Source organism: Nioella ostreopsis (assembly GCF_004000255.1).
GTDB lineage: Bacteria > Pseudomonadota > Alphaproteobacteria > Rhodobacterales > Rhodobacteraceae > Nioella > Nioella ostreopsis.
Map to the genome: position 1 here is coordinate 279,551 of NZ_RCIQ01000002.1, position 50,728 is coordinate 330,278.

The following is a 50,728-nucleotide window of genomic DNA, read 5'->3' on the forward strand; positions in this document are numbered from 1 at the left end:
TCGGAAGTTGCGGACTCGGTCGGTTTTGCCCTGGCACCTGACAACGGTCTGGGTGTTCGGTCCAACTGGTTGTGGGCATGGGCTCTGGCCATCCCCGCAGGGACGCAGCAGGCGGATGCGGCGCTGCAGTTCATCGAGTGGGCAACCTCCAGCGACTATATCGAGCTGGTGGCCGAGAACGAAGGTTGGGCCAATGTCCCGCCGGGTGCACGGACCTCTCTCTACGAGAACCCGAACTACATCTCGGTTCCCTTCGCACAGATGACGCTGGACTCGATCCTGTCGGCTGATCCGAACAACTCCACCGTTGAACCGAGCCCCTATGTCGGCATCCAGTTCGCGGCCATTCCGGAGTTCGCAGGCATCGCCTCCGAAGTGAGCCAGGAATTCTCGGCCTTCTATGCCGGTCAGCAGACCGTCGAAGAGGCCCTGGCGAACGCTCAGGCGATCACCTCTGAAGCAATGGAAGCTGCGGGCTACTAAGGCCGGTTCCTTCCTCCCGGGGGGCGGCCCTCATCCGCCCCCCACCCAATTCTCTCCTGTCTCGCCGGTGCCTCTGTTGCCCGGCCCCCATTCCCCTTGCCATTCTGCCTTGGACGCGCTGATCGCGTCGGCGGAAAGAGAGGATCCCGTCATGGCTACCCAGCATTCCCGCTCCGCCGCCCGCTTCATGATGGCACCAGCGGTCTTCCTGCTTCTCGTCTGGATGCTTGTCCCCTTGTCGATGACGCTCTGGTTCTCGTTTCGGCGCTTCCTTCCGCTTCGCGGCGGTGACCAGGGCTTTGTCTGGTTCGAGAACTACACCCGTTTCATCTCTTCCAGTGCCTTCTGGCCATCGGTTCAGACAACGCTGATCATCGTTGGCGGCATCCTGCTGATCTCGGTCGTCTTCGGTATTCTTCTGGCGCTGCTACTGGATCAGCCGATGTGGGGGCAGGGAGTTGTCCGGATCCTCGTGATCGCGCCCTTCTTCGTGATGCCGACCGTGTCTGCCCTGGTCTGGAAGAACATGTTCATGGACCCGACGAATGGCCTGTTCGCCCATCTGTGGCGCGCCTTCGGGGCCGATCCGGTGGTCTGGCTCAGCGATGCACCGCTGTTTTCCATCATCCTGATCGTGTCCTGGCAATGGCTGCCCTTCGCAACGCTCATCCTGCTGACCGCGATCCAGTCGCTCGATAGCGAGCAACTGGAGGCTGCAGAAATGGATGGTGCCGGGCACCTGTCGCGGTTCGGCTATATCATCCTGCCGCATATGAGCCGCGCCATCACCATCGTCATCCTGATCCAGACGATCTTCCTGCTGTCGATCTTCGCCGAGATCTTCGTGACGACGGGCGGGGCCTTTGGATCGCGGACCCTGACCTACCTGATCTACCAGCGTGTGCTGGAAAGCCAGAATGTGGGTCTCGGCAGTGCCGGTGGCGTCTACGCCATCATCCTCGCCAATATCGTTGCGCTCTTCCTGATGCGCATCGTCGGCAAGAACCTGGACGCCTGAGGAGGACCTGACCATGGCACGTGCCGTTTCCAACCCGCGCAAGGCGCTCAACACCGCAATCGCCTGGGGCATCGGTCTGCTGATCTTCTTCCCGATCCTGTGGACCATCCTCACCAGCTTCAAGACCGAGGCGGAGGCCATCGCCAACCCGCCGGTCTTCCTGGCCTTCGACTGGACGCTGGAAAACTATGCCGTCGTGCAGGAGCGGTCGAACTACATGCGCTTCCTGTGGAACTCGGTCTTCATCGCGGGTGGCTCGACCATCCTCGGTGTGATCATCGCGGTGCCCGCCGCGTGGTCCATGGCCTTCGTGCCCTCGAAGCGGACCAAGGACATCCTGCTGTGGATGCTCTCGACCAAGATGCTGCCTGCTGTCGGCGTGCTTTACCCCATCTACCTGCTGTGCATTCAACTGGGGGTTCTGGACAACCGCTATGCCCTGGTCGTGATCCTGATGCTGATCAACCTGCCGATCATCGTCTGGATGCTCTACACCTATTTCAAGGAAATCCCCGGCGAGATCCTCGAAGCGGCGCGGATGGACGGGGCCGGACTTAAAGAGGAAATCCTTTATGTCCTGACCCCCATGGCCGTGCCGGGCATCGCCTCCACGCTGCTGCTGAACTTCATCCTGGCCTGGAACGAAGCCTTCTGGACGTTGAACCTGACCGCGGTTGATGCCGCGCCTCTGACCGCCTTCATCGCCAGCTATTCCAGCCCCGAGGGCCTGTTCTTCGCCAAGCTCAGTGCCGCCTCGACCATGGCCATCGCGCCGATCCTCATCCTTGGCTGGTTCAGCCAGAAACAACTCGTCCGTGGCCTGACCTTCGGCGCCGTCAAATAAGGAACCAAGAACATGGGACGCATTACGCTTGATAAAGTCCGCAAGGCCTTCGGCGATGTCGAAGTCATCCCGCCGCTGGACCTGACCATTGAAGATGGTGAATTCGTTGTCTTCGTCGGCCCCTCGGGCTGTGGCAAGTCCACCCTGCTGCGCCTGATCGCCGGGCTGGAGGATGTCTCGGGCGGCCAGATCCGCATCGACGGTGAAGACGCCACCATGGTGCCGCCCGCCAAACGCGGTCTGGCCATGGTTTTCCAGTCCTACGCGCTTTACCCGCATATGTCGGTGCGCAGGAACATCGCCTTCCCGATGAAGATGGCCGGACTGCCGCAGGACGAACAGGATCGCCGGATCGAGGCCGCCGCAAAGGCGCTGAACCTCACCGACTACCTTGACCGCCGCCCCGGCCAGCTGTCTGGCGGCCAGCGTCAGCGCGTTGCCATTGGCCGCGCCATCGTGCGTGAACCGGCGGCTTTCCTCTTCGATGAACCGCTGTCCAATCTCGACGCGGCGCTGCGCCACGGGATGCGGCTGGAAATCAGCGAGCTTCACAAGCGGCTGGACACGACGATGATCTACGTCACCCACGACCAGATCGAGGCGATGACGATGGCCGACAAGATCGTGGTCCTGCAAGGGGGCGTGATCGAACAGGTGGGGTCGCCGATGGAGCTCTACCGCGCGCCGCGCAACATCTTCGTTGCGGGCTTTATCGGCAGCCCCAAGATGAACCTGCTGACCGGTGAAGAGGCCGCCAAACGCGGTGCCCACACGGTTGGCATTCGCCCCGAACATGTCTCGATCTCGACCACCGAAGGCACCTGGAAAGGGACCGTCGGCGTCGCCGAACATCTGGGATCCGACACATTCCTGCATGTCCACCGCGAAGGTGCGGTCGACCCCATGACCGTGCGCGTGGACGGCGAGTTCAGTGCCAAGCATGGCGACACCGTCTGGCTCACCGCGCAGGAAGACCAGATCCACAAGTTCGACGCTGAAGGGCTGCGCATCGCATGAAACGGCTGGCGGGAAAAACGGCTCTGATCACGGGGGCCGCTCGAGGGATCGGCTTGGCCTTCGCCGAAGCCTATGTCGCGGAAGGTGCGCGTGTGGCGATTGCCGATATCGACATCGCGCGTGCCCGCGCCTCGGCGGCCGATCTCGACGCGGCGGCGATTGCCGTGGAGATGGATGTGACCCGGCAGGACAGCATCGACGCGGCCGTGGCCGAAACCGTGGAGAGGCTCGGCCAGATCGACATCCTGATCAACAATGCCGCAATCTTTTCCGCCGCCCCGATCGTCGAGATCACCCGCGAAGACTTTGACCGGGTGTTCCAGATCAATGTGGCGGGTGCGCTTTTCACGCTGCAGGCGGTTGCCAAGCACATGATAGAGCGCGGGCAGGGCGGCAAGATCATCAACATGGCCAGCCAGGCGGGCCGTCGGGGTGAGGCGCTTGTCGGGGTCTATTGCGCCTCCAAGGCCGCCATCATCAGCCTGACCCAGTCGGCGGGGCTGAACCTGATCGGTCATGGCATCAACGTGAACGCCATCGCGCCCGGCGTGGTCGATGGGGAACACTGGGACGGCGTCGACGCCTTCTTTGCCAAGTACGAACACAAGGCCCCCGGACAGAAGAAGCGCGAGGTCGGCGAAGCCGTTCCCTTCGGTCGCATGGGCACCGCCCAGGATCTGACCGGCATGGCCGTGTTTCTGGCCTCGCCCGAGGCCGACTATATCGTCGCCCAGACATATAATGTCGACGGCGGCAACTGGATGAGCTGAGGGAGACAGGCCATGGCCAGCGCCGTGCACAAGACATCACCGGACCTGATCCCTCTGTCGAATGCCACCTTGTCGGCTTTGCCCGCAGAGGTGCGGCGCCCCGGCTATGACCGGTCTTGCCTGACCGCCGGCATTGTCCATATCGGCGTGGGAAACTTCCATCGTGCGCATCAGGCCTGGTATCTGAGCCGGCTGATGGAGATGGGGCTGGCGAAGGACTGGGCCATCCTTGGGGCCGGGGTCCGGCCCTATGATGCCGCGATGCGCGACAAACTGCTGGCGCAGGATTGCCTGACCACCCTGATCGAGCTGGACGGCGATCACCGGGCGGCAGAGGTCATCGGCTCGATGATTGACTATGTGCCGGTTGCCGAAGGCCACGGCCCGCTGATTGCGTCGATGGCCGATCCCGCCATTCGCATCGTCGCGATGACCGTGACGGAGGGGGGGTATTTTCAGGCGGGTGGGGCGTTGGATATCGCTCACCCCGACATCGTCCAAGATGCGGCGAATCCCGACCGACCCTCCACTGTCTTTGGCGCGATCATCGCGGCGCTGCGGTTGCGGCGGGAAAGGGGGGCCGGACCCGTCACGCTGTTGAGCTGCGACAACCTTCAGGGCAATGGCGCGATCCTGCGCGGTGTTGTCCTTGGAGTGGCGCGTCTGTCCGACCCTGCGCTGGCCGACTGGATCGAAGACTGCTGCAGCTTTCCCAATTCTATGGTGGATTGCATCGTTCCGGCCACCGGCGAACGCGAGCTGGATTTCGCCCGGGCCTTCGGGGTGAACGACGCCGCGCCCGTTTCGCACGAGGCGTTCCGGCAGTGGGTGATAGAGGATGATTTCTGCGCGGGCCGCCCGCCGCTGGAGAAGGTCGGAGTAACCTTTTCGAGCTCGGTTCACAGCTACGAGATGATGAAGCTGCGCATTCTGAATGCCGGGCATCAGATGGTGGCGAATGCGGGGGCTCTACTGGGGCTGGAAACGATTGCCGAGGCGACGACGCACCCGGCTGTCGGGGCGTTCCTGCACAAGGTATTGAGCGAAGAGGTCGCACCGCATGTCCCCTCAGTGGCAGAGTTCACGCCGGACCAGTACATCGCGCTGATCAAGCGACGCTTTTCCAACCCGTCCATTGTCGACACCACGCGGCGGGTGGCGTTCGACGGGTCCAGTCGGCATCCGGGTTTCGTTCTGCCCTCGCTGCGCGATGCCCTGTTGTCAGACGGCGGGTTTTCCGGGCTGGCCCTGACCGAGGCCCTATGGGCGCGCTATTGTCTCGGAACGACGGAGGCCGGGGAGGCCATCGCCGCAAACGACCCGCAATGGGACCGGCTGACGAAACGCGCCAATGAGGCCGTGGACCGCCCGCAAGCATGGCTGGAGATGTCCGCAATCTACGGCGATCTCTCTCAGGATCCGCGCTTTGCAACCGCTTTCGCGGACTGGATGGGCGTCCTCACCCGCGACGGAGTAGAGGCCGCGATTGCGCTTTACGCTGGCTAGCCGGTCATCCGTTGCATCAACCCGCTGAACACCCGTCGTTCATTCGGGAAGGGCACCAGGCGTTCCTGATCCTCGTCCCACAGTTTCAGGGTGAAACTGCGGATCGCCTCTGGCCAGTTGATCGTCGGCAGGTCGAACTGGTCGCGGATGGCCCGGTGACATTTGCGCAGACGGTAGCTGGGGATATTGGCGTTGAAATGGTGGATGTCGTGATAGGCGATATTGCCGGTTGCAAGATCGAACCACCAGCCGAGGTCCAGCGCCGATGATCCTTGCAGCGCTGCCTGATCGTGGCGCAGATCGGGGCGGCGGTCCCAGTAGGTATCCTCGAAATTGTGTTGAAGATAGACGAGGAACACGCCTGAACAGGCCGCAACGAAGACGGTGGCCAGATAGACCATCAGCGCGGGCATGCCGCCAAGCCAGTAGAGCAGCGCGATCCATCCCAGTAGCAGCACATCATGGACCAGCACCCCTGCGGCGCCGACCTTCAGCGTGTTCTTGGGCCAGCGATAGCGTAGGGCATAGACGAAGATCCCCCCGATGGGGATAAGGATCAGCGGGTTTCGGTACAGCCGGTAGAACAGGCGCGTCTTCCAGTCGGCCTCGTTCCATTCGCGCAGGGTCATCGTGTGGATCTCACCCGACCGGCGTTCCTCCAGGTCGCCAAGGAACTTGTGGTGTTCGTTGTGGTTGTACTGCATTGCCCGGTATGGGGTCAGCGTGAAGGTCGACAGGCCGTAACCGGCCCAATCGTTCATCCACCGCTTGGAAAACAGCGAACTGTGCCCGCAATCATGTTGCAGCACGTAAAGCCTGACACCCGACAGCGCGTTGATGACCACCAGCGGGGCCACCAGATACCAGGCGTCGTAGAAATGGACGGCAAGGTAGAGCGTCAGGAAATAGACGGCGAAAGTACCGAAATAACTGGCCGAGGCGAGCGCATCGCTGCGCTCGCTATAGGCGCGGGTGACTTCTCGTATCGACATTGAACCGGTCTCTTGTTCTGTCTCGCACGAGGTGCCGGTCTGGCCCGGTCCCTCGCATCTGGAAGATGTGGTCGTCGCGTAGCCATTTCAAATTTTGGTGACAGGAATTTAACGGAAAATTCCGTTTTGGTCGACTCCGGCCCCGTCGGTCGGCATCAGGCCGCCACTGGTGCCGCTCGGCGGGGCCGGGATTGCAGCAGGATCAGCGCCATGATTCCGATATTCACAACGTTGAAGGCGATGCCGTTGATGAAGGCCCATTGGTAGCTGCCGGTGACGTCATAAATCCAGCCCGACATCCATCCGCCGATTGCCATGCCCGCGATGGTCGACATCATCACCAGCCCCACCCGCGCGCCGGCCTCTCTAGGGGGCAGGTATTCGCGCACGATGATGGCGTAGCTCGGCACAATGCCACCCTGGCTGAGCCCGAAGACGAGGCTGACGATATAAAGCGATGTGAGCCCCGAGGTCGGCAGATAAAGGAACAGCGCGATGCATTGCAGGGTAGAGCCGATAAGCAGCGTCGTCACCCCTCCCAGCCAGTCGGCCAGCGCGCCTGAAACCAGCCGTGAGGCCACTCCGCCGAACAGCATCAGTGACAGCATCTCGGCCCCGATGGCAGGACCGTAGCCAAGATCGGTGCAGAAGGCCACGATATGGACCTGCGGCATCGACATTGCGACGCAGCAGCCGATGCCCGCAATGGCCAGCAGCATGGTCAGGGTCTGGGGCGAAAAGCTGACCGCGCGGGCGCGCAGCGCGGCGGAGGCCTCGGCCTCTACGCGCGCGGCCTCCGGCACGCGGGCGCGCAGCAGCAGCGACAGGGGCACCATCACAACCAGCGTGACCACCGCCAGCACCAGATAGGCCGTGCGCCATCCCTGGGTGGCGAGGATATCGGCCAGGATCAGCGGCCAAATCGCGCCGGAAAGGTAGTTGGACGAGGCTGCGATGGCCACCGCAATGCCCCGGCGGCGCAGGAACCAGTGCGACACATCCGCGATAAGCGGCCCGAAACAGGTGGCGGTACCGAAGCCGATCAGAAGTTGCAGGGCCGTCAAGGTCGCGATGTTGGGCGCCATGGCCGCCCCGGTGAACCCAAGGGCGATCAGCACGGCAGCGGCAACCATCGAGACGGTAATCCCCCACCGGTCGACGGCCCGCCCGATGAAGTAATTGCCAAGCGCAAAGCCCACCATTGTCAGCGTGTAGGGCAGAGATGCATCGCCCCGGTCCACGTTGAATTCGGCCTGCACGGCGGGAAGGATGACGATGATCGCCCACATGCCGACATTGCCCACCAGTCCGATGGTCAGGGAAATCGCAAGGCGCAGCCATGAAGCGCGCGAGTCGAGGGCGGAGGCAGGTGTCATGGCGGGGACGTTAGGGGCGGTTTCGGCGATTGGGAAGCGAAACGTGACGAAGAAAGAGCCTGTATGCACTCCAGTGCCAGCATGCAGGTCCGAACCGGCCCGCAAGGCGTCTGGTGCATGGCAGAAGTCGCCCTGAAAAATGTGGCAGACGCGTCAAGCATCACCGCCTTAAATCATTCGACCCGGCTGACATTCGGGAAGAGCTGTTCGGATTGTTGGTGAAATCTGTTGCTTGCCATCCCGACGCAACCTATGCTTGCAAGGCGCGCCACACGATATCCCATGGACGGGCATCGGACGCTACCGACCTGACCAGTGCCGCGCCCCAAGATCTGCCAGTGCTTCCCCCATAGTTTATTCATTGGTTGATCTGTTGGACCCTCATAGGAGATTTGGAATGAATTATTCAGTGCAGGGGGGTGCTGTAGCCACCGCTTTGGGTCTGACGCTTGCGCTTGGCCTTCCCGCGTATTCTCAAACCATTGCAGAGGCCTTCACCTCCATCGGAGCGGAGGTGTGCGAAGGCAGCGACTTGCTGTGCGTGTCCGTTGAGGTGCCCCTGAACCATTTTGATCCGGTCGTCGGGGAAACCATCCAGATCACCTACGCCCTGAGCCCGGCGGCTGAGGAAAGCCTGGGGCTCATGGTTTATGTGGTGGGGGGGCCGGGCGGCACCGCTGTGGTGGACGCCGACTACTACCTGTCGGATATCGCACAAGACGTTCTCGATGCCTATGACATCATGTTCTTCGATCTGCGCGGCGTGGGCACGGAACACGGGATCAGTTGCCCGACAGCGCTGGACGCCCTGTTCCGCGCGGACGGGATGCATTTTGACCCTGGGTCCAAAGACGTCCGCGATGGCATCGTGACCGCCGTCGACACCTATATCGCGGATTGCACCGCCGAGATGGCCTACCCGGAGGTTCTGCCGCATGTGGGAACCGATCAGGCCGTCCGCGATCTGGAGGTTTTACGCCAGGCCATCGGTGCGCCCGAGCTTTGGCTGTACGGGCACAGCTATGGCACCGAATTCGTTCAGGAATACGCGGCAACGTTCCCTGACGCCGTGGCCGGGGTCATTCTGGATGCCGTGGTCGATCCTGAACTGACGCTGACGGCCTTTCAGGAAAGCACCCTGACCGGATCAGAGGCGCTGCTGGAACGGATGTTCGCGTTCTGCGATGCCGACGCGGAATGTTCTGCAGACATGGGCATGCCGACCGCGCAGGCGTATCAGGCGCTTCAGACCCTTCTGTCGGACGGCGCGATCATGGTTGATTATCCGCTTGCGGAGGGCGGAACAGAGCCGAGGGAACTGGATCTCGCATTCCTTCAGGTCTCTACCTTCAACAACCTCTATTCCCCCGGTGGCCGATCCTGGTTCCTGCGGGTTCTGGCAGCCGCAAGCCGGGGCGATCTGATCCCGTTGCTTCGCGACAGCTACTACGAGTCTTCGATTGATATCGAAAGCAACGAGCCATTGCTCGATGAGGACGAAGGGTTCTACGGCGCGGCCTATTACGCGATTGTCTGCGAGGACTGGACCGAGGGCCAGGACCCCGACGTCGAGATGGCCCGCGTTCTGCACGCAACCGAAATGATGGCCCCCGAGCTGCCGCGCTTCCTGGATACCTATTTTCAGGAACTCAGTATTTGTGCCCGTATGGCGCTACCGGCAAGCGAGCCGCGCCCGCCTTTTGTCGGTGGCGACTATCCAACGCTGGTGCTGAATTCTTCGACCGATCCGATTACGCCGATCGACCAGGCGGTCGCTGTCTATGAACGCAGCCAGAATGCGGCCTTGATCGTTCTCGAAGGTGGCCCCCATGTCGTCTGGCGCATGGACTATCCCTGCATTGAATCGGCTGTTGTGCGCTTGTTGGTGGACGGTGAGATGCCCGATGCGCCCATTCAGGTCTGCCAGACCGATTTCGTTCCGTCCTATACCCCCCTGAGCCTGCCGACCGAGCCGCTGGACCCGCTGTGGCTGGCGCGGTCGGTGCTGCTTGAAATGGATATGGATCTGGCGTTCCTCGGCTATGCCATGGACTACGATGCCGCGTCCGGCTGCACCCGTGGCGGAACGCTCGACGCCGTGGAAACCGACGAGGGGGCCCAACTGACCTTCAGCGATTGCAGCTACTGGGACGGGATATCCGTCAGCGGTGCGGGTACGATGACCGGCCAGGACTACGAGATCGAGCGGGTCAACCTGACGCTGACCGTGACCTCGAACGGGATGGAAATGGGTCAGATCGACTACAATCAGGACTGGCTGACAGGCACGGACTGGATCGCCGGGACGTGGAACGGACAGACGATCACGACAACCTGGCAATGAGGTCCCCAGAGGATCGCGAACTGTTCGCCACCTGGGAGAGCTGAAGCGGCAAACCTGACATCTCTCCATTTCTCTGGTCCCAGAGGCCGCGCCGCCCTTCCCGGATCGCGCAGTCGTGAGCGAAAGCGCGTGCAAGTTATCTGGTCGTGATGCGGCTTGCACCCCATCTATCGACGGATGCATGGTGAGCAAAGACAAAGGGAGACGCGCGATGTTCGGATTCAAGGCGAAGAAGATGGAGATGATCTCGGCTGCCGAGGCGCTGCCGGGGCGGGCGCAGCCCATTCCCACGGCAAGGACGCATTTCGTTTCCGGCCGCCCGCTTTCGTCGGAGGTGCCCGAGGGCATGGAAGCGGCCATGTTCGGCATGGGCTGCTTCTGGGGCGTGGAGCGGATGTTCTGGGGGCTGGACGGGGTCTGGCTGACCATGGTGGGCTATGCGGGCGGGCACACGCCCAATGCCACCTATGAAGAGGTCTGTACCGCAAGGACCGGCCATAACGAGGTGGTACGGGTGGTCTATGACCCCAAGGTCATCAGCTATGAGGCGCTGCTTAAGGTGTTTTGGGAAAACCACGACCCGACGCAAGGCATGCGGCAGGGCAATGACATGGGCACCCAGTACCGGTCGGGGATCTATACCTTCTCGGAAGCTCAGTTGGCGGCCGCAAAGGAGAGTGTTCCGGGCATGCAGGTCCGGCTGAAGGCGGCCGGTTTCGGCGCGATCACCACCGAGATCCTGCCTGCGCCGGAGTTCTTTTTTGCCGAGGACTATCACCAGCAATACCTGGCCAAGAACCCCTCGGGCTATTGCGGGATCGGCGGAACCGGTGTGTCCTGCCCCATCGGGCTCGACGCCTGACGGCGCCGACCGGGGAACGGCCCGGCTCAAGCCCCCGTCCGGGGGCCCTCGCCGACCCGTGCTGCCGCGGAATATCTGCGAGGGCGGCGCGACATCGGGCCCGAGGAGAAGGCTGACAGGTCAGGAAGTGAGTATTTGGACCAAGAAGAAGGCGCATTGTGTTTTTTGCAGCCTGCGCCTAAGGCGTGAGGGACCTGACAGGAGTTGACCGATGCCGACCTTCACCGCCCTGACCACCCTCAAAGCCCGTGAAAACGCCGAGGCGCTTGGCCTTGCGTTGGAAGAGATCGAACCGGAAGCAACCGGCGTCGGCGTGTTCGAGATGGAGGACGGATCGGGCTTGTGGGAAGTCGGCGCCTATTTCACCGAAGCGCCCGATGACGTCGCCCTGGCCCTGTTGGCGGCGGCGCATGATGCCAAGCCCTTCGTGGTGTCGGAACTGCCGGAAACCGATTGGGTGGCCCATGTGAAACGCGAGCTGCATCCGGTAGAGGCCGGGCGGTTCTTCGTCTATGGCAGCCATGACGCGGACAAGGTGCCGGGAGATCGGATTCCCTTGCTGATCGAGGCGGCGATGGCGTTTGGCACGGGTCATCACGGCACGACCAAAGGTTGTCTGGAGGCACTGGAGCGGCTGATCCAGGCCGGTGAGGTCAAGAAAAACACGGTCGATATCGGATGCGGCACCGCCGTTCTGGCACTGGCGGCGGCCAAGGTCTGGCCCGATCCGGTTCTGGCCTCCGATATCGACGAGGTGGCCGTGGATGTGGCCCTGGCCAATGTTGCCGCCAATGGCGAAGCGGGGCGAGTGCGCTGTCTTGAGGCGGCAGGGTTCGATCACGCGGAGCTGGCTGCTGCCGCGCCCTACGACCTGATCTTCGCCAATATCCTGAAAGGCCCGCTGGTGGAGCTGGCCCCCGACGTGGCGGCGCATTGCGCAGAAGGTGGCCATGTCATCCTGTCGGGCTTGCTCAACGAACAGGGCGACGAGGTTGTCGCGGCCTATGAGGCACAGGGCATGACGCTGGAGCATCGGGCCGAGCTTGGCGAATGGACCACGCTGACCCTGCGCCGCTGACCGGCACAATTTTGCCATAATTCGCGGTATAATCCGTGCGAGGGTGGGGCAGGCGCAAGAGGTGCCCCATGGATGCCAATTACAACCGCTTTCAGGAACGTCTACGCAGGCTGGATCACACATCGGCAAGCGATGACAGTGGCGTCGTCGTGCGCCCCGATGGGTTGATCGTCCCGCGCCGCCGCCGCATCCGGCTATCCTTTCCCTGGCGCAGCCTGGCCCTGGCGGTGACCTGCTGCTTTCTGTTCAAGGGGTTCATGATCTGGCACCAGGGCGCGGCGGAGTATTCGGCGCGGCTGGCAGAGCTGTCGGATCAGACAGCGGGCCATCAGGCGGCAGCCTGGCTGCTGGCAATGGACCCGATCTCTGCCTGGATCGGCGCAACCCTGACGGATGCGCTTGGTCGCCCGCCGGTCTGACCCCTGAAACGAAAGAAGCCGCCCCGAGATCGGAGCGGCTTCAGCCGGGGAGAGAAGAGAGAGAAATCTCAGCGATAGATGCCAGTGGCAATCGCGTCGATATCGCCACGGTTCAGGCCCAGATCGTCGAGTTCACGATCGGAGAGAGCCTCCAGCGCTTTGCGGGTCACGCGGGCGTCGTTCCAGGCTGCAATCCGACCCACGAAAACGGAGAGGATCGAGGCGACGCTGAAGCCGGCGTCAACGGTACGGTTGGTCACGGTAGCCATCTGAATGTTCCTTCCAGATTAGAGGTTGGGTTGCGAAGTGTTCGCTTGCTGACCCGGCATCTAGGGTTCGGGGCTGGCCCGAGCAATACCGATTTTCGCATGGGTCATATGCAATCTGCGCATAGGTCTGAATCGGGCGTAAGGACATGAATTTCGGGCAAAATTTCGCCACAATTCCTGTCGGAACAGGATCAGGAAATTGTCCTGAATCGACATCCCCGCTGACGCTTGTCGTTTTTGTTTCAATGGACGCCGAAAACCGACTTTGTCTGGTCAATGTTCTTGTTTCGTGCTAGTGCTGCAAAAAAGTCGCAAGAAATTTGAGGGGTCGGGCAGAATGAGGATCATCGGGATCGATCCGGGGCTCAGAAACATGGGCTGGGGCGTGATCGAGGCGCGGGGATCGCGACTCAGTCACGTGGCGAATGGCACCTGTCACAGCGAGGGCAAGGACCTTGCCGCGCGGCTTTTGTCGCTGCACCGGCAACTGACCGAGGTGCTGGACCGCTGGCAGCCGGAACAGTCCGCCGTGGAACAGACCTTCGTCAACCGCGACGCGGTAGCGACGCTGAAACTGGGGCAGGCGCGCGGGATTGCATTGCTGGTGCCAGCGCAGGCCGGTCTGAGCGTGGCGGAATACGCGCCTAATGCGGTCAAGAAGACCGTCGTTGGCGTAGGCCACGCGGACAAGCGGCAGGTGGAGCATATGGTGAAGATGCAACTGCCCGGCGCAAACCCCTCCAGCCCCGATGCGGCGGATGCACTTGCCATTGCCATCTGTCATGCCTTTCATGCGCAGACCGCGGGCCGTCTGGCCGCGGCAGTGGAGGCGGGGCGATGATCGGCAAGCTGACGGGCCGGGTGGATTACAAGGGCAGCGACCACGTGCTGCTGGATGTGAATGGTGTGGGCTATGTGGTCTATTGTTCCGACCGGACGCTGGCCGCCCTGCCGGGGCGGGGCGAGGCGGCGGCGTTGTTCACCGAATTGCTGGTCCGCGAGGATCTGTTGCAGCTCTTCGGTTTTCCGACGCTCTATGATCGCGAATGGCACCGGCTGCTGATTTCCGTGCAGGGCGTCGGGGCCAAGGCTGCGATGGCCATTCTGGGCACTCTGGGGGCCGAGGGCGTGGCGCGTGCCATTTCGCTTGGTGATGCGGCGGCGGTGAAGGCCGCGCAGGGTGTCGGGCCGAAACTGGCACAGCGCGTGGTCATGGAGCTGAAGGACAAGGCGCCGGGCGTCATGGCCATGGGCGGCGAGGTGATCGAGGCTTTGGGGGATGCCCCTGCGGCGACGCCCGCCGGACAGCCCGACCTCGCGGCCCCTGTCCGGGCGCGCCCGTCCTCATCCTCTCAGGCCGAAGCCCTTTCGGCGCTGAAGAACCTGGGCTATGCCCCGGCAGAGGCCGCGATGGCGGTGGCGCAGGCCGCAGGGGACGCGCCCGATGCGGACACAACCGCCCTGATCCGCGCCGCCCTGCGTCTGCTGGCCCCGAAGGATTGAGATGACAGACCCCGACCCCACCCTGCGCGCGACGCCCTTGCCCGAAGATCAGAGCCCTGACCGCGCCCTGCGCCCGCAGGAGCTGACGGAATTCATCGGCCAGGAAGAGGCGCGCGCCAATCTGCGCGTCTTCATCGAAAGCGCCCGCAGGCGGGAAGAGGCGATGGACCATGTGCTGTTCCATGGCCCTCCCGGTTTGGGCAAGACGACGCTGGCACAGATCATGGCGCGGGAATTGGGGGTGAACTTCCGCATGACCTCCGGCCCGGTTCTGGCCAAGGCGGGAGACCTTGCCGCGATCCTGACCAATCTGGAGGCGCGCGATGTCCTGTTCATCGACGAGATCCACCGGCTGAACCCGGCGGTGGAGGAAGTGCTCTATCCCGCATTGGAGGATTTCGAGCTCGATCTGGTGATCGGCGAAGGTCCTGCCGCGCGCACGGTCAGGATCGAACTGCAACCCTTCACTCTGGTTGGCGCGACCACACGGCTTGGCCTATTGACCACGCCCCTGCGTGATCGCTTTGGCATTCCCACCCGGCTGCAATTCTACACAGTGCCCGAGCTGCACGAAATCGTGACGCGCGGATCGCGTTTGTTGGGCATCCCGTCCGACCCCGAAGGCGCGCTGGAGATTGCCCGCCGCGCCCGTGGCACGCCTCGGATCGCCGGTCGGCTGCTGCGCCGGGTGGTGGATTTCGCGCTTGTGGAAGGCGACGGACGGCTGACGCAGGCCATTGCCGACAGTGCGCTGACGCGGCTTGGGGTCGATCACCTTGGCCTCGACGGGGCCGACCGGCGCTACATGATGCTGATGGCGGAAAACTACGGCGGTGGCCCCGTGGGGGTGGAGACCATGGCCGCCGCACTATCGGAAAGCCGCGACGCGATTGAAGAGGTGATTGAACCCTTCCTTCTGCAACAGGGCTTGATTGCCCGCACCCCGCGCGGAAGGATGCTGGCATCCAAAGGCTGGTCGCATCTGGGTCTTGCGGCCCCCATGCCCCCCGAACAGGGCAGCCTGATCTGACCTTCACGGGAGAATGACCATGATCCGTTTCCTCAGTGCCACCCTTCTTGCCTTGTCTGCCAGCACGGCAAGTGCCGATGTGGACTTCGGCAGCTATGACCAGTTCCAGACCCGGTTCGGCGCCGCCTCGGTCGTGGGCGCGCGTCCCAGTCAGGGGCTGGTGGTCTCCGGTGCGACCCTGCCGGTAGAGCTGGACTACATGTGGGAAATCCTCGGGGCCTGGGCGCTTGAAGGATCGGATCATGATTGGCTGCTGGCGACGCACCATCACGGCGGCAATATGTGCGGCCCCGGCGTGACGGTGATCCGCGTTGGCCAGGGCACGGTGCAGGTGATGGGCGAAACCGCGGCCTGTGAGGGCGCGGTCAGCGATATGCGGATCGAACCCGATGCGTTGGAGCTCGACATCTTCGCTGACGGAATGCGCCAGCAATTCACCACCTACCGCTTCAGCGATGCAGGGATGGAGACGGCCCCGGGCGCGCAACCCTTTGCAGGCACGCCTGCTGGCCCCGGCGCGGATGCGACCCGCTGGATCGGTGAACACCCCTACGCCATTTTCCGCGACCCCGGTGAACGCGCCCGCTTCCTGACCATCATGAGCGAAGATCAGATCCGCGATCTGTCCGACCGCATCGGCCCCGCCAACAGCGTGATCCAGCGGGGCGATTGGGTGCTCGGCGCGGGCTGTATGGCCCATGCCTGCAACATCGCGGCCGGGGCCTGGGGCATCCGCATTTCCGACGGGGCGGCGGCGGCTGCAATCTATGAAAGCGGGACTGCACCGCAGGTCTATGGCCCTGCCGCCTATGATCCGGTATTCGCGGGCTGGATGGCTGAGAATAACCTGTAAGGAGTCCCCGGAATGGATGCCGACGCGGTCACGCGCCTTTTTATCCGGTCTGACGGACGGTACCTCTTTGCCCGGTGGGGACGCCCCATTGTGCCTGTGGTCTTCGGGGTAGAGGACGCAACCGTCAGCATCCTGAAAGGCGCGATCGAGGCTGTAGTGGCTCTGGCCGGGCACAAGATGGCCGAGACCGACCCGGAACTGGGCGCGAACCTGATGGTCTTTTTCTTCCGCGAGTGGGACGAACTGACCGAGACGCCCAATCTCGACCGGCTGATCCCCGACCTGCCCACCACGGTGGACCGGCTGAAAGCGTTGGACGCCAACCAGTACCGCAGCTTCCGGTTCGATGACAGCGGGGCCATTCAGGCGGCGTTCGTCTTCATCCGCATGGATGAGGAGATGGCCAAGGTCCCGGCAGAGTCCATCGCGCTCAGCCAGGTCGTGCAGGTCATCCTGCTCTGGTCCGACACCGCCTTCACCGACAGCTCCCCCCTCGCCGCGGCCCCCGGTCAACCCGCCGTCCTGAAACCCGAGATCGCCACCGTGATCCGCGCGGGCTACGACCCGGTGATGCCCGCCAGCGCGATTGACCCGAGCCACGGGTTGAGGCTGGCGGCCCGGGTGGGGACGCTTGGCCATCAGGCCTGATCTTACGTTTTGTCACGGCGCGCACCCCTGAACCGGCGCTGATTGTATCGACTGGCAAAGTAGCCGTCGCATTCATGCGTTTTGCGTGCAACGCTGACCCAACTGTCAAAGCCGGAGAAAGCTGCCATGCAGGTTGATGGGGGATGCCTTTGCGGATTTGTCCGCTACGAAGCCGAAATTGACGCCGACCGGGTCGCGATATGTCACTGCAACGATTGTCAGGTAAATTCCGGGGCCGCCTTCGGTCTGGTTGCCGGGGTGGTTGACGGGGCCTTTACGTTGCTGTCCGGGGAACTGAAGTCGTTCAACAAGACTGCAGAGAGTGGCCGCATTCGAAAACTGAGTTTCTGCCCGAACTGCGGAACCCGCATTCACGCCAGCACCGAAAACGACCCGAACGCGTTTTTTGGGCTTCGTGTCGGCACGATCAGGCAGCGCGCGTCGCTGACGCCGAAAGTGCAGGTCTGGTGCCAATCGACCTTGCCCTGGGTGCCTGACATCGCAACCATTCCCAAGCGCGACGCCCAATAGACCGAAGTCAGACCCGTGCGCTGCCAAAGCATCCCGCCACGCCCACCTTCCTGTGAGCCGTGACTTGTGACAGCTTGGAAGGCCACCGGCGTTCGCTTTGCAGGAGACCGCATGACCCACCACTTCCACACCCGCGTCTACTATGAAGACACCGATCTGGCGGGGATCGTCTATCACGCCAATTACCTCAAGTTCATCGAACGGGCCCGGTCCGAGATGGTGCGCGAGGCGGGGATTTCGCAGACCGCGCTGAAGGCCGGGCAGGGGATCGTGTTTGCCGTGCGGCGGATGGAGATGGATTTCATCGCACCGGCCCGATTCGAGGATGATCTCAGGGTCGAAACCCGGCTGACCGGGGTCAAAGGGGCCAGTTTCGACCTCGAACAGGTGGTTTTCCGGGGCGATGAGCGGCTTTATGCGTCCACCGTACAGGTGGTCTGCCTTGCCGAAAATGGCCGCGCGGTGCGGATTCCGGCGGATATCCGCCAAAAGCTGGTTACGTTTCAGCAGTGAAACCGACCGTGACGCAAGCCAATGGTGTTTGCTCTTCCTCTTTGCTAGATTCGCCTTCAAACGAGATGCCGCGAACAAGATGGCATCCGACCAGAGGCCGGGCAGATAGGATACGCACTTCATGGAAACCGAAACGCTGAGCATGGCGCAGGAGATGGATTTCTCGCTGCTGGCCCTGTTCTTCCGCGCAAGCTTTGTCGTCCAGATCGTCATGGTGATGCTGTTCGCGGCGTCGATCTGGGTCTGGGCAATCGCCTTCTCCAAATTCTCGACCTACCGGCTGTCGCGCCGCCGGGCTGCGCAGTTCGATGCGGCCTTCTGGTCGGGTGAGCCGCTGGATGAGCTGTTTGACAAGGTGGCCGAACGGCCCCGGTCCGCGTCCGAACGGGTCTTCGTGGCGGGCATGACCGAATGGCAGCGATCCTTACGCGATGACGGGGCGCTGATCCCCGGCGTGCAGCAGCGGGTGGATCGGTCGATGGATGTGGCGATTGGACGAGAGGCGGAGCGGCTGACATCCGGTCTCAACTTCCTCGCCACCACCGGCGCGACGGCGCCCTTTATCGGGCTTTTCGGCACGGTCTGGGGGATCATGCGGTCCTTCCAGGAAATCGCGACATCCGGCAACACCTCGCTTGCCGTCGTGGCACCCGGTATTGCAGAGGCGCTGATGGCCACCGGGCTTGGCCTCTTGGCCGCTATCCCGGCGGTGATCCTCTACAACAAGCTGTCCGCCGACGCCGACCGGCTGGTTGCGGGGTATGAGGGCTTTGCCGATGAGTTCTCTACCCTCCTCTCCCGGCAATTGGACTGACCCATGGGCGCCGGAGTGAAACAGGGGCAGACAGGCGGGCGCAGCAGACGTGGCAATCGCCGGTCCCGCCACGCCGCCATGTCGGAGATCAACGTCACGCCCTTCGTGGACGTGATGCTGGTGCTGCTGATCGTCTTCATGGTGTCAGCCCCGCTGATGACCGTGGGTGTACCGATCGAGCTGCCGGAAACCGCAGCCGAGCCGCTGCCGGGTGAGCAGGAGGAAGAACCGCTCGCCGTGACGCTGACCGCCGACGGGCAGGTGATGATCCAGACCACGCCGGTGCCGATGGCGGAATTGGTGACGCGCCTGCAGGGCATTGCCGCCGAACGGGACAGCAACCAGATTTTCCTGCGTGCGGACGGGGCCATTCCCTATTCGGACGTGATGCAGGTCATGGGTGCGCTGAATGCCGGTGGGTTCCGGGAGATCGGGCTGGTGACCGATGCCGGTGGCCCGCGTCTTGATGCACAGGATGGGGAGTGACGGGCCGATGCGGCGTGCGCTCTATGCCTCCAGCGGACTGCATTTCGGGGTGCTCATCTGGGCGCTAATCGGGGGTAGTCTGTTCAGCGATACGGAGGAAGAGCCGTTTGAGCTGACCGGAGTCACCCTGATCTCGGCGCAGGAATTCGACGCCATGTTCGAAACCGTGGTGGCGACGCCCGCCGTGGTGGAGCAACCCTCTCTGCCCACACCGCCCGTGCCCGATATCACCGAACCGACCCCGCCCACGCCAGAGGCCGCCGCGCCGGTCGTCACCCCGCCGGAGGCCACGCCCGAGCCGCCCACGGAGACACAACCCGACATGTCGACCTTCGCGCCGCTGCCCGATACCGAGGTGCAGGCGGAAGTGGCAGCCTTGCCAAGCCCGCCTGCGCAGGACGTGACCGCGCCGCCCTCTGACACGCCCGCGCCGAGCGAAGCGCCCCGCGTGGCCCCGTTGCCCGCGCCCGCACCGCCGCCCGAGGCCGAGATCGCGCCCGAGGTGGTGACGCGTCCAGAGCCATCCGAGACACCCGCACCGGTGCCCGACACGCCCCCGACAGCGCCCGAGGAGGCCACGACCGAGATCGTGACCGAGGCGGAAACGCCCGCCGCCGCTTTGGCGCCGGTGACCTCCTTCCGCCCGCCCGCGCGCCCCATCCGCACGGTGGCAGAAGCGCCCACGCCTGACACGCCCCCCGCAATCGAGGAGCGCGACCCGCTGGCCGATGCCATCGCCGCTGCGGTTGCTGAGGCGGCCTCAGAGGCACCGCCCGCCCCCGTAACGCCCGCAGGCCCGCCCTTGTCCGCCGGGCAGCGCGACGGGTTGCGGCTGGCTATCGGACAATGCTGGAACCTCGGCACTGTATCCTCGGAGGCTATGCGTACAACTGTGGTTGTCGGGTTCTCTTTGAGCCAAGAAGGGGTCCCAGACACCGGCTCTATTCGACTTGTGGAGATCATTGAGGGAACGGAGGCGGGTGCCGATCTTGCATTTGAGGCCGCCCGACGAGCGATCATTCGCTGTGGAAGAAATGGTTATGATCTGCCGCAAGAAAGCTATGATCACTGGAGAAATATCGAAGCGGTTTTCAATCCGGACGGGATGAGGATGAGATGATCCGTTCGAAAGCGACAAGATTGATTCTAGCCAACGTGGCACTTTTGGTCGCGTCGGTAAGCTACGCGGCTGCGCAGGATTTGCCTTTCGGCTGGCAGTGCACTGTGCCCGGTGAGGGTTATTGGCTGAATGGGGTCGTCAATGCTCTCTTTGATTGCCCATCGGTGGATGAACAAGCAGCCCCTCCCGATCCCACCAGTGATAGGTCGTTCCTTTTGCGTGTAATGCAATGCTGGAACGTTGGCAGCCTGTCCTCCGAGGCGCTGCAGACTGTCGTGACCATTTCAGTCCAGATGTCGCGCGACGGGCGGCCCGAGACCGGCTCGATCCGCATGATCGAGTCGCGGGGCGGGTCCGATGCGGCGGCCCGCCAGGCCTATGAGGCCGCGCGCCGGGCAGTGATCCGCTGCGGGGCCAATGGCTATGACCTGCCCGAGGAAAGCTATGACCACTGGCGGGAGCTGGAAATCACCTTCAACCCCGAGGAGATGCGGCTGAGATGACCTGCCAGGCCAACCCCCGCCGCACACTAGGCGCAAGAACCTGCCGACACGGGGCGGGTTCCGATCTTCTATGTGATCGCTATACTCCGTGCGATATTTCGTTGATGACCTTCCGACCCGAGGAGTTGAGCCAGAAATGACTCGTATTTTCCACGCCCTGCTGGCGTCGCTGCTTGCCCTTGCCGCGCTGACCGTGCAGCCCGCCATCGCGCAAAGCCCCGGCCCGCTGCGGATCGAGATCACAGAAGGCGTGATCGAGCCCTTGCCCTTCGCCCTGCCGGAATTCATTGCCGGGAACAGCGCGGCCACCGATGCGGCCAGTGACATCACCCGCGTGATTGCCGCCGATCTGGTGGGCACGGGCCTCTTCCGCGAGGTGCCGCGCAGTGCCCATATCTCCTCCGTGACCAGTTTCGACAGCCCGGTTCAGTGGAGCGACTGGCAAGCCATCAACGCGCAGGCGCTGATCACCGGCTCGGTCTCGATGGAGGGCGGGCAGCTTGTGGTGCGCTTCCGCCTCTTTGACGTTTTCTCGGAACAGCCGCTCGGCTCCGGTCTGCAATTCGTCGGCAGCCCCGACAGCTGGCGGCGCATGGCCCATACGGTGGCCGATCACGTCTATGAACGGATCACCGGCGAAAGCGGGTATTTCGATAGTCGTGTGGTGTTCATCGCGCAGGAAGGCCCCAAGAACGCGCGGCTCAAGCGCATCGCGATCATGGATTATGACGGTGCGAATGTGCAATTCCTGACCGACAGCCGGTCCCTCGTTCTGGCGCCCCGTTTTTCGCCCACGGGCGACCGCATTCTCTATACCAGCTACGAATCCGGTATTCCGCGCGTCTATATCATGGACCTTGCCAGCGTCCGTGCCCGGCCCCTGGAGGATGACGCCCTGACAATGACCTTCAGCCCGCGCTTTTCGCCCGATGGCAACAGCGTGGTGTTCTCGGCGGAACGGGGCGGAAATACCGATATCTACCTGCTGAACCTGCAAACCGGCGACCGCCGCCGCCTGACCGACGCGCCGTCGATCGAAACCGCCCCCAGCTTTTCGCCCGACGGCAGCCAGATCGTATTTGAAAGCGACCGGTCCGGCACGCAGCAGCTTTATATCATGCCCGCTTCAGGGGGGGAGGGCCGCCGCATCAGCCGCAACGACGGCCGCTATGGCACGCCCGTGTGGTCGCCGCGCGGCGATCTCATTGCCTTTACCAACCAGCAGGACGGGCGGTTCCACATTGGCGTGATGCGCACCGACGGGTCCGAGGAACGGCTGCTCACCTCCTCGTTCCTTGACGAGGGCCCGTCCTGGGCGCCCAATGGCCGCGTGATCATGTTCACCCGCGAAACCGCCGGGGCCGATGGCGCGCCCGCGATCTATTCGGTCGATATCTCGGGGCGGAACCTTCAGCGGGTTTCGACCCCTGGCATGGCCTCCGACCCGGCCTGGTCGCCGCAGTTGCAATAACCCTTCGAGCGGGCAGAGGGCATGTTCACGAAGGCCCGCCCGTGATACCCTGGCGCCAATGAAAAGCGCGATAATGAGGACGACGCAGGATGAAACTCTTTCTGAAATTGACCCTTCTGGTCGCGGTGCTTGGCCTGACGGCCTGCGGCGACAACCGTTACTTCGGTGACAATCGCATGGGCAGCGGGGCTGGTGCAGGTGCCGGAGAGGCGGGCGACCCCAACTCGGTCGCCTATTTCAACGAAACCGTCGGTGACCGGGTGCTCTTTGAGGTCGACCAGTCGACCCTGACCGCCGAAGGCCGCGCGACGCTGGACGATCAGGCCGACTGGTTGCTGCGCAACATGGAATACAACGCGCTGATCGAAGGCCATGCCGACGAACAAGGCACGCGCGACTACAACCTCGCCCTCGGCGCGCGCCGGGCTGCCGCCGTGCGGACCTACCTGCTGACCCGCGGAATCACCGAAGGCCGGCTGCGCACCATCAGCTATGGCAAGGAGCGTCCGCTGGCGATCTGTTCCGAGGAAAGCTGCTACCGGCAGAACCGCCGCGCCGTGACGGTTCTGGAAATCGGAACGGGGGCCTGATCCATGCCCCGCGCGCTGATCTTCGCCCTTGTCCTGCTGGCGCTGCCTGCCCCGGCGGCGCTGGCGCAAAGCCGGTCCGGGACCCTGGCCGATATCCGCCAGGAACTGTCGGTCCTCTGGGTCGAGATCCAGCGCCTGCGCACGGAGTTGTCTACCACCGGCGGGCCGAGCGGCACCGCCGTGGGCAGCACGCTGGAACGGGTCGATGCCATTGAAAGCGAGCTGCGCCGTCTGACCCGCGCCACGGAAGATCTGCAGATCCGGGTGGACAGCATCGTTAGCGACGGCACAAACCGGATTGGTGATCTGGAGTTTCGCCTATGTGAGTTGGAGGACGACTGCGATATCGGGTCGCTTGGGGACACGCCGACGCTTGGCGGTGGCAGCGCGCCGGTTGCAACACCAGCCTTGCCAGTGACGAGCGGCTCCAACGGACCGCGCCTTGCCGAAGCCGAGCAAAGCGATTTCGACCGCGCGATGGCTGCCTATGACGAAGGCGATTTCGCCGGGGCCGCACAGGGCTTCCAGGCCTATACCGACACCTATCCCGGCGGCGCACTCAGCGCCGAGGCGCATTTCTGGCGGGGCGAGGCCGAGGCCGCTCAAGGCGCGTGGAACCGCGCCGCGCGGGCCTATCTGGCCAGCTTCAGCGGTGCGCCCGACGCCCCTCGTGCCCCCGAAAGCCTGTACCGTTTGGGCACCAGTCTGAACGAGTTGGGACAGCGCGATGAGGCCTGCCTGACCCTTGGCGAGGTCGAGGTGCGCTATCCTGCCTCTTCCATCGTGCTGGACTCCCGCGCCGCCATGACGCGGATCGGCTGCAATTGACGCTTGATGCCCGCTTCGCCGCCGCGATGGAGCGGCTGCTGGCGGGGCACCGGCCCGAAAGGCTGGCGGTCGCGGTCTCTGGCGGCGGGGATTCGCTGGCGCTGCTTGGGCTGGCCTGTGACTGGGCCGAGGAGAACCATTGCCGCATCCACGCGCTGACGGTCGATCACGGGCTGCGGCCAGAGGCGGGCGACGAGGCCTTGCTGGTCGCACGTGAGGCGATGCGCATGGGGGCACAGCACGACACGCTGTACTGGACCGGGTGGGACGGCAAGGGCAATCTGCCAGCCGCCGCCCGAGACGCCCGCTATGCCCTGATGCGGGATTTCTGTGCGCGCGAAGGGATCGGCGCGATCCTTCTGGGCCACACACAGGACGATCAGGCGGAAACCGTGCTGATGCGGCTGGCGCGCGGATCGGGGGTGGACGGGCTCTCGGCGATGCCTGAGGGCCGCTTTGGCCGCGACGACATCCTGCGTCCGGTTCTCGGCGAGAGCCGCGCCGATCTGCGCATCTGGCTGACCCGGCAGGGGATGCGCTGGTTTGAAGACCCGACCAATGACGACCCCCGCTATGACCGGGTGCGCGCCCGTCGTCTGCTGACTCAGCTGGCCCCGTTCGGGCTTGATGCCGCCCGGTTGGCGGACACTGCGGCGTCGCTTGCCCGGGCGCGGGTAGCGCTGCTGGCGCGGGCTGCGGATGTGGCTGACGGGATCGTGACCGACCGACAGGGGCTACTGATCTTCGACCGCGAGGGGCTGGAGCAGACCGAAGAGGAAACCCGGCTGCGTCTGGTGGCCCACGGCCTGGCCTGCCTGTCGGGCGCGCCCTACAAACCGCGGCTGGCATCGCTTTCGGCCACGCTGGACCGGGCGTTGAACGGTCAGGGCGGCACCTTGCAGGGATGCCGCCTGATCCCGTCGCGGGACGGCCTGATGATGGTGCGTGAATTCAAGGCGGTAGAGCACAGCCAATGCGCTGCCGATGGAGAGCAGATCTGGGACGGTCGCTGGTGTATCGAGGCCCCCGGTCAGGGCAATGCCACGATCCGGCCCCTGGGGGAAAACGGCCTTGCGCAATGGGACCGCCCGGCGACCTTGTCCCATGCCGCGATGCTGTCCTGGCCGGGGGTCTGGCAGGGCGATCTTCTGCTTGCCGTACCCGGTTTCTGGAACCAAGACGCGATCCTTTGCGAATATGCCGCATCGGCGGGTTTTCACGCGACAATAAAATCGCATTGAAGTCAGGGGCTGCATGCCTATTTTAGGCACAGTGTCCGGCGCGGGCTTTCCCCGGGCGCCGATGTAAGGAGAATTCTCTTGGGCAATGCGAGAAATATCGCCTTCTGGGTCATCCTGTTCCTGTTGATCCTTGCGCTGTTCAACCTGTTCAGCGGTAACCAGTCCACGGTCAGCGCGCGCAGCGTCGCTTATTCCGACTTCATCGCGCAGGTCGAAAGCGGGTCCGTCAGCAACGTGGTGCTGGATGGCGAGACGATCCAGTTCACCACCGGGCAAGGCTCTTTCGAGACGACCCGTCCGTCCGAAGTGGACGTAACCCCGGTGCTTCTGGAAAACGATGTGCGCATTCAGGCGCGGCCGCAGGAACAGTCGGGCTTCATGGCCGGTCTGATGATGTGGCTGCCGGTGCTGGTGCTGATCGGCGTGTGGATCTTCTTCATGAACCGGATGCAGGGCGGTGGACGTGGCGGGGCCATGGGCTTCGGCAAGTCCAAGGCCAAGCTGCTGACCGAGAAATCGGGCCGCGTGACCTTTGATGACGTGGCGGGCATCGACGAGGCCAAGGAAGAACTGGAAGAGATCGTCGAATTCCTGCGCAATCCGCAGAAGTTCAGCCGCCTTGGCGGCAAGATCCCGAAAGGCGCGCTGCTGGTGGGTCCTCCGGGTACTGGTAAGACGCTGCTGGCCCGTGCCATCGCGGGTGAAGCGGGCGTACCCTTCTTTACCATCTCGGGTTCCGACTTCGTGGAAATGTTCGTGGGTGTGGGTGCCTCCCGCGTTCGCGACATGTTCGAGCAGGCCAAGAAGAACGCGCCCTGTATCGTCTTCATCGACGAAATCGACGCCGTGGGCCGGTCGCGTGGCGTGGGCTATGGCGGCGGCAATGACGAGCGCGAACAGACGCTGAACCAGTTGCTGGTCGAGATGGACGGGTTCGAGGCCAATGAGGGCATCATCATCGTCGCGGCCACCAACCGCCCCGACGTTCTGGACCCCGCGCTGTTGCGTCCGGGCCGCTTCGACCGTCAGGTGCAGGTGCCGAACCCCGACATCAAGGGCCGCGACAAGATCCTTGGCGTTCACGCCCGCAAGGTGCCGCTTGGCCCGGATGTGGACCTGCGCATCATCGCGCGCGGGACGCCCGGGTTCTCCGGCGCCGATCTGGCCAACCTCGTGAACGAGGCGGCGCTGATGGCTGCCCGCGTCGGTCGTCGTTTCGTGACGATGGAGGATTTCGAGAACGCCAAGGACAAGGTGATGATGGGGGCCGAACGCCGGTCCATGGTCATGACCGAGGACGAAAAGAAGCTGACCGCCTACCATGAGGCCGGTCACGCCATCGTCGGCCTCAACGTCCCGCAGCACGATCCGATCCACAAGGCGACGATCATCCCGCGTGGCCGGGCGCTTGGCCTTGTGCTGAGCCTGCCGGAACGGGACCAGCTATCGGTGAGCTACACCAAATACACCTCCAAGATTGCCATGGCCATGGGCGGTCGCGTGGCGGAAGAGCTGATCTTCGGCCCGGAAAACGTGACCTCGGGCGCGGCCTCGGACATTCAGCAGGTGACCCGCATTGCCCGCGCCATGGTGACCCAGTTCGGCTATGCCGAGGAACTGGGCTTTGTCGACTACGCCAACGAGCAGCAGTCGCATCTGGGGTCTTACGGCGGTGGCACCAACCATTCGGCGGCGACGCAGAAGATCATTGACGACAAGGTCAAGGAACTGGTGGACGAAGGCTACCAGACTGCCAAGCGCATCCTGACCGAAAAGCACGACGATCTGGAACGTCTGGCGCAGGGTCTGCTGGAATACGAGACCCTGACCGGCAGCGAGATCACCAAGGTGATCGCGGGCGAGCCTCTGAACCGGGGCGAGGATGACGACGACACCGACACCGGCGGCACAGCCTCGGTCACGGCCATCCCCAAGACCAAGCCCAAGGCCAAGCCGTCTGACGATGGCAGCCTGGAGCCTGAGCCGACCACCTGATCGAAACAGACCACGAGAACCCCGGCCACAGCGCCGGGGTTCTTCTTTTCTGCGACCTGTCCCTTGCACCTTTCCGGCCCTAGAGTCACATCTGGGCGCGTCAACCGGAAAGGAATTCCCATGCCTGCTTTGCTCCCCACCTCATTCACCGCGCGCGTGATCTGGCTTGGGGCCAATCCCGACCGCGAGGCGGGTCTGCCGTCGCGGTCGCTGGACAGCATGACGCTCGGGTTTGCGGGATTTGACGGGGAGACACATGCAGGGCTCACACGGCCCTCCTGCAGCCGGGTGACGTCCCAGCACCCTCGGGGCACTGAAATCCGCAATGTCCGCCAACTGACGGTGCTCAGTGCCGAGGAGCTTGCCGCAACCGCTGCCGATATGGGGGTGGACGCGCTCGACCCGAGCCTTGTGGGGGCAAGTCTGGTGATCGAGGGCATCCCCGATTTCACCCATGTGCCGCCGTCGTCGCGCCTGCAGGGGCCCGATGGCGTGACGCTGGTCATCGACATGGAAAACCGCCCCTGTCACCTGCCCGCCAAACCGATCGATGCCGAAGGGCCGGGCCATGGCAAGGCGTTCAAGACCGCGGCACAGGGGCGGCGCGGCGTCACGGCCTGGGTGGAACGGGAAGGCGTGCTGAGCGTGGGGGATGACCTGCGCCTGCATATCCCCGATCAGCCTGTCTGGCCGCACCTGTCCAAGGCGCGCGGGCTGGACTAGGCCCCCCACTTGCAGAACATCCGGGTCTGCGACCACATCCCCGCGATTGGGGGGCGTCTCATGACGTGAGACAAGCCATCGGCAGTTTCCCTACGCGCGTTCTGCAACCGGTCCCTGCGCCGGGATCAGACTTGCGGCAGGTGGGGTGAAATTTCTTGAGCGATATGTCCGTGAAAACTGTGCGTGATCGCTCTGTCAGAGACGTTTTCGCCAGGCCAGGTAGGCTATGCGGAAAACGGCATAGGCGACGTGAATATGGGCGTAGAGGATGAGAACCGTGAAGAAGAGTTCCGATCCGTTCAGAAAGGCGGATGGCCGTGCGTGTCCGAAGGAATTTCCCAGGTGTTCCAGAAGCCACCCCCAGGGGACATCGTCAGAACAGTTGATGCGACCGGGCGCGAAGCTGTAATGCAGATCGACCTGTCGCGCCGTGCACCCCGGAAAGTATGGGTTCTCCACATCGCCCATGGGCATCCGCTGACGCACCCATTGGGTGGCATGAGACTTCAATGCCGTTGCAAGGAAAAAGGCGTCGATCAGGTAATAGATGCGACGCCTGCGGGGTCCATTCGCGCGGTCCGTCGTTTCGCCATGTGCTGGCAGGTCGGTCGTCATTCTGCGCTCAGGATGTGTCTTTCGATAGGGGAGGGAGACGGCCTTGGAGGCGTCTCATACCAGCGCCAGAAGCGACAGCCCCAGGCTGATGCCGATGCCGAAACCTGCGTGGATCAGAAGGATGGGAGCAGACATTTGATTTCTCCGGAACGTTATGGCGCGTTATGTATCAATCTGTCGTGTGGCGCCTCGTCCTGGTTCAAAAGTTTTTTCCCGCCGCGCATCGGAAACAGGAATTGGCGGATGAAGCCCTGAAAAGGTCGGAAATGCTCCTGTCCGGTTGAAGCATTGACGCTATGGGTTGAGCCCAGACAACCGCCTCTGCCAACAGGACCGACTCAAAATGGCCTTCAAAACCGATATCCAAATTGCCCGCGAAGCGAAGAAACGCCCGATTCAGGAAATCGGCGACAAGCTTGGCATCCCCTCCGATCATCTGCTGCCCTACGGCCATGACAAGGCCAAGGTCAGCCAGGACTTCATCAACTCCGTGCAGGACCGCCAGGACGGCAAGCTGATCCTCGTGACCGCGATCAACCCGACGCCCGCGGGCGAGGGCAAGACCACCACCACCGTGGGTCTGGGCGACGGTCTCTGCGCCATCGGCAAGAACGCCGCGATCTGCATCCGCGAAGCCTCGCTCGGGCCGAATTTCGGCATGAAGGGCGGCGCGGCTGGCGGCGGATATGCGCAAGTGGTTCCGATGGAGGAAATGAACCTGCACTTCACCGGCGATTTCCACGCCATCACCTCGGCCCACAACCTGCTGTCGGCGATGATCGACAACCACATCTACTGGGGCAACGAACTGGAGATCGACGAGCGTCGCGTGTCCTGGCGCCGGGTTCTCGACATGAACGACCGGGCGCTGCGCGACACCGTGACGTCGCTTGGCGGTGTGTCCAACGGCTTCCCCCGTCAGACCGGGTTCGACATCACCGTGGCCTCCGAGGTCATGGCGATCCTCTGTCTTGCCAAGGACCTGTCGGATCTGCAGCATCGTCTGGGTGACATGATCGTGGCCTACCGCCGCGACCGCAGCCCGATCTATTGCCGCGACATCAAGGCCGATGGTGCCATGACCGTGCTGCTGCGCGATGCGATGCAGCCGAACCTGGTGCAGACGCTGGAAAACAACCCCGCCTTCGTGCATGGCGGCCCCTTCGCCAACATCGCCCATGGCTGCAACTCCGTCACGGCCACCACCACCGCGCTGAAACTGGCCGACTATGTGGTGACCGAGGCAGGCTTCGGCGCCGACCTGGGGGCCGAGAAGTTCATGAACATCAAGTGCCGCAAGGCGGGTCTCGCGCCCTCCTGCGTGGTGGTCGTGGCCACCGTGCGTGCGATGAAGATGAACGGCGGCGTTGCCAAGGCCGATCTGGGCCCGGAAAACGTCGAGGCCGTCAAGAAGGGCTGCCCGAACCTCGGTCGTCACATCGAGAACGTCAAATCCTTCGGCGTGCCGGTCGTCGTGGCAATCAACCACTTCGTCACCGACACCGACGCGGAAGTGCAGGCGGTCAAGGACTACGTTGCCGAAATGGGATCGGAAGCGATCCTGTGCCAGCACTGGGCCAAGGGCTCTGAAGGCACCAAGGAACTGGCGACCCGCGTAGCGGAAATCGCCGATGCCGACATGGCCAACTTCGCGCCGCTCTACTCGGACGATCTCAGCCTCTTCGAGAAGATCGAGACCGTTGCCAAACGTATCTACCGCGCGGATGAGGTTCTGGCCGATGGCAAGATCCGCAACCAGCTGAAGGAATGGGAAGACGCGGGCTATGGCAAGCTGCCGGTCTGCATGGCGAAAACCCAGTACTCCTTCACCACCGACCCGAACCGCCGTGGCGCGCCCACTGGCCACTCGGTGCCGGTGCGTGAAGTGCGCCTGTCAGCGGGTGCTGGCTTCGTCGTGGTGATCTGCGGCGAGATCATGACCATGCCCGGCCTGCCGCGCGTTCCTGCTGCGGAAAACATCCGCATCAACGAGGAAGGCCTCGTCGAAGGGCTCTTCTAAGTCCGTTAGACAAGGGGGCGGTTTTCGGGCCGCCCCTTTGCCTTGCGCTTTTCACGATCCCACATGAGGAAGTCCCGCACATGCGTGCAGCCCTGATCGACGGAAAGGCCATCGCCGCAGATATGCGGGCACGGGTCCTGCAAGAGGCAGAAGAGCTGGCCGCCGCCGGGTGGCAACCCAAGCTCGTGTCGGTTTCCGTGGGCGACACCGCCGCGGCGGAGCTGTACGTGCGCAACCAGCAGCGCAGCGCTGAAAGCGCGGGCGTGGCCTTCGAGGCGCGGAACTACCCGGCGGAAACCTCGCTGGAGCAGTTGACCGGTATTCTTCAGGGCCTCAATGCCGACCCGCGTGTGAATGGCATCATCATCCAGCGTCCGCTACCCGCCCATATCCCGGTAAAGGTGCTGCAAAAGGCGGTGCATCCGCTGAAGGATGTGGAGGGCATGCACCCCGCCTCCATTGGCAACATCGTCTATAACGACCTGGCGCTCGGGCCCTGTACGGCCGTAGCGGCGGTGGAAATCCTCAAGACGCTTCCCCTGCCGATGGAGGGGCTCAACGTCACCGTGATCGGCCATTCCGAGATCGTCGGCAAACCGATTGCCTTCCTTCTGATGGGGCTTGGCGCGACAGTTACTGTCTGCCACCACATGACCCGCTCGGTCGCCATGCATAGCCGGGCGGCTGACGCGGTCTTCGTGGCCGTGGGCAAGCCGGGGCTGGTCACCGGCGACATGCTGAAACCCGGCGCGGCGCTGATTGATATCGGGATCAACCGGATCGAGACAGCGGACGGCCCGAAAACCGTGGGCGACGCCGATTTCGACAGCTGCGCCGAGGTTGCGGGCTGGATCACGCCGGTGCCCGGCGGCGTCGGACCGGTGACGGTCGCCACGCTGATGAAGAACGCCGTTCTGGCGACGCGGATGCAGATGGATCATTACCGCGCGGCCTTTGCGAATACGGAGGTCTGAGCAATGGCCAATCGCCCCGCGCCGGATGCCGTGCAAACGATGGCAGAGCTGCGGACCTGCATCGACGAGATTGACGAGGCGCTGCTGGTGCTTTTGGCTGAGCGTCAGAGCTACACGGATCGCGCGCCGGAGCTGAAGGCGCGCGAGGGCATCGCAGCGGCGGCCCCGTCACGGGTGCGGCAGGTTCTGGACCACGTCCGGGCACGGGCAGAGGCGGCGGGCATGGATGCGGATCTTGCGGAATCCATGTGGCGGATCATGATTGAGACGGTGATCGCCCGCGAAGAGCGGGTCATCGGTAAGGAAGGGAAAGACGGATGAGTGCAACCATTATCGACGGAAAGGCCTTTGCGGCCAAAGTCCGCGCGCAGGTCGCCGAGCATGTGGCCCGGCTGAAGGAAGAAAACGGGATCACCCCCGGACTTGCCGTGGTGTTGGTGGGCGAGGACCCGGCCAGCCAGGTCTATGTCCGCTCGAAGGGCAAGCAGACCGTCGAGGTCGGCATGAACAGCTATGAGCACAAGCTGGAGGCGGATACCTCTGAGGCGGATCTGCTGGCGCTGATCGCCCGGCTGAACAATGACCCCGCGGTGCACGGCATCCTGGTGCAGCTGCCTCTGCCCGGGCATCTGAATTCCGATCTCGTGATCAACTCCATCGACCCTGCGAAGGATGTGGACGGGTTCCATATCTCCAATGTCGGCCTGCTTGGCACGGGGCAGAAGAGCATGGTGCCCTGTACGCCCCTGGGCTGCCTGATGATGCTGCGCGACCACCATGGGTCTCTGTCGGGGATGAACGCGGTTGTCGTCGGACGCTCGAACATCGTGGGCAAGCCGATGGCGCAGCTTTTGCTGGGGGATAGCTGCACAGTCACGATCGCGCATTCGCGGACGAAGGACCTCGGCGCGGTGTGTCGGGGGGCGGATATTCTGGTGGCGGCCGTGGGTCGGCCCGAGATGATCCCCGGCGACTGGGTCAAACCGGGCGCCACCGTGATCGACGTGGGCATCAACCGCATCCAGCACCCGGAAAACCCGGAGAAAACCAAGCTGGTCGGCGATGTGGACTACGCCAGCTGCGCCGAGGTCGCGGGTGCGATCACGCCGGTGCCGGGCGGGGTGGGGCCGATGACCATCGCCTGCCTTCTGGCCAATACCCTGACCGCCTGTTGCCGCGCGAACGGGCTGGCGGAGCCGGAAGGCCTGACCGCCTGACGGGCTGATATTAGGGGGGTGCCTTGCGTGCACCCCCTGTACACTCCCCGTGCAGACGAAAAGCGGTTTCGCCGCCTTTGGCGTCGACCCGCGAGCGGCCCTCCTCAACCCCCGGCTGACGCCGGAGGCCTCGTCATGCCGCGTTGCCACGGAAGATCGGAGAGGGATGCGTACCGGGTCAGGAGATTCTCTGGTTGAGAGGGCTGGATGCCTCCGGCGGAGGTATTTGGGCCAAGCTGAAAGGGTGTGATCTTTCATGACCGGCGCTGCGGCTTGGGGAGATCGNTGTGATCTTTCATGACCGGCGCTGCGGCTTGGGGAGATCGGGCAGGTCGGCTATGCTTGTCGGCATGCGCCCGAGACAGGAGGTCCTCATGGCCAAGCCCCGCAGCTACCTCGGCACCGATATCGAGATCAGCTTTGAGATGTCGCGCTGCATCCATGCGCGCAATTGTTTCCTGAGCCTGCCGCAGGTCTTCGACCCGTCCCGGCGGCCCTGGGTTGCGCCGGACGCGGCCCCGGCCGAGGAGATTGCGGCGATGATCCGGACCTGCCCGTCCGGGGCGCTGACCTACCGGCGGCTCGATGGGGGCGGCGAGGAGCGGCCCAAACCGATCAACCGGGTGCGGGTGCAGGAGAATGGGCCGGTGGAGCTGTCGGGCGATCTGCGCATGGGGGAGGAGCGGTTTACGCGCATGACGCTCTGCCGCTGCGGCCAGTCCGCAAACAAGCCGTTCTGCGACCATTCCCATGTGAAAGCCGGGTTCACCGCGACCGGAGAACCTGCACCATCCGACAAGGACAGCGAGACGCAGGTGGGCGAGGCGCTGGAGGTCAGGCCGGTGCCCAATGGCCCGGTCGGGCTGGTGGGGCCCGTCGAGGTCACCTCTGGCACCGGGGCGCGGATCGCGCGGGCCGAGAAGCTATTCCTCTGCCGCTGCGGGCAGTCGGCGAACAAGCCCTTCTGCGATGGCAGTCACAAACCGGCAGGGTTTACCACGGAAAGGGACTGAGCGGCCCGGCGCTCGCCCCTAAAGCGTATCGAGCTGCAGGTAGCAGGCCTCCATCCCTTCGGCCATGCCGGTGGCGATGGTGTCATCCCGGGCCTCACGGCTCTCAAATGTCATGGTTATGGTCATCAGGGTGCCATCACCTTGCGCGGCAAACTCCGTGACGATGTGATTGTCGCTTGTGGTCATCTCCGGCAGGTGCATGCGTTCCACTTGTTCAATCCGGTGCGGCGGGTCGAGGGCGAGGAATTCACCTGAGACGGAGAAGCTTGGCATGTCGCCATCCGCACTTTCCCAGACCACCCGGTAGCTGCCGCCGGGGCGGGCGTCATAGCTGCACTCCGCGATCACGTAGCCCATGGTGCCGGACATCCATTGGCGGACGAGGGCGGCCTCGGTATGGGCGCGGTAGACGCGGTCGGGTGGGGCGGCGAAGGCCCGCGTCAGGACAAGCTGTTTGTCCCCTACAAGCTTGGTTTCAAGGGGCATCGTCAGGGTCCTTTTCGGTCAGGAGAGTGTCTAGCCGGGCATAGCTGGCTTCCATATTTGTGCGGAAACGGTCGAGCCAGGCGTCGAGCTCGGACAATCGGTGTGGCTTCAGGCGGAACATGCGCTTTGTCCCGGCGCGGCGGTCGTCGATGAGCCCTGCCTCTCGCAAGGTGCGCAAATGGCGTGACACCGCCGGTTGCGACAGCTCGAAGGGGCGGGCGAGATCGCTGGCGCTGGCCTCTCCCTTGCGCAACCGGTCGAGGATCGCGCGGCGGGTCGGGTCAGCGAGAGCTGAAAAGAGGCTGTCCATCGAGGCTTTCATAACGAATCACGTATATAACGATTCGATTATGTTTACCAGAGGGGTGTCAGACCGGCACCATTGTTCCTTGAAGCACCGCCACGATCTTGCGGCGACCATCGGCATATTCGGTTTCCACCGTGGCGCGGGTCACTACGAGGCGGCGGCCGGGTTTGATGACTTCCCCGGTCGCGATCAGCCTTGTGCCATCGGCAGGGGCGATGAGGTTGATCTTCATTTCGGCGGTCAGCACCTCGGCGCCGTCTGCCATAGTGGTCAGCGCGGAATAGCCTGCGGCGCTGTCGCCAAGGGCGAAGGTCAGGCCAGCATGGGCGAAGCCGTGCTGTTGGCTGCTCTCGGGCCGGATCGGGGCGGAAATGACGACGCGGCCTTTGTCGATGCTGTCGATGCACGCATCGAGGCTGGTCATCAACCCCTGTTTGTCGAAGCTGTCGCGAATGCGTTGGTCCATGTCCTGTTCCCCCTGTCCGGCTATCCTGCCGAGGGACAGGGGGTGCGGCAAGCGGGTGTGGAAAGAACGCAGCGTCCTCTAGCGGGGCATGGGGACGGCAAGGGGGGGATTGGCCAGCAGGATGGCCCGCGCGCCCGGCCCCATCAGGGTGTTGAGCGGTGGCCGGTGGCTGTGCAGCCCGCCGGTATAGGTGCCATAGGCGGGCAGGATCAGGCGTTGGTCGTCGATCAGGAAACAGGGGCGGGTCAGGCTGCGGGCCTTGAGCGAGATCCGTGCCTTGGGGTGGTAATGGCCGGAGATCTCGCCGGTCGCATCGGGGGTCGCGATATGGCGGAAGCTGAGCGGGGCGTCGTGGTGGGTCTGCAGGTGGCTGCCGCCCAGATCGACGGGGCCTGCGTCGTGATTGCCCTCGATCCAGATCCAGCGGCGGCCCGCCATCAGCGTGGCGAGCATGGCGCGGGCCAGATCCTCCAACGCGCGCATGGCGTCGAGATCGTCGAAACTGTCGCCGAGGCAGAGGACGGTTTCAGGGTCGGTGGCGCGGATATCGGCGTCGAGCCTTGTGAGGGTTTCACGCGCCTCATAGGGGGGCAGGATCGGGCCGCCGCGCCGGGCCATGCGTTCGGATTTTCCCAGATGCAGGTCAGACACGCACAGGAGCCGTCGCGCGGGCCAGTGCAGCGCGCCGGAAGGCAGGGCGGTCAGGGTTTCGCCCGCGAAGGAGAAGGGCAGTCCGTTCATGGTCCGTTCCATCGCATGTCCAGGGGGCGGGGCGCAAGGGATCGGGGCAACGATCGAGACCGGTCGGATCGCGGTCCCCTCATGCCAGTCCGGCGGCGTCCATCAGCGCCTTGCGTTCGCGTTCGATCATCACATCCTCGGCGCTGCCCTTGACGGGGACCTTGCCGACCTCAAGGAAGAGCGGCGCGGCCAAAGGGGTGACGCGGGGCAGGCTGAGGTGGTCGATGCGGTCACCGATCCGGTCGAGCATCTGTTCAATGCGGCCGAAATCCACCAGCCCGCGCATGGCCTCTTGCCTTGTGATGTCCAGCATCAGGTGGCCGGGGTCGTATTTGCGCAGCGTGTCATAGAGGATATCGGTGGAAAACGTCGCCTGCCGCCCGGATTTGCGCTTGCCGCCGGGGCTGTTGCGGTCGATGAGGCCCGCGACGATGGCCGAGGTCTTGAAGGTGCGTTTCATCACGGCGTTTTCAGCGAGCCAGCCCTCCAGCGCCTGATGCAGCCCGTCGCGGGCCAGCAGCGGGGCAGGGTCGGTGACCGGGTCCAGACCCCAGATCAGCGTGGCATAATCGGTGGCGACGAAACCCATGGGGTTGAGGCCCCGTTCCTCCATCCTCTGCGTGACCAGAAGGCCGAGCGTCTGTTGCGCGTTCTTACCGGCAAAGCCGTAAAGGCACAGGTGATGCAACCCGTCATGGGGAAAGGTCTCGACTAGCAGCCGGTCGCGTTCGGGAAGTTTGGAGACCTCTCGTTGCAGGGCCAGCCAGTCCGCGGTGTGCGGGGGCAGGTTGGGCCAGCCATCCTGCCGGAACATCGCCAGGATGCGGTCGGAAAGCTGGGTGGAGGTGGCGAACTTGGTGCCCGAGAAGACGGCGATCTTAGGTTTTCGGCCCTTGTCGCGGCTGACCTCGACCACCATTTCGCGCAAGCCCTCATAGCGGACGATATGGCCACCGATCAGGAAGGTATCGCCTTGGGTGAGCGTGGCGGCGAAGGCCTCCTCGACCTCGCCCAAAGGCTTGCCACCGCGCCGGTGTTTCAGCTGTACCTTCAGTTTGTCGCTGTCGGTGATGGTGCCGATATTCATGCGGATGCGGGCTGCGCCCCTCGGGTCGCGCAGCTGCCACATGCCGTCAGGACGCTGCACCAGCCGCTGCCACTGATCATAGGCGCGCAGGGCATAGCCTCCGGTCGCCGCGAAATCGAGACAGCGGTCGAAGGTGGTGCGGGGCAGGTCTGCATAGGCACCGACGGTTTTCACCTCATCATAAAGGGTGTCGGCATCGAAGGGACCGGCGGCAGCGCGGATCAGGATATGTTGGCAGAGCACGTCGAGCGGCCCAGGCCCTCGCGGGTCCCCGTCCAAAGCATGGGCGCGCGCGGCCTCCAGCGCCGCCACGCATTCCACCACCTCGAAACGGTTGGCGGGCACCAGCAGCGCCTTTGACGGCGCGTTATAGCGGTGGTTGGCGCGCCCGATCCGCTGCACCAGCCGCTTGACGTTCTTGGGGGCGCCGACCTGAATGACAAGATCCACATCGCCCCAGTCGATGCCCAGATCGAGCGTGCCGGTGCAAACGATAGCGCGCAGATCCCCCGCAACCATCGCGGCCTCGACCCGTTCGCGCTGTTCACGCGCCAGCGCCCCGTGATGGATGCCGATGGGCAATCCCTCCTCATTCGCAAGCCACAGATTGTGAAAGAAAATCTCGGCCTGCGCGCGGGTGTTGTGAAAGATGAGCGTGGTTTTGTGCTGCCTGATCTGGTCCAGCACCGCCGGGATCGCGTAGGCCCCGCCGCCGCCCGACCATGGCGGGTGTTCTGCGGTTTCCAGCATGGCGATATCGGGGTCGGGGCCGGGATCGGCGTTGAGGATCGGGCAGGGGTCCGGCGCGCGGGCGAGAAGCTGCGCCAGCGCGGGCGGGTCTTCGACCGTGGCCGACAGGCCCACGCGGCGCAGGCCGGGGGCGAGGGTTTCCAACCGTGAGAGGGCAAGGAAGAGCTGGTCGCCGCGCTTGCTTTCGGCGAGGGCGTGGATTTCATCGACGATGATCCGCTTGAGCCCCCGGAACGTGTGGGCCGCGTCCTCGTATGAGGTCAGCAGCGCGAGGCTTTCGGGCGTGGTCAGCAGGATATGCGGCGGGTCGGCGCGCTGGCGTTTGCGGCGCGACTGAGGGGTGTCGCCGGTGCGATCCTCGATGCGGATCGGCAGGCCCATCTCCTCGACCGGGCGACGCAGGTTGCGCTTGATATCGGCGGCGAGCGCCTTCAGGGGCGAGACATAGAGCGTGTGCAGCCCCTTGTGGCTGTCACCTGCCAGCTCGGCCAGCGTCGGCAGGAACCCGGCCATGGTCTTGCCGCCACCTGTGGGAGCGATGAGCAGCAGGGCGGGGTCCCCGGACCGGTCGAACATTGCGCGCTGATGGGGGTGGAGATGCCAGCCCTGTTGGGAAAACCAGTCTTCGATGATCGGGGGCAGGGCGGTCATGATCCAGAGATAGGGCAATGGCGCGACTTGGGGAAGGCACGCCCGTTGTTTCGGCGCGCTTCCCTTTGACCGGGGCGCGGGGACGCGTTTTGAAAACGCGTGAAAGGATTTTGCAAAATCCTTCCGCCGCTAGTGGGCGATGGTTTCCTGCTTGACGAAGAGGTTTTCCCAGGCCCTGTCCACCAGATCGGGGCGCATCTGGTAGGGGATGCCCTCAAACTCGCAGATGGCGATGATCTGATCCAGAAGAAACGGCGCGTGATAGTTGGCGTAGATATTGTCCACCGTCGGGTATTTCTTCTTCAGCAGGTGCAGCAGCGATGCCTCGTCCAGCGGCACCTTCTTCTTCTTCGCGACCATGGCGAAGATCTTGAGGAACTCCGACTGGGTCGGCCCGTCGATCTTGACCTTGAAGAAGATCCGCCTTAGCGCCGCGCCATCGAACAGGTCATTGGGGTGGAAGTTGGTCGAGAACACCACCAGCGTGTCGAAGGGCACTTCGAATTTCTCACCCGATTGCAGGGTCAGGATGTCGTAACCCACCTCCATCGGGACGATCCAGCGGTTGATCAGCGCCTGCGGCGGTTCTTCCTGGCGGCCAAGGTCGTCGACGATGAAGACGCCGCCGGTGGATTTCAGCTGCAACGACGCCTGATAGGTGCGTGAGGTCTTGTTGTAGTTGAGGTCGAGCATCGACAGCGACAGCTCGCCCCCCGTCATCACCGTGGGCCGCTTGCACATGATGTAGCGGGTGTCGTAGCGGCTGGACTGGCGGCGCAGGCTGCTTGCCTCGGCTGCGGGCTGCGCCACGGGGGTGTGCACGATCGGGTCGAACAGGGTGATGACCTGCCCGGCATATGAAATCGCCCGCGGCACATAGATCGTATCGCCAAGAGCGGCGCGGATGCCTTCCGCGATGGAGGATTTGCCGTTGCCCGGCGGGCCATACATCAGCACCGACCGGCCGGAGCTGACGGCAGGGCCAAGCTGGTCGATCAGGCCGGGGGGCAGAATGAGGTGCCCCATGGACCCGTTCAGCGCATCGCGGGTGATCTGGACGTTCTTGACCGACTGGCGCTTGGTTTGTTCCTTGTAGGCCTCCAGCGGGATCGGCATGGCGCCGTAATATTCCGACTGCGACAGCGCGTCGAGCGCCCGCGCCTTGCCCGCATCGGTCAGCTGATAGCCCATTTCCGAGGAAGATGTCGCATGCAGCGTGCCCATGGCCTGCAACAGCCCCATGTCTCGCAGCATGTCGACCAGCTGTTGCGTCAGGGGCATCGGCAGGCAGATCGCCTCGGCAATCGCGCTGGTCTGTTCTATGCTCTTGCGGAAGATGGTTTTCAGCAGGATGTCCCGCATCATCACCATCTGAAGCCCGGTATCCTCCAGCTTGCGCAGCATCGGCGGCGCAAAGGAGTTCATGTCAGCAGCTTGCATATTCATCGGGCGTTACCCTTTCGCCAGAAAATGCCCCCGGATCCGTCCTATCGCCCGTCTTGATTGCGGGGCCGTTAAGCCCCGCTGCCCATGGCGCCAAGCGCCAGGTAGACCACCAATGCGCCCGCCAGGGCGACGCCCATGGGGAAGAGCTTGCCCCGGTCCCACGACACCCAGTCAGGCGTTGCGCGGCGCACGGCGGGCACCATGCCGGCCCCCCGATGGGTGATCCAGGACCCGATCAGGACGGCCGCAAAGAGCGTCAGGAAGAGCAGGTAATCGCCCGGCGCCACGAAAGGCGCCATGGCGGCGGCGAACTTGGAATCGCCCGCGCCCGCCAGCCCGATCGAGGTGATGATGAAGCCCGCGATCAGCACGATCACCAATTGCGCAAGGCGCATGTACCAGGTGCTGAAGGCCATGACGTCCATGGCGACCTGCGCCAGGCCCACCACGACAAACACCCCCGCCAGCGCCAGAACGCTGACATTGGGGATGCGCATCTCGCGCAGGTCCGACCAGGCGACCCAGATGCAGATCGGCAGGACGAAGGGCAGGAACCAGAGGGCTTCCATTTGGCTGATGGCAAGGGTCATGGTCGTCTCCTCAGCTCTGCAGCGTGCGAAGCGCACGCACGGCGGCTTCGAAATGTTGTGGGTGGGTGTCGATGGCGTCTTCCAGAAGGCCGCGGCCGATATCCACGTCACCGCGGCGAATGGCGGCGATGGCCATGGTGTGCAGCAACTGCGCCCGTTCCACCTGGGTCATCTGCACCAGCGGCAGCGTGTACTGCCCGCGAGAGGCGCGGGCGAGCACAAGGTTGTTCTTAGCGGTGAAGAGATCGGGGTCATAGTTGATCGCCTCGATGAACATCCGCTCGGCGGCGTCGAAATCCCCGCGGGTGAGATAGGAGAAGCCCCAGTTGTTCAGCACGCCTGCGGGCCGCATGGTCAGGCCGACGGCGGTTTCATAGAAACTGTCGGCGCGGTCCCATTCCTCGTTGCTGTCGGCGATCATCGCCTCCAGCCGGTAGCGTTCATAAGTCTCGAAGGTGGGGGGCACGGCGTCGAGCTGCTCTTCGGCCTCCTCCCAGTCATTGGTTCGGATCAGGGCGCCCGCATAGTCCACACGGTCCTGATCGGTGGCCTCGTCGCTGTTGACGACGGCCCGCCAGACGGTGACGCCCTCGGTGTGATGGCCGGCACGGATCAGGCTGGCGGCAAGCCCCCGGCGCAGGTCGATGCGGTCGGGGTTTTCCCGGCTGGCGCGCCGGAAATAGGTCACCGCCTCATCGGGGTCGGCCGATGTCAGCATGATGTCATTCAGGTTGGTTTCGTCGATGACGTTGACGCCGTCCAGCGCACGGTCGACATCGGCAGACCGGGTCTGGTCGCAGGCCGCCAAGGCAAGCCCGACAGACACCACTGCCGTGATCCGGATAATAGGGCGCATTCGCTGCCTCTTGCTGCTCGTTCTTGCCCCGTTCATGGCGCGTAAAGCAGGAGGTATCGCCCCCCACCCCGACGCTCCAGGTCGAAGCTTTGATTTGTATGGTCTTGACTATAGCCCGGATTTTCCATTCGCGCGATAGCCAAGCGCAGGTTTTCGCGAATCGAGTCGCTTTCGCCACTGTCGAGCGCGTAAGCCTGCCGGAAAACCTGTCGGGCTTCGCCGTATTCACCCTGTTCCATCAGCACCACGCCAAGGTTGTTCCAGGCCGGGACGAAGTCGGGATCGACCTCGACCGCGCGACGCAGAAGCTCTTCGGCTTGGCCGAGCCGTCCAAGTTGCAGATTGGCCGACCCGAGCGAGGAGAGCGTCTCGCCGGTCATGCCCCGGTCACCGGCCGCACGCAGGTAACTGCGCAGGGCAAGGTCGTATTCGCCCGCCTCCATCAGCCGATGACCCACGATCAGCGGATCCACCCCGTCGCTGAGCACGTTGAGATCCTCGGGCGCGTCGAGCCCTTCGTTCAACGGCGCAAGCCGCGGCGAGGGATCGCACGCGGCCAGACCGAGAACGGTCATGATTGCCAGTAAAGTCTTGCCCCACCTCATGTCCGTCAGAAGCCTCCTCCTCCTGAAAGGTTTTGTGCGATGCCGTAGACCGACGGGCCGATCAGGATGATCAGAAGCGGCGGCAGACAGAACATCATCGTGCCGAGCGTCAGTTTCGTCGGCAGTTTGTTGGCCTTTTCTTCGGCGCGCATCACGCGTTTGTCCCGCATTTCCTCGGCATAGACCCGCAGCGCATCGGCGATCGAGGTGCCGAAGGTGGCCGACTGGATCAGCACGGTGACGAAGCTGTTCACGTCCTGCACGCCGCAGCGTTCGCCAAAATCGCGCAGCACCTTCACCTTGTCCTTGCCGGCCTTCATCTCGTAGGCGACGATCTCGAACTCGTCGGCCAGCGATTCAAACGACGGCCGGATTTCCTTGGCGACACGGATAATGGCCTGGTCCAGCGATTGACCCGCCTCGACGCAGACCAGCATCAGGTCGAGGGAGTCCGGGAAGCCCTGGGTGATTTCCTCTTCGCGTTTTTGCACGCGCTTGGTGACCCAGTATTTCGGCAGGTAATAGCCCACGGCACCGGGGATCAGCACGCTGAGAATGCTCTTTTGGGTGCCCATGTCGGGGGCGATCAGCGTGTAGATCACACCAAGCGCCAGAAACCCCATGCCAAGCGCGAATTGCGCGAAGTGGAAAGTCTGGACCGCGCCCTTGGACCGGTAGCCCGCCCGCATCAGGGTCAGCTGGATCTGGCTGAATTCTTCCTGGTTCTGCGGTTCGAGGAACTGGGCGAACTTGTCCAGCTTCTCGTTCTTGCCGCCAATGCGCAGCGCTTTCTGCACCTCTGGCGAGGTGCCCTCGCGGTTCATGTCGCGCAGCTTGGTCAGCGGGTCTTTCTTGCGGAAGACGATGGCGGACAGACCCATGGCCACAAGCAGAAGCCCGAGAAAGCCGACCACGAACAGGGGTCCGAGCGGTCCGAGATAGCTGACGATAAGGTCGTTGATCTGGTTCATCTATCCGTTCCTCAGACCTTGATGTTGACCATCAGGCGCATGAAAAAGAAGTTCGCCGCCAGCATGACCGCCACCACGGCACAGGCCGGGATGAAAGCGGGGGTTTCCATGACGTCGGAGTAGTAGTCGGGCTGCATCACGTTGATGCCGATCAGCGCCAGCAACGGGAAGGCGGACAGGAACATGCCCGACCACTTGGCCTCGGCGGTGATGGCTTTCACCCGGCGGAACAGCTTGAAACGGGCGCGGATCACCTTGGACAGGCCATTGAGGATCTCGGCCAGGTTGCCGCCCGATTTCTGCTGGATGCCGACGGCCACCGCCAGAAAGCGAAGATCCTGCATGTCCAGCCGTTCGGCCATTGCGGCGATGGCTTCGCTGACATCGCGGCCATAGGCTGCCTCGTCGGCGATGATGCCAAGCTCGGAGCCAAGCGGGTCAGCGACCTCTTTCGAGACGGTGTTGATGGCCGAAACGAACGGGTGGCCGACACGCAATGACCGCACCAGCAGATCCACCGCATCGGGCAGTTGTTCCTCGATCATCGCAAGGCGCTTCTTGGCTTTGGAATTGACCCACATGAAAACACCGCCGATCCCCATGATCACCGAGACGAGCACGCGAATGGGCAGCGAGGCACCGGTCATCAATGTCAGCATGACAAAGGCGGCAATGCCTAGGGCGATCATGACCAGGATCAGCTGCTGCGGCGTGAAGGCAATGCTGGCTTTCTGCGCCTTGCTGGCGATCAGTGAATAGAGCGGGATCGCGCGCGACCCGGTGTGCTGGTCCAGTTCCTTGCGCAGCTTGGCCAGCACGTCTTCGCGGTTGGCCCCCTTGTTGAGAAGGTCCAGACGGCGATTGACGCGGGAATTCAGGCTGATCGACTTGCCGAAGACCATCAGGTAGATGCCTTCGACCAGCATCAGGATGCCGACGAAGATGCCGATATAGATGAGTGGTTCGATACTCAGTTCCATGGCTGTCAGTCCCCCGCGGGTTCATAGATCGAGGCCGGCAGGTCATAGCCCCACTGGCGGAAACGTTCCGAATAATGCGACCGCACCCCGCAGGCCGTGAAACGGCCGATGATGGTGCCGTCGGGCTTGAGGCCGAGACGTTCGTAGCGGAACACCTCTTGCATCGAGATCACATCGCCCTCCATGCCCGTCACCTCGGTGATCGAGACCATGCGGCGGCTGCCGTCCTGCAGGCGGCTGGCCTGCACGATCAGGTTCACAGCTGAGGCGATCTGGCTGCGCACGGCCTTGATGGGCATTTCGATCCCGGCCATGGCGATCATGTTTTCCAGGCGGCTGACGCCATCGCGGGCGGAGTTGGCGTGGATCGTGGTCATCGACCCGTCGTGGCCCGTGTTCATGGCCTGAAGCATGTCGATCACTTCCTCGCCGCGGGTTTCGCCGACGATGATCCGGTCAGGGCGCATCCGCAGGGCGTTGCGAAGACAGTCGCGCTGCGTGACCGCGCCCTTGCCTTCCACGTTCGGCGGGCGGCTTTCCATCCGGCCCACATGTTCCTGCTGCAACTGCAATTCCGCCGTGTCCTCGATGGTCAGGATGCGTTCGGAATTGTCGATGAAGGACGACAGCGCATTGAGCGTTGTCGTCTTACCAGAGCCCGTCCCGCCCGACACGATCACGTTCAGACGCGTGGCAACGGCGGCTTGCAGATAGGCGGCCATTTCCTCGTTGAACGCGCCGAACTTGACCAGGTCGTCGATGCCAAGCTTGTCCTTCTTGAACTTACGAATGGAGACGAGCGAGCCGTCCACACCCACGGGCGGCACCATCGCGTTGAAGCGCGAGCCGTCTTTCAGACGGGCGTCCACGTAGGGGTTCGATTCATCGACGCGGCGGCCCACGGCGGACACGATCTTGTCGATGATCCGCAGAAGGTGGCGTTCATCCTTGAACCGGCAATCCGATTTTGTCAGCTTGCCCGCCCGTTCGATGAAGACATTGAAGGGGCCGTTGATCAGAATATCGTTGACGGTGTCGTCTTTCAGCAGCGGCTCCAGCGGGCCGAGGCCGGTGACCTCGTCAAAGAGTTCGGTCTGAAGGGTCTGCCGATCTTCGCGGTTCAGAACCACGCCCATATCCGTCAGCTCGTCATTGGTGATCGAGTTGATTTCGGCGCGCAGTTCGCTTTCCTTGGCCTTTTCCAGCGCGGACAGGTTCAGGTTGTCCAGCAGGCGCGAATGCATCTCGGTCTTGATCTCGTCAAGACGGGCACGGCGCTTGGCCTCCTTGTCGAGGGCGACCGGTTCTGCCGGGGCGACGCTCGGCTTTTGCTTGGGTCTGCGCGCGATCTTGGGGGCGGAGTCGCCGCCAGCCGCCGGGCCAGAGGTTCCGGCACTTGGTTCCGGGTCCGTTGTCAGGGCCGGGTGAACAGGGCTGGCGGTGCCGTTTTTCTTGTAGCGGGAAAACATCTATCGCTCCTCAGCCTGCCGTTGCTTCGGCGCGGATTGCGTCATGCAGGGTTTTCGCCAGCTTGGCGATTTCCTTGCGCAGCGCATTTTTCTTCGCAAACAGGGCCAGCGGGGTCCCGTGATCGCAGGCCTGGGTGACCTGCTTGGTGCCATCTGGCAGTTGCGTGTTCAGCTCGATATTCAGGCTTTCCGCGAGGTGCTTGACGCGGCTCTTGCCGCTGATGTCGAGCCCCTTGGGCGCGCGATTCAGCACATAGTGGACCTTGTCGATCGGAAGGTCCTCGGCCTGAAGCGCCTTGATGAATCGCAGCGTGTTCTGGGCGGAGCGCATGTCCAGTTCCATCGTGGTGAAATAGACATCGGCTGCATTCAGCACGGTTTCGGTCCATTGCACGATGGTGGTGGGCATGTCGACGATGACCACGTCAAAGCATTCCTGCGCCAGTTTGATCAGCGCCTCGACTTCGGTCGGGCCGATCAGGTCGAGCGGCAGGATGTCGGTGGGTGCGGTAAAGACCGACAGCTTGCCGTCATAGGTCTGAAGCGCCTGCTTGAAGGCGTCCACATCCATGGACTGCGCCTCGGACAGCACTTCGAAGATCACTTCACGGCGTGTCAGGTCCAGATAGGTGGAGGTCGAGCCGAATTGCAGGTCGAGGTCGATCAGGCAGACCGAAGGCGGGTTCTTCTTGTCCGCGGTCGCGATCTCCCACGCCAAGTTGACGGCCAGGGTGCTAGCGCCGGTGCCGCCCGCCATGCTTTGCACGGCGAAGACCACGCGGTCGCCCATGCTGGTGGTTGGCGTGCGAATCTGGGCCGGGGCCTGCGGTTCTGGCGGTGTGGCGGCTTCCGGTGCAACAGCAGCTGCGGGCGCGGCAGGCGTCGCGGCAGCCGGTTCAGCGGCCGGGGCTTCCGCGATGGACTGACCCGCGCGAATCCGTTCCACCGACTGGTGGAAGGCCATTTCCGGCAGCGGGTAGGGCACGAAATCATCGGTGCCCGCGTTCAGCAGGCGGTGCAGGATCGGCGGGCTGACGTCTTCAGCAATCAGGATGACCTTCACGCCCTTGGATTTGGCCTGTTCGATCACCCGGATGATCAGTTCGATATCCTGCTCATCCTCGTCATCGACAGCCACGGCGACGAATTCAAGGTCGTCCGCCTCTGGCTGCACGAAGAAGGCTTGTGCCTCCATGAAATTGAGGTCGCCCCAGGCTTCGCCCAGTTCGGCCTCGATATCGTCGATCAGCAAATCAAACGTCTGAACGTCGCGGGCAATGGTGCATGCCACGATCGGTGCAGGAGTCGATTTCAGCGCAAGGCCTCCACTCATCGTTTATACCCCGGAATGCCCGGATTTGTCCGGGTCGGTTGTCGTTTCGGTCGCGGCAGAAGTGCTGCTTACCGGAAGGTCAGGCTTGATTCCCGCTCGATCAGGACCTCGCCACTCTGCCTCCGATGTTCTGTGTGGCCCTCAAGTTGGGCAACAATACGACCAAAAAACCGAAACTATTGGGTATTTCCCCGGGGTTGTGCGGTCGGGAGGGCGATCAGCCGCCGCCCCCGGTGCGCGCTCCGGCATAGGCGCGATAGACGATATCGGCGTAGCGTCCGTCCAGAACCAATGGGTCGTTCTGCACGAAACCGCTGACCTCGGTGACCGTCCGGCGATTGCGCAGCTCGCGGTCCTGGGTGGCGACGAGCGGTTGGGTTTCCCCAAGCGACACAAGGGCTTCCAGGCGGCTGCGGGCGATTCCCTGGCTGACGAGGTAGTTCACGGCAGCCTGTGCGCGGCGACGGCCAAGGCTGTGGTTATACGCGTCGGACCCGACCAGATCGGTATGGCCATAGACGCTGAAACGCACCTCGGGGAATTGCAGGATCCACTGGGCCTGCTGGCGCAGAACGGCACGGGACTGGGAATCGAGCGCGGCGCTGTTGAAGGCGAAGTTGATCGTCGTGGGAACTTCCTGTGCGAAGCGGGTCGACAGCTCTTCGACGTAGGATCGCTGCCCGGTCATCACCAGAATGTTGTTCATGGTCGGGTCGCCAAAGCCGCCTTCGTCCATGAAGCTGCCAGCCTCACCCACATTGCGGATGCGGTCACAGCCGGTCAGCGCAAGCGCCGCGACACCGGCCAGAAGGAGTGTTTTCATCGGAAGTCCCATGGTCTTACTCCATCACATAGCCGTAGGAGCCGCCGAAATCCTGTTGCGCGACATCGCCTGCGGGGGTGCCCGCATCAGGTACGCGCCCGGCGGTGAGGCCAAGCAGGAACAGCTCGTTTTCCGTGGGAATGCGGATGCGGTCGGTTGGCAGCGCCAGCGCCTCGCCCCGCGTCGGCGACACCAGATGCGCGCTGACGATGATCACCAGTTCGGATTGTTCGCGCTGATAGCTGGCACTACGGAACAGCGCGCCCAGAACCGGGATATCGCCAAGCCACGGCACCTGGCCGATGGAATCGCGGAAATCGTCCTGCAGCAGCCCGGCGATGGCAAAGCTTTCCCCGTCACGCATTTCCACCGTGGTCGAGGCTGACCGGGTGCGCAGGCCAGGAACGCCGGAGTTGGTGTTCAACAGCGTGGAGTCGATTGCAGATACTTCAGCAGAGAGTTGCAGGTTGATGGTTTCGTCCGAGACCACCGTGGGGGTGAACTGCATCACCACGCCGAACGGGCGAAACTCGACCGACACGCCGTTTTCTGTCTGAACTGGAACGGCAAATTCGCCACCCGCATTGAAGGTCGCGGTGGCACCAGAGAGGGCGCTGAGGCTCGGTTCTGCCAGCGTGCGAACGACACCGTTGGCTTCCAGCGCTTCCAGCATCACGGATAATTGCAGGCTGTTGGTGCCGAAGCTGACCCCAAGCGCCCCGCTCCGGCCAGCCACATTGGCAGGGAGAGCCTGTCCGATGCCAAAACTCACAGGGCCAGTTGCATTTTGACCGCCGGTGCCAAGAGTTGCGCCGCCATCGCCGCCGAAAGCGCTTCCTGCGACACCCAGAGAGACCCCAAGCTCGCGGCTGACGCTGCGCGACATTTCGGCGAAGCGCACCCGCAGCATGACCTGTTGGCTGCCGCCGACCATCATCATGTTGGATACCCGGCCCGGTGCATACCGGCCGGCCAGTTCAAGTGCCCGGTCGAGCACTTGGCCGGACGACACGGTTCCAGAGAGCACGATACCGTCATTGGCGGTGCGCACCTCGATTTCTTCGTTTGGCAGGATCTCTTGCAGGCGTTCACGGAATTCCGCGAGGTCGGGCACCACCTGGATCTCGACATTGGCGATGAGCTGCCCCTCGACGCTGAGAAGCGTCATCGTGGTGCGCCCCGGTGCGCGGCCAAGCACGTAGATCGTGCGTTCCGACAGCGTCGCGATATCGGCGATGTTGGGGTTCGCTACGGAAAGTTCGGCAAACAGCGCCTCGCTTTCGACCACCACGGCCCGGTTCATCGGCACGCGCAACGTTGCGGATGTGGCCCCTTCCAACACGCGGAGGGCCTGTGAATGCGAACTCGTCGGTATTGATACGACCAGCGCACATCCCATAAGGACGGCGCAGATATGGCGCAAAATGCTCATTGTGATCCTGCCTCTCTGATCACGTTTTTGGGTGGGCTCTGACGGCCCCTTTCGGTGCACAATGCCCGAAAACGCTTTCTGGCGCAAGAATCAGCATCTTGCAGGCCGATATTCATGTTGTCGGGAAAGCACGATGACCCAGTCTTGGGCCGAAACGGCAAACGGCCCCCAAGATGATGGGGGCCGAAAGACGGGGTCGGGTGGATCAGTTGGTGCACGGGACCTGGGTCACGATGACCTCTGCCCCGCGACGATTGCGGACGGTGCAGATCCGTGGGCCGGCTTCGACGGGGTTATCGGGCACCCCGAGCAGGGTATCCTGCGTGATCTCGATCGTGTCCGATTCCGTGTCGTCGCGGACACCGACCAGCGCCAACGTCAGGCTACCTGTGGCCTGGGCCTGGGCCAAAGCCGCGATCTGGTCCGGTGGCGCCTCGACCGTGATGGTGCGGGCGATGGTCGGGTTGGTGCGGTCCTGGTCGTCGGTCTGGTCGATGGCGATGATTTGCAGCGACGCCTGGATCAGGCGCGTCACGTTCTCTCCGCGCGCGACCCCGGTCCAGTACACGTCCACCCGGTCACCGGGACGCAGGAAACCGGACACACCGCTGGCCACGTCGACGCGCAGCGCAAAAGCGCGCATGCCGCGTTCCAGCCGCGAAGCGACGCCGGCATCTTCGCCGGGGGCGGTGACCTTCGATACCAGAACGGGTTCGTTGCGTTCCATCACGCGCAAAACGGTGCGCGGTTCATCCGCATCTTCCGGAAACAGGTCTTCGGCGCTTGTGAACGCGCCAAACGGGACGAATGCCTCGGGCCACTCGATGGCCCGCACATCCTGCGGCCGCAGCTGTTCACCATAGCGAACCTGCCGCGTCACGACATAGACGGTGGTTGTCGGCACGATTTCGCCTCGCTGCGATTCCAGCGCGGCCTGGTATTGTGTGAAACGGTCCTTTGCCACGTAGACCGCAAAGCCCGCGAGGCCAATGCCTATGATAAGGACAAGTCCGAATATGACTCGCATGCTACTGCCCCTCGATTTGTTCTGCCTGGCATGCCGGTCAGTGCCGACATGCTCTCATCAGGCTGATCCTTGCAAAGAAATTGGGCAAAAGAATGGTCGGCTCTCGACCATCTGTCGGCACGGACCGCGGCCCGGGGGGCCGTCCAGCGGCCCCTCAGGCGGGCGCAGAGCGCCTTAGTCGGTCGTGGTCGTGGTTGTCGTCGTGCTGCTGGAGAACCCGGCGGTCACGTGGTCGGCTTCCAGCTGTGTCTGGATATCGCCGGAAAGATTCTCAAGACCGCTCGACACAACCGAGATCACGGCTAGGCCGAGGCCAACCAGCGCAGCGGTCAGGACGACCCAGTCAACGGTGACGGCACCCGACTCGTCGGACAGAAAAGACGTAAGGGATTTCATGGACATGGCGTGCTCCTGCTTTGCCTTGTTGGAAGTGACCCGCAATTGGGCGGGTAAGCAGCGCATTCTGTCGCGAACCCTCTGAGGGGCAGGGGGACAATGGCCCCCCGGACAGGGCAGAAACAAGGCAGAGCAGGGACAGCGCGACGCCAAATCCCTAAAGATCTAGGCGAATTTGACCGGTTCCACCTGGCAGGGAGGAACCGAAGGCATCAGTTGAATTCTTCGACGATGTGGTCACGTTCCAACTGCGTGCGGATTTCGTTGGACAGGTCTTCCAGACCGGCAGCGACCGTGTTGGTCACCGCAAGGCCGACACCAACCATCGCAGCGGTCAGCACGACCCAATCGACGGTGACGACACCAGATTCACAAAGGGCAAACGATTTCAGGCGAGCAATTGCACGCATGGCAGATCCTCCAGGGTTTAAGGGATGTGGCAGCATCCCGAGCAGACCATGGCAAGATCGCGGCGAACTGAGGCGAAAATGCGGCAGAAATGCGCAATTATGGACAAAATGCGGCAGTAATTGGGAAACAGAAAACCCCGATCGTCAATGATCCGGAAACGAAAAAGGGGCCACGCATATAGCGTAGCCCCTTAAAGAAGCATATGTATCAGCGACTTAGTCGGCTGCGGCCGGGA

General features: G+C 63.4%; 54 protein-coding genes (1 of these 54 only partly in view). 32 read left to right on the forward strand and 22 right to left on the reverse strand.

All coding sequences use genetic code 11. The features are described 5' to 3' along the window. The 6 genes from EP237_RS03915 to EP237_RS03940 form a co-directional block, all read left to right on the forward strand. Positions 1–483 carry the end of an ABC transporter substrate-binding protein gene (locus tag EP237_RS03915; RefSeq protein ID WP_127558315.1) on the forward strand. Its footprint begins 828 nt before the window's first position, so 483 of the gene's 1,311 nt are visible here — the last part of the coding sequence; its start codon lies off the left edge, out of view; the stop codon is at positions 481–483. 151 nt (positions 484–634) lie between these two features. Beyond that, on the forward strand, positions 635–1,501 hold the full coding sequence (locus EP237_RS03920; protein ID WP_127558318.1) for a carbohydrate ABC transporter permease: 867 nt from the start codon (positions 635–637) through the stop codon (positions 1,499–1,501). A gap of 13 nt (positions 1,502–1,514) precedes the next feature. Continuing rightward, entirely contained in the window at positions 1,515–2,345 is an 831-nt protein-coding gene (locus EP237_RS03925) for a carbohydrate ABC transporter permease (RefSeq protein ID WP_127558320.1), read from the forward strand. Between the two features lie 12 nt (positions 2,346–2,357). Continuing rightward, entirely contained in the window at positions 2,358–3,362 is a 1,005-nt protein-coding gene (locus EP237_RS03930) for an ABC transporter ATP-binding protein (protein WP_127558322.1), read from the forward strand. Then, positions 3,359–4,132, forward strand: coding sequence for an L-iditol 2-dehydrogenase (locus EP237_RS03935; RefSeq protein ID WP_127558324.1), 774 nt, complete (start codon positions 3,359–3,361; stop codon positions 4,130–4,132). The genes EP237_RS03930 and EP237_RS03935 overlap by 4 nt, the downstream gene beginning before the upstream one ends. A gap of 12 nt (positions 4,133–4,144) precedes the next feature. After that, positions 4,145–5,638 carry a mannitol dehydrogenase family protein gene (locus EP237_RS03940; RefSeq protein WP_127558326.1) on the forward strand — a complete coding sequence of 498 codons (1,494 nt, stop codon included), beginning with the start codon at positions 4,145–4,147 and terminating at the stop codon, positions 5,636–5,638. Here EP237_RS03940 and EP237_RS03945 read toward each other — a convergent pair. Both EP237_RS03945 and EP237_RS03950 read right to left on the reverse strand, forming a co-directional pair. Further along, entirely contained in the window at positions 5,635–6,630 is a 996-nt protein-coding gene (locus tag EP237_RS03945) for a fatty acid desaturase (RefSeq protein WP_127558328.1), read from the reverse strand. The genes EP237_RS03940 and EP237_RS03945 overlap by 4 nt on opposite strands. Positions 6,631–6,785: 155 nt before the next feature. Further along, positions 6,786–8,006: an MFS transporter gene (locus EP237_RS03950; protein ID WP_127558330.1), complete on the reverse strand. Its 1,221-nt coding sequence runs from the start codon at positions 8,004–8,006 to the stop codon at positions 6,786–6,788. Between the two features lie 397 nt (positions 8,007–8,403). Between EP237_RS03950 and EP237_RS03955 the strand changes: the two genes are divergently transcribed. From EP237_RS03955 to EP237_RS03970, 4 genes are all read left to right on the forward strand, one after another. Then, positions 8,404–10,350: an alpha/beta hydrolase gene (locus EP237_RS03955; protein ID WP_127558332.1), complete on the forward strand. Its 1,947-nt coding sequence runs from the start codon at positions 8,404–8,406 to the stop codon at positions 10,348–10,350. Between the two features lie 211 nt (positions 10,351–10,561). Then, a complete protein-coding gene (gene msrA, locus EP237_RS03960) occupies positions 10,562–11,212 on the forward strand; it encodes a peptide-methionine (S)-S-oxide reductase MsrA (RefSeq protein WP_127558334.1) in 651 nt (216 codons plus the stop codon). A gap of 211 nt (positions 11,213–11,423) precedes the next feature. Then, on the forward strand, positions 11,424–12,290 hold the full coding sequence (locus EP237_RS03965) for a 50S ribosomal protein L11 methyltransferase (RefSeq protein WP_127558336.1): 867 nt from the start codon (positions 11,424–11,426) through the stop codon (positions 12,288–12,290). A gap of 68 nt (positions 12,291–12,358) precedes the next feature. Further along, positions 12,359–12,709, forward strand: coding sequence for a hypothetical protein (locus EP237_RS03970; protein ID WP_127558338.1), 351 nt, complete (start codon positions 12,359–12,361; stop codon positions 12,707–12,709). Between the two features lie 68 nt (positions 12,710–12,777). Here the strand turns inward: EP237_RS03970 and EP237_RS03975 are convergent, their stop codons facing one another. Then, the gene (locus EP237_RS03975; RefSeq protein WP_127558340.1) at positions 12,778–12,978 is read right to left on the reverse strand and encodes a DUF1127 domain-containing protein; all 201 of its coding nucleotides are present in this window, start codon (positions 12,976–12,978) and stop codon (positions 12,778–12,780) included. Positions 12,979–13,315: 337 nt separating this feature from the next. Between EP237_RS03975 and ruvC the strand changes: the two genes are divergently transcribed. The 17 genes from ruvC to EP237_RS04060 all read left to right on the forward strand — a co-directional run bounded on the left by ruvC (position 13,316) and on the right by EP237_RS04060 (position 27,827). After that, positions 13,316–13,819 carry a crossover junction endodeoxyribonuclease RuvC gene (gene ruvC, locus EP237_RS03980; protein ID WP_127558342.1) on the forward strand — a complete coding sequence of 168 codons (504 nt, stop codon included), beginning with the start codon at positions 13,316–13,318 and terminating at the stop codon, positions 13,817–13,819. Further along, positions 13,816–14,481, forward strand: a complete 666-nt coding sequence (gene ruvA / locus EP237_RS03985) for a Holliday junction branch migration protein RuvA (protein WP_127558344.1) — start codon at positions 13,816–13,818, stop codon at positions 14,479–14,481. Before ruvC ends, ruvA begins: the two co-directional genes overlap by 4 nt. Before the next feature lies 1 nt (position 14,482). Beyond that, complete coding sequence (gene ruvB / locus EP237_RS03990; RefSeq protein WP_127558346.1) at positions 14,483–15,511, forward strand: Holliday junction branch migration DNA helicase RuvB; 1,029 nt, start codon at positions 14,483–14,485, stop codon at positions 15,509–15,511. Positions 15,512–15,530: 19 nt separating this feature from the next. Continuing rightward, positions 15,531–16,364 carry a hypothetical protein gene (locus EP237_RS03995; protein ID WP_127558348.1) on the forward strand — a complete coding sequence of 278 codons (834 nt, stop codon included), beginning with the start codon at positions 15,531–15,533 and terminating at the stop codon, positions 16,362–16,364. 12 nt (positions 16,365–16,376) lie between these two features. Then, positions 16,377–17,012: a hypothetical protein gene (locus EP237_RS04000; RefSeq protein ID WP_127558350.1), complete on the forward strand. Its 636-nt coding sequence runs from the start codon at positions 16,377–16,379 to the stop codon at positions 17,010–17,012. Between the two features lie 126 nt (positions 17,013–17,138). After that, positions 17,139–17,543 (forward strand): GFA family protein, encoded by a 405-nt coding sequence (locus tag EP237_RS04005; protein WP_127558352.1) that lies wholly within the window; start codon positions 17,139–17,141, stop codon positions 17,541–17,543. Positions 17,544–17,654: 111 nt separating this feature from the next. Next, positions 17,655–18,056 carry a tol-pal system-associated acyl-CoA thioesterase gene (ybgC, locus tag EP237_RS04010; protein ID WP_127558354.1) on the forward strand — a complete coding sequence of 134 codons (402 nt, stop codon included), beginning with the start codon at positions 17,655–17,657 and terminating at the stop codon, positions 18,054–18,056. A gap of 121 nt (positions 18,057–18,177) precedes the next feature. Further along, positions 18,178–18,870, forward strand: coding sequence for a protein TolQ (tolQ, locus tag EP237_RS04015; RefSeq protein WP_127558356.1), 693 nt, complete (start codon positions 18,178–18,180; stop codon positions 18,868–18,870). A 3-nt stretch (positions 18,871–18,873) separates the two neighbouring features. Continuing rightward, complete coding sequence (locus EP237_RS04020) at positions 18,874–19,356, forward strand: ExbD/TolR family protein (protein ID WP_127558358.1); 483 nt, start codon at positions 18,874–18,876, stop codon at positions 19,354–19,356. 7 nt (positions 19,357–19,363) lie between these two features. Then, on the forward strand, positions 19,364–20,476 hold the full coding sequence (locus EP237_RS04025) for a hypothetical protein (RefSeq protein ID WP_127558360.1): 1,113 nt from the start codon (positions 19,364–19,366) through the stop codon (positions 20,474–20,476). Between the two features lie 224 nt (positions 20,477–20,700). Next, positions 20,701–20,979 carry a hypothetical protein gene (locus EP237_RS04030; RefSeq protein WP_127558362.1) on the forward strand — a complete coding sequence of 93 codons (279 nt, stop codon included), beginning with the start codon at positions 20,701–20,703 and terminating at the stop codon, positions 20,977–20,979. A gap of 136 nt (positions 20,980–21,115) precedes the next feature. Further along, positions 21,116–22,450 (forward strand): Tol-Pal system beta propeller repeat protein TolB, encoded by a 1,335-nt coding sequence (tolB, locus tag EP237_RS04035; protein ID WP_127558364.1) that lies wholly within the window; start codon positions 21,116–21,118, stop codon positions 22,448–22,450. A gap of 89 nt (positions 22,451–22,539) precedes the next feature. Further along, entirely contained in the window at positions 22,540–23,040 is a 501-nt protein-coding gene (gene pal / locus EP237_RS04040; RefSeq protein WP_127558366.1) for a peptidoglycan-associated lipoprotein Pal, read from the forward strand. A 3-nt stretch (positions 23,041–23,043) separates the two neighbouring features. Beyond that, positions 23,044–23,868 carry a tol-pal system protein YbgF gene (gene ybgF, locus EP237_RS04045; protein ID WP_127558368.1) on the forward strand — a complete coding sequence of 275 codons (825 nt, stop codon included), beginning with the start codon at positions 23,044–23,046 and terminating at the stop codon, positions 23,866–23,868. Beyond that, positions 23,865–25,109: a tRNA lysidine(34) synthetase TilS gene (tilS, locus tag EP237_RS04050; protein WP_127558369.1), complete on the forward strand. Its 1,245-nt coding sequence runs from the start codon at positions 23,865–23,867 to the stop codon at positions 25,107–25,109. Before ybgF ends, tilS begins: the two co-directional genes overlap by 4 nt. Before the next feature lie 78 nt (positions 25,110–25,187). After that, positions 25,188–27,104: an ATP-dependent zinc metalloprotease FtsH gene (gene ftsH, locus EP237_RS04055; RefSeq protein WP_127558371.1), complete on the forward strand. Its 1,917-nt coding sequence runs from the start codon at positions 25,188–25,190 to the stop codon at positions 27,102–27,104. Between the two features lie 120 nt (positions 27,105–27,224). Further along, complete coding sequence (locus EP237_RS04060) at positions 27,225–27,827, forward strand: MOSC domain-containing protein (protein WP_127558373.1); 603 nt, start codon at positions 27,225–27,227, stop codon at positions 27,825–27,827. A 195-nt stretch (positions 27,828–28,022) separates the two neighbouring features. Here EP237_RS04060 and EP237_RS04065 read toward each other — a convergent pair whose 3' ends face one another. Then, complete coding sequence (locus EP237_RS04065; RefSeq protein WP_127558375.1) at positions 28,023–28,442, reverse strand: hypothetical protein; 420 nt, start codon at positions 28,440–28,442, stop codon at positions 28,023–28,025. Between the two features lie 343 nt (positions 28,443–28,785). On the opposite strand from EP237_RS04065, the gene EP237_RS04070 reads away from it, so the two are divergent. The 5 genes from EP237_RS04070 (at position 28,786) to EP237_RS04090 (ending at position 33,666) form a co-directional block, all read left to right on the forward strand. Continuing rightward, complete coding sequence (locus tag EP237_RS04070) at positions 28,786–30,462, forward strand: formate--tetrahydrofolate ligase (RefSeq protein WP_127558377.1); 1,677 nt, start codon at positions 28,786–28,788, stop codon at positions 30,460–30,462. 80 nt (positions 30,463–30,542) lie between these two features. Then, a complete protein-coding gene (locus tag EP237_RS04075) occupies positions 30,543–31,436 on the forward strand; it encodes a bifunctional 5,10-methylenetetrahydrofolate dehydrogenase/5,10-methenyltetrahydrofolate cyclohydrolase (RefSeq protein WP_127558379.1) in 894 nt (297 codons plus the stop codon). A 3-nt stretch (positions 31,437–31,439) separates the two neighbouring features. After that, on the forward strand, positions 31,440–31,757 hold the full coding sequence (locus EP237_RS04080) for a chorismate mutase (protein WP_127558381.1): 318 nt from the start codon (positions 31,440–31,442) through the stop codon (positions 31,755–31,757). Then, complete coding sequence (folD, locus tag EP237_RS04085; protein WP_127558383.1) at positions 31,754–32,653, forward strand: bifunctional methylenetetrahydrofolate dehydrogenase/methenyltetrahydrofolate cyclohydrolase FolD; 900 nt, start codon at positions 31,754–31,756, stop codon at positions 32,651–32,653. Before EP237_RS04080 ends, folD begins: the two co-directional genes overlap by 4 nt. Before the next feature lie 374 nt (positions 32,654–33,027). Further along, positions 33,028–33,666, forward strand: a complete 639-nt coding sequence (locus EP237_RS04090) for a CDGSH iron-sulfur domain-containing protein (protein WP_127558385.1) — start codon at positions 33,028–33,030, stop codon at positions 33,664–33,666. Between the two features lie 18 nt (positions 33,667–33,684). Here the strand turns inward: EP237_RS04090 and EP237_RS04095 are convergent, their stop codons facing one another. The 18 genes from EP237_RS04095 to EP237_RS04180 all read right to left on the reverse strand — a co-directional run bounded on the left by EP237_RS04095 (position 33,685) and on the right by EP237_RS04180 (position 50,492). Continuing rightward, positions 33,685–34,152 carry an SRPBCC domain-containing protein gene (locus EP237_RS04095; RefSeq protein WP_127558387.1) on the reverse strand — a complete coding sequence of 156 codons (468 nt, stop codon included), beginning with the start codon at positions 34,150–34,152 and terminating at the stop codon, positions 33,685–33,687. Further along, on the reverse strand, positions 34,142–34,474 hold the full coding sequence (locus EP237_RS04100) for an ArsR/SmtB family transcription factor (protein ID WP_127558389.1): 333 nt from the start codon (positions 34,472–34,474) through the stop codon (positions 34,142–34,144). Before EP237_RS04100 ends, EP237_RS04095 begins: the two co-directional genes overlap by 11 nt. A 46-nt stretch (positions 34,475–34,520) precedes the next feature. Beyond that, positions 34,521–34,925: a PaaI family thioesterase gene (locus EP237_RS04105; protein WP_127558391.1), complete on the reverse strand. Its 405-nt coding sequence runs from the start codon at positions 34,923–34,925 to the stop codon at positions 34,521–34,523. Between the two features lie 78 nt (positions 34,926–35,003). Continuing rightward, positions 35,004–35,666, reverse strand: coding sequence for a ligase-associated DNA damage response endonuclease PdeM (pdeM, locus tag EP237_RS04110; protein WP_127558393.1), 663 nt, complete (start codon positions 35,664–35,666; stop codon positions 35,004–35,006). A 79-nt stretch (positions 35,667–35,745) separates the two neighbouring features. Continuing rightward, positions 35,746–38,154: a ligase-associated DNA damage response DEXH box helicase gene (locus EP237_RS04115; RefSeq protein WP_127558395.1), complete on the reverse strand. Its 2,409-nt coding sequence runs from the start codon at positions 38,152–38,154 to the stop codon at positions 35,746–35,748. A gap of 129 nt (positions 38,155–38,283) precedes the next feature. Then, entirely contained in the window at positions 38,284–39,600 is a 1,317-nt protein-coding gene (locus EP237_RS04120; protein WP_127558397.1) for an ATPase, read from the reverse strand. Positions 39,601–39,668: 68 nt separating this feature from the next. After that, positions 39,669–40,190: a prepilin peptidase gene (locus EP237_RS04125; protein ID WP_127558399.1), complete on the reverse strand. Its 522-nt coding sequence runs from the start codon at positions 40,188–40,190 to the stop codon at positions 39,669–39,671. A gap of 10 nt (positions 40,191–40,200) precedes the next feature. Beyond that, a complete protein-coding gene (locus EP237_RS04130) occupies positions 40,201–41,046 on the reverse strand; it encodes a tetratricopeptide repeat protein (RefSeq protein ID WP_127558401.1) in 846 nt (281 codons plus the stop codon). A gap of 32 nt (positions 41,047–41,078) precedes the next feature. After that, on the reverse strand, positions 41,079–41,651 hold the full coding sequence (locus EP237_RS04135; RefSeq protein ID WP_127558403.1) for a tetratricopeptide repeat protein: 573 nt from the start codon (positions 41,649–41,651) through the stop codon (positions 41,079–41,081). A 5-nt stretch (positions 41,652–41,656) separates the two neighbouring features. Then, positions 41,657–42,622, reverse strand: a complete 966-nt coding sequence (locus EP237_RS04140) for a type II secretion system F family protein (RefSeq protein WP_071688845.1) — start codon at positions 42,620–42,622, stop codon at positions 41,657–41,659. An 11-nt stretch (positions 42,623–42,633) separates the two neighbouring features. Continuing rightward, the gene (locus tag EP237_RS04145; protein WP_127558405.1) at positions 42,634–43,602 is read right to left on the reverse strand and encodes a type II secretion system F family protein; all 969 of its coding nucleotides are present in this window, start codon (positions 43,600–43,602) and stop codon (positions 42,634–42,636) included. 5 nt (positions 43,603–43,607) lie between these two features. Next, complete coding sequence (locus EP237_RS04150) at positions 43,608–45,071, reverse strand: TadA family conjugal transfer-associated ATPase (protein WP_127558407.1); 1,464 nt, start codon at positions 45,069–45,071, stop codon at positions 43,608–43,610. A 10-nt stretch (positions 45,072–45,081) separates the two neighbouring features. Continuing rightward, positions 45,082–46,404, reverse strand: a complete 1,323-nt coding sequence (locus EP237_RS04155; RefSeq protein ID WP_127558409.1) for a CpaE/TadZ family protein — start codon at positions 46,402–46,404, stop codon at positions 45,082–45,084. 217 nt (positions 46,405–46,621) lie between these two features. After that, positions 46,622–47,227 (reverse strand): OmpA family protein, encoded by a 606-nt coding sequence (locus tag EP237_RS04160; protein WP_127558411.1) that lies wholly within the window; start codon positions 47,225–47,227, stop codon positions 46,622–46,624. A 16-nt stretch (positions 47,228–47,243) separates the two neighbouring features. Continuing rightward, the gene (locus EP237_RS04165; protein ID WP_127558413.1) at positions 47,244–48,659 is read right to left on the reverse strand and encodes a type II and III secretion system protein family protein; all 1,416 of its coding nucleotides are present in this window, start codon (positions 48,657–48,659) and stop codon (positions 47,244–47,246) included. Between the two features lie 205 nt (positions 48,660–48,864). Continuing rightward, the gene (gene cpaB / locus EP237_RS04170) at positions 48,865–49,686 is read right to left on the reverse strand and encodes a Flp pilus assembly protein CpaB (RefSeq protein WP_127558415.1); all 822 of its coding nucleotides are present in this window, start codon (positions 49,684–49,686) and stop codon (positions 48,865–48,867) included. 174 nt (positions 49,687–49,860) lie between these two features. Further along, positions 49,861–50,088, reverse strand: a complete 228-nt coding sequence (locus tag EP237_RS04175) for a pilus assembly protein (RefSeq protein ID WP_127558417.1) — start codon at positions 50,086–50,088, stop codon at positions 49,861–49,863. 206 nt (positions 50,089–50,294) lie between these two features. After that, positions 50,295–50,492, reverse strand: a complete 198-nt coding sequence (locus tag EP237_RS04180) for a hypothetical protein (RefSeq protein ID WP_071688839.1) — start codon at positions 50,490–50,492, stop codon at positions 50,295–50,297. Positions 50,493–50,728 lie beyond the last annotated feature (236 nt).

Bases quoted from the DNA above. Each gene is read 5' to 3' on its own strand.
- cpaB (WP_127558415.1), bottom strand. From the start codon at position 49,686: ATGCGAGTCATATTCGGACTTGTCCTTATCATAGGCATTGGCCTCGCG.
- ruvA (WP_127558344.1), top strand. From the start codon at position 13,816: ATGATCGGCAAGCTGACGGGCCGGGTGGATTACAAGGGCAGCGACCAC.
- EP237_RS04070 (WP_127558377.1), top strand. From the start codon at position 28,786: ATGGCCTTCAAAACCGATATCCAAATTGCCCGCGAAGCGAAGAAACGC.
- ruvC (WP_127558342.1), top strand. From the start codon at position 13,316: ATGAGGATCATCGGGATCGATCCGGGGCTCAGAAACATGGGCTGGGGC.
- EP237_RS04130 (WP_127558401.1), bottom strand. From the start codon at position 41,046: ATGCGCCCTATTATCCGGATCACGGCAGTGGTGTCTGTCGGGCTTGCC.
- EP237_RS03955 (WP_127558332.1), top strand. From the start codon at position 8,404: ATGAATTATTCAGTGCAGGGGGGTGCTGTAGCCACCGCTTTGGGTCTG.
- EP237_RS04165 (WP_127558413.1), bottom strand. From the start codon at position 48,659: ATGAGCATTTTGCGCCATATCTGCGCCGTCCTTATGGGATGTGCGCTG.
- pdeM (WP_127558393.1), bottom strand. From the start codon at position 35,666: ATGAACGGACTGCCCTTCTCCTTCGCGGGCGAAACCCTGACCGCCCTG.
- EP237_RS04090 (WP_127558385.1), top strand. From the start codon at position 33,028: ATGGCCAAGCCCCGCAGCTACCTCGGCACCGATATCGAGATCAGCTTT.
- EP237_RS04000 (WP_127558350.1), top strand. From the start codon at position 16,377: ATGGATGCCGACGCGGTCACGCGCCTTTTTATCCGGTCTGACGGACGG.
- EP237_RS04065 (WP_127558375.1), bottom strand. From the start codon at position 28,442: ATGACGACCGACCTGCCAGCACATGGCGAAACGACGGACCGCGCGAAT.
- EP237_RS03935 (WP_127558324.1), top strand. From the start codon at position 3,359: ATGAAACGGCTGGCGGGAAAAACGGCTCTGATCACGGGGGCCGCTCGA.
- EP237_RS04180 (WP_071688839.1), bottom strand. From the start codon at position 50,492: ATGCGTGCAATTGCTCGCCTGAAATCGTTTGCCCTTTGTGAATCTGGT.
- folD (WP_127558383.1), top strand. From the start codon at position 31,754: ATGAGTGCAACCATTATCGACGGAAAGGCCTTTGCGGCCAAAGTCCGC.
- EP237_RS04150 (WP_127558407.1), bottom strand. From the start codon at position 45,071: ATGTTTTCCCGCTACAAGAAAAACGGCACCGCCAGCCCTGTTCACCCG.
- tolB (WP_127558364.1), top strand. From the start codon at position 21,116: ATGACTCGTATTTTCCACGCCCTGCTGGCGTCGCTGCTTGCCCTTGCC.
- EP237_RS04140 (WP_071688845.1), bottom strand. From the start codon at position 42,622: ATGAACCAGATCAACGACCTTATCGTCAGCTATCTCGGACCGCTCGGA.
- EP237_RS03970 (WP_127558338.1), top strand. From the start codon at position 12,359: ATGGATGCCAATTACAACCGCTTTCAGGAACGTCTACGCAGGCTGGAT.
- EP237_RS03995 (WP_127558348.1), top strand. From the start codon at position 15,531: ATGATCCGTTTCCTCAGTGCCACCCTTCTTGCCTTGTCTGCCAGCACG.
- EP237_RS03930 (WP_127558322.1), top strand. From the start codon at position 2,358: ATGGGACGCATTACGCTTGATAAAGTCCGCAAGGCCTTCGGCGATGTC.
- EP237_RS03920 (WP_127558318.1), top strand. From the start codon at position 635: ATGGCTACCCAGCATTCCCGCTCCGCCGCCCGCTTCATGATGGCACCA.
- EP237_RS03950 (WP_127558330.1), bottom strand. From the start codon at position 8,006: ATGACACCTGCCTCCGCCCTCGACTCGCGCGCTTCATGGCTGCGCCTT.
- EP237_RS04160 (WP_127558411.1), bottom strand. From the start codon at position 47,227: ATGAAAACACTCCTTCTGGCCGGTGTCGCGGCGCTTGCGCTGACCGGC.
- EP237_RS03945 (WP_127558328.1), bottom strand. From the start codon at position 6,630: ATGTCGATACGAGAAGTCACCCGCGCCTATAGCGAGCGCAGCGATGCG.
- EP237_RS04145 (WP_127558405.1), bottom strand. From the start codon at position 43,602: ATGGAACTGAGTATCGAACCACTCATCTATATCGGCATCTTCGTCGGC.
- EP237_RS04175 (WP_127558417.1), bottom strand. From the start codon at position 50,088: ATGTCCATGAAATCCCTTACGTCTTTTCTGTCCGACGAGTCGGGTGCC.
- EP237_RS04095 (WP_127558387.1), bottom strand. From the start codon at position 34,152: ATGCCCCTTGAAACCAAGCTTGTAGGGGACAAACAGCTTGTCCTGACG.
- EP237_RS04100 (WP_127558389.1), bottom strand. From the start codon at position 34,474: ATGAAAGCCTCGATGGACAGCCTCTTTTCAGCTCTCGCTGACCCGACC.
- EP237_RS04060 (WP_127558373.1), top strand. From the start codon at position 27,225: ATGCCTGCTTTGCTCCCCACCTCATTCACCGCGCGCGTGATCTGGCTT.
- EP237_RS04120 (WP_127558397.1), bottom strand. From the start codon at position 39,600: ATGAATATGCAAGCTGCTGACATGAACTCCTTTGCGCCGCCGATGCTG.
- EP237_RS04030 (WP_127558362.1), top strand. From the start codon at position 20,701: ATGCAATGCTGGAACGTTGGCAGCCTGTCCTCCGAGGCGCTGCAGACT.
- ruvB (WP_127558346.1), top strand. From the start codon at position 14,483: ATGACAGACCCCGACCCCACCCTGCGCGCGACGCCCTTGCCCGAAGAT.
- EP237_RS03965 (WP_127558336.1), top strand. From the start codon at position 11,424: ATGCCGACCTTCACCGCCCTGACCACCCTCAAAGCCCGTGAAAACGCC.
- EP237_RS04105 (WP_127558391.1), bottom strand. From the start codon at position 34,925: ATGGACCAACGCATTCGCGACAGCTTCGACAAACAGGGGTTGATGACC.
- EP237_RS03940 (WP_127558326.1), top strand. From the start codon at position 4,145: ATGGCCAGCGCCGTGCACAAGACATCACCGGACCTGATCCCTCTGTCG.
- EP237_RS04155 (WP_127558409.1), bottom strand. From the start codon at position 46,404: ATGAGTGGAGGCCTTGCGCTGAAATCGACTCCTGCACCGATCGTGGCA.
- EP237_RS03925 (WP_127558320.1), top strand. From the start codon at position 1,515: ATGGCACGTGCCGTTTCCAACCCGCGCAAGGCGCTCAACACCGCAATC.
- EP237_RS04135 (WP_127558403.1), bottom strand. From the start codon at position 41,651: ATGAGGTGGGGCAAGACTTTACTGGCAATCATGACCGTTCTCGGTCTG.
- EP237_RS03975 (WP_127558340.1), bottom strand. From the start codon at position 12,978: ATGGCTACCGTGACCAACCGTACCGTTGACGCCGGCTTCAGCGTCGCC.
- EP237_RS04125 (WP_127558399.1), bottom strand. From the start codon at position 40,190: ATGACCCTTGCCATCAGCCAAATGGAAGCCCTCTGGTTCCTGCCCTTC.
- ybgF (WP_127558368.1), top strand. From the start codon at position 23,044: ATGCCCCGCGCGCTGATCTTCGCCCTTGTCCTGCTGGCGCTGCCTGCC.
- EP237_RS04115 (WP_127558395.1), bottom strand. From the start codon at position 38,154: ATGACCGCCCTGCCCCCGATCATCGAAGACTGGTTTTCCCAACAGGGC.
- EP237_RS04020 (WP_127558358.1), top strand. From the start codon at position 18,874: ATGGGCGCCGGAGTGAAACAGGGGCAGACAGGCGGGCGCAGCAGACGT.
- EP237_RS04025 (WP_127558360.1), top strand. From the start codon at position 19,364: ATGCGGCGTGCGCTCTATGCCTCCAGCGGACTGCATTTCGGGGTGCTC.
- tolQ (WP_127558356.1), top strand. From the start codon at position 18,178: ATGGAAACCGAAACGCTGAGCATGGCGCAGGAGATGGATTTCTCGCTG.
- ybgC (WP_127558354.1), top strand. From the start codon at position 17,655: ATGACCCACCACTTCCACACCCGCGTCTACTATGAAGACACCGATCTG.
- EP237_RS04075 (WP_127558379.1), top strand. From the start codon at position 30,543: ATGCGTGCAGCCCTGATCGACGGAAAGGCCATCGCCGCAGATATGCGG.
- msrA (WP_127558334.1), top strand. From the start codon at position 10,562: ATGTTCGGATTCAAGGCGAAGAAGATGGAGATGATCTCGGCTGCCGAG.
- EP237_RS04005 (WP_127558352.1), top strand. From the start codon at position 17,139: ATGCAGGTTGATGGGGGATGCCTTTGCGGATTTGTCCGCTACGAAGCC.
- pal (WP_127558366.1), top strand. From the start codon at position 22,540: ATGAAACTCTTTCTGAAATTGACCCTTCTGGTCGCGGTGCTTGGCCTG.
- EP237_RS04080 (WP_127558381.1), top strand. From the start codon at position 31,440: ATGGCCAATCGCCCCGCGCCGGATGCCGTGCAAACGATGGCAGAGCTG.